The sequence below is a fragment of the Oscillospiraceae bacterium genome (genome assembly GCA_009780275.1).
Classification (GTDB): Bacteria; Bacillota; Clostridia; order Oscillospirales; family UBA929; genus WRAI01.
In genome coordinates this window covers 1-57,671 of the sequence record WRAI01000002.1, presented here as the reverse complement: position 1 = coordinate 57,671, position 57,671 = coordinate 1, and the positions used below count along the sequence as shown (strand labels likewise).

Below are 57,671 nucleotides of genomic sequence, written 5' to 3'. Positions count from 1 at the left end.
AGAAAACAGCATTTAGCCAATCGTATTAGGATGGAATTTAATCAAATAAGAAGAAGTTTGGGCTATCCGGCCGAACCGTCAAAGTTGCAATGGGCTGTTCTGTGGGTAATAGGGTTTCTGTTGCTGGCGTTTGTCGCTTTTGTCATTACATCATGGCGTATAGGAATAACAGCACCGACATTTAATTCAATTTTATTAAGTGTAACGGCAACGGTAGCTTTTATAATGGGGTTAGTTACTTTTGTTCGGGCTTTGGAAGATTTCAAGCTTCTAAGGCCTAAGCTCTGGGAAGATGTAGAGCCAAAAGTCAGGGAATATACCGGAGAAAATCAACAGGTTAATGAGGGCGAATGTAGAAAATAATACTGTAAAGCTAATTTTGATGCCCCTAAGAATATTAAACTTTTCGTAATAAGTCGCATAATCCCATAAGAAAAAGGTAAACCCTATTAGCGCGGACAACATATAAACCATTAGTGATAATTCTTGTGTTGGTGATAATTCGCTCATACTCTTTCTCCCTATTGCGCCGATGCGATACTCTTCGCCATGGCGTTTGTCCCCAAAATGGCGATAATTAGTACTACGGCGAAGCCGGCTAATGACATCAGCATCATCAAAAAGTTGCCGCCATCATCAGCCATATTTAATTGGTGCGTTATGATAAATGGATAGAAACGTAGTACCAAAAATAGGAGAATGCCTTGTATACTCACGGCAGCAAATCTCCGGAAAAAGTTTTTGGCGATGGCACTATGTTCTTCGTGTGGGATGGTTGCAATTGGCAACGGTGATATAGTTATCAATAGGAATAGTTCAATAAAGCGGCCGATGACAATGAGCGTAACGAGAAGTACAGCAACGACAACGACTAACCACACGACGAATGATACCAACAGTGCTACAATTTGTTCGCCAAGCCCCATGTTGTTGACTAGCCGCTCCAATTGCACCATATCAATTTGTGCGTTGGCGTCAGTGGCGAGCAAGGCGTCGGTTTGGTTGATAAGATAAACCGACGTGTCGTAAATAGACTCTAAGATGGTACTCACGTTAGTTACAACTAAAACGCAAATTGCCATTTTGACTAGGATTTTTATTACAGGCTCAACGCCTAGCTGACTGCCGCCCACGGCTTCAACGCGCGTAGTTAGTTTTTGTAGCTCCAACAGGAAAAACAAGGAGAGAATTACAAACGCTGCTGGCAGCATGACATAGTTTAAAATTCTCATACAAGCGTCGAAAAGAATATCATTAAAATTACTTAACGATTGATTTAGCCCCGATGACTCGTTTACGCCGTATAGTAGCTCAACGATGTCACGGAGCATATTACGGATGCCACTTCTAAGCATTAGCAATCACTCTCCTTTTCTTTTTAGCCGGGGACTGCGAGATTTGCGAAAATTTGTGCGGCTAAAATAATGCCGAGGCCGCCAACGGATGTCCATACGCCTTTTGTAATTTCCGGGCCGTTTTTCTCACGGATATTTGAGAAAATCCCAACAAGCCCCCAAATTATCATAAAGCCGCCGCCAAATGTTAGGATACTCATGATTAGGCTGATAACATCATTAAAAATATTCATTGTTTTAACTCCTTTTTTATATGGTTTGTTGTTCGTAGGTGCGTGTAGTTGGTGGGACGCCGTCCGGGGCGAGTTCGATTGTTGGTATGTCGTCGAAGTCGCGGGGGTCGAGTATTTCATCGAGCCGTCGCCGTTCAATGACATTATCAAAGAATAATATAGTTTGTTCCTCCTTCTTTTGGTGTCGCTCTGCATCTCGCAAGCTTATGTCATACCAATTATCGTCATTGTAGTCGAGCAGACGACGGTAGTTTGGATGTAACTCGATGTCGTATTTCTGACTTAACCATGGATTGCAACCACTAATTAACAAGATACATTCGGTGCGCTCAATTCGTGCAACTTCATCCGGCAATAACAGTTCACGCCCTAAGACTTGATAATTCTTTGAGTATGAGCGCGTTTGACCGTGACTTTCGTTTATGTTGCGATGGTCAATTGTGGTTTTGCCGCATTTCTTACTTATTAGCTCCAACGTGGACTGCTCAGAACCGCCAAGGAAGAGCCATGTGTCACAGTTGCCGGCGATGGTTTCCCACTTATCGTCACGGTATAGGCTTTTGAGTTGGGAAATGGTTTGCAAAATGATACTGACCGACATTTCGCGGCTACGGATGGTACTGACTAGAATTTCAAAGCCGGGGATTTGTCCGATATTTGAAAATTCGTCTAAGATAAACCGTACATGATGTTTGAGCCTTGCGCCTTTTTGTTTATCAGCGACACGGACGAGAATATCGAATAGCTGTTGATACATCATGGCCGCAATGAAATTAAAGGTCTTATCCGTGTCCGGCAAGATAATGTAGAGGATTGTGCGCTCATCACCGAGGCTATAAAGCTCCAACGTGTCTTTGGAAAGTAGTTTGCCGACACGTTCAATGTCGAAGGGGGCGAGGCGTACACCGACAGAAATCAAAATCCCTTTGGCTGTCTTGCCGGCCGCTTGTTTGAAAAGCTGATACTCTTTGACTGCGAAACAATGAGGTTTTTCCTGTTTTAGTTCTTCAAAGAGTAGGTCAAGTGGGCTTTGGAAGGTGTCATCGTCCTCTCTGACTTCTGCCATACGGATGAGGTTTAACACTTCCGAAAAAGTGCGGTCGCTTGGTGGACACTCGAAGACTAGGTAGCTGAAAATTGCCATCAGTAGGGCTGTTTCCGATTTTTCCCAAAACGGGTCGCCGCCGCCTTTTTTGTCCGGGTTTGTGTTGGCGATGAGATTATTGATGAGTTTGAGGATGTCGTCCTCGGTTTCGATGTACTCAAAAGGATTGTAGAAATCTGATGCGTCCATATCCTTGAGATTGAAAACCTTGATTTTGTAATCGGCATCGGCAAACATTTTGCCTGTTTCGTGAAACAAGCTGCCTTTGGGGTCTGTAACGACATAGGAACTGTGCATTTGCATGAGGTTCGGCTTGACGTAAAATCGTGTCTTGCCTGTACCCGAACCGCCGACAATCAATACATTTTTATTCCGGTTGTAAGTAGGATTTTTCATCCGGCCGGACAGTGACAGGCTTTCCGTAGAGGTTAGGATGAGATTGTTTGTTGGTTTAGTATCGACGAAACCTTTGATGCTGTGCGATGTACCCCATTCGGATGAGCCATGCTCTACCCCGCGCATATATTTTTTGGCTGAGAATGTAAGGGATATAAAGCCTAGCCATACGACGGAAAATCCAATGGCTGTTACAATAAGTGCTGTTTCATGAAATGAAATATGAAGCGGATTATCTGTAATAGTGTGGAATACTCCTATACTTGCTTCGATGCGATATAAGATGTCGCCGTAAGAGTAAGCGAAGATTTCACCTAGACGATTGCCGAAATATGCAACAATTAGTGAAAAGATGGCGGTAACGATAAATTTTGGCTTGGTGCTTTTAGCTCTAACTGTCTTCATCGCTCAACACCTTTTTCAGTGACCTTTGGCGTTTTAGCTTGACTATGAGCTTTTTGATTTGCCATATCTCTGCGTTTTTGGTAGGTCAGCTCTTTCTTTTGTTCGGACTGCCAACGCTCGCACGCTTTCCCTAGCCCTTTTGAGATAGTGGGGTAATCTTCTGCCTTAAAATAGAATGTAACGCTTGTTGGTTTACCATCCGTGCCGATAGTCCGCTCTTTAACGGTATAATCTATGCCGGTGTCTTTAAGGTAGCGGTTGAGGGCAATAGCGTCCTGTTCCGGAAGCGTAAAGGCTTTTGCGGTGGGCGGTGCTGGGGCTTCGGGAGCGGCTGGCATTTTGTTCTCTTTTAACCATTCCGGTGCGATTTGTTGTAGGCATTCTTGGACTTTTGGGTAATCCCGACCGTTGAACCAAACATTGTATATAGGTGTTTTGCCAAATAAGTCTGTGCCGGGTTGCATTTCTAGTCTGCATTGAACATCAGCCTCTTGTAGCTGTGCTTTTAATGACTCGGCGTCTTTTTCCGGAAGTTCAATATGTTGTTTGAGCTTGATTTGCGGTTCGCCTTTATGCTCAGGGTGTTCGGATTTGTCATATCCTTTGAAATCTTTTTTTGATGCTGCGACTTCTTGCTCTCGTAGCTCAATTTGTTGTTTGAGATTACTATATCCGTGGGTTATGCTATGGGCAGCTTTTTGAATTGCGGCGAAGAGCGCACGAAGTAACTTCTCGCCATATTCGATAGCTATTTCGGCGGTGTGTTCTCCAATGTTATCTTTTGACATATGGGGTTTTCCTCCTATGTGTTTTAGTGATTTGGTTGGCTAATTGTTCTGAGTTCCATCCAACGGCCGGCTATGTCAGTGGCGAGGTAGAGCTTTTGCCGACCAAGAGATAAGAACGCAAGCCCGTGCAAAAAGCTATTTGTCCAGTCTTTGCCTTGTCCGAAGAAATTACCTACATCTGTTTTTGATAAAGCGGCCGCGCCGTTTTTGTGCGACATCAGTCGCCGTTCAAGTTCTTGTTTATCTGTCATGGTCGCACGTCCTCCTGCTTAATGAAAAAACGTTTGTTTGGGTGTTGAGAGAAAAAAATTTAATGAATGGCATTTGGCATTTATATTTGAAGTGAAATAATTATATAGAAAGAGTGCCAGGCATTGGTAATGTGCTGTGAAGAGGATGGAGGCCTCGTATGAAAGCTGTATGCCCGGCACTCTTGTTAGCTTATTCATTGGTGAAGTTCACACCTTTTTCTATTTCGTTGGCGACTTTGCTCTTAATCTCATCTTCTTGATTTGCCGTATCAGATAGTAAATCGTCAACTGAACAATTTAATGCGTTGGCTATCAATTTTAATGTTTTCCACCTAGGAACACATATCCCTGCCTCTAATTTAGCTATTGTTGACCTCGAAACCTTGATGTAATTGGCGAGTTGTTCCTGTGTTGAAAAACCAGCAGCTTTTCTTGCGTCTGCGATATTCATAATCTACTACCACACCTCCAATGTTCACGATGTGCACATTCTAGCACATAAAAATGTTCGTGTCAAGCACTATTTTGAAAATAAATAAAAATAATTTCGCTAAATGTTCCTATATTGAACAATTCGTTGTGTTCCCAACAGGAACATGATATTATTTTTCTAGACTAGGAGGTGCAAAACGTGAACAGGATACAGCAGTTAAGAAAAGAAAAAGAGATGACGCAAGAAGATTTAGCAAAAATTTTGAATATCAATCGCTCGGTTGTTTCAAAATATGAATCCGAGGATGTCCCCCTTACAGCGGACACGATTATAACATTAACTAATTTCTTTAATGTTACCACTGATTATTTACTTTGTCGTTCAGATACTCCCACTTTGCCGAAAGAAAAGACTAAATATGAAAAAATAATATCGAAGCTACCGTTATACAACATCCCTGTTTCAGCCGGCGATGGACAATGGCTGGCAGAGGGAAACGAATATGAGTACGTTGACTTTGCAGGTGCGCCAAAAGATACGGACTTTGCGTTGAAAGTTCGCGGTGATAGTATGGAGCCGATGTATTTTAACGACGACATTGTTTTTGTGAAAACTTGTGTACAAGTGGAAAGTGGACAAATTGGGGCGTTCTTCTTAAATGGGGAAGGTTATCTTAAAATGTTGCAAGGAAATAGGCTTGTGTCTCTTAACCGTAAGTATGAACCTATTACAATCGGAGAGTATGATACTTTTTTCATTTGTGGTAGAGTGCTTGGTAAAAGAGAGCAATAAGTTGCGATAGGCTTAGCGTAAGAGGCGGTGATGATGATGTTTAGTGAAAGATTGAAAGCCAAACGCAAAGAACGCGGACTCACACAAGCTGAATTGGCAAGACGTATAGGTGTTGGTAGAGATTTGTACAATAAATATGAGCGCACAGGCACGCGACCATCTCACGAAACACTCGTTTTGCTTGCGGCTGAATTGAATACAACGATTGACTATTTACTTATGGGCGAAGCTGATGCCGTTTTGACAACGCATGAAAAGACTAAATTTGAAAAAATAGTATCAAAGCTACCGTTATATAATGTTCCTGTTTCAGCCGGTGACGGGCAATGGCTTGCGGAAGGAAATGATTATGAGCATTACGATTTTGAGGATGCACCAAAAAACGCAGACTTTGCGTTGAAAGTTCGCGGTGATAGTATGGAGCCGATGTATTTTAACGACGACATTGTTTTTGTGAAAACTTGTGTACAAGTGGAAAGTGGGCAGTTTGGGGTGTTCTTCTTAAATGGTGAGGGTTATCTCAAAATGCTGCAAGGCAATAGACTTATATCGCTTAACGATGAATACGAGCCTATTACAATCGGAGAATATGATACTTTCTTCACTTGTGGACGTATAATTGGAAAGGCAAAAGGATAGTGTTTTATAAAGTCGATTAAACGGTTAGGTGTGGGAGGTTATTTGTGCAAGAGAAAAAATACGATTATCATATTGTGAATTTTACTCACAATGGAAAAAAATATCGTACACGCGGCAAATCACTTGAAGAGGCCATTGAAAAAAAATTGCATAAAATCCGTGCGCTCGAAAATGGTGACATTGGCATTAGCAAGCACATGACAGTTAATCGTTGGGCGATGGAATGGCTAGAAACATACAAAAAAGGAAATGTGACGGATAAGGTATATAAAGACTATTTATCTAAATTCAAAAATCACATACTTCCCGCCATAGGAACATTTCGGCTCAAAGATGTTACCGATATGCACTTGCAGCAAGTATTAAACAAGCGTGCTGGATATAGTTTTGATGATACTTCTAAGGTTCGTAATTTGTTAAAAGCTATGTTTAAGCAAGCGCGTATCAGTCGTATAATAATTTATGACCCTGCCGAGGCTTTAACTATGCCAAAAACGACAAAAGGCTCGTACAGGAGCATAACCCCGCACGAGCGCAAGTATATTCTTGCCCTTTGCGAAACTCATAGGGCCGGACTTTGGATTAAAACTATGTTATACTGCGGACTACGCCCTGGTGAAACTTTTGCACTAGATTGGCGTGATATTGATTTTGACAAGGCTCGTATCAATATCAGCCGTGCTAAGGAGTCAGGCTCAAACGAAATAAAAGAGCCCAAAAGTGTGGCCGGCATTCGCTCTATTCCTATCCCATCAAAGTTGCTTGATGATTTCAAAGTCGTGCGTAGTAGTCCATTTCAACCCATTTTTACACAACCCACTACTAAAAAAAGACATACAGGTTCTAGCGGGCGTTGTCTTTGGACTAATTTCAAGCGTGAGTTAAATATAGCGATGGGCGCAACTGTATATCGGAATAAGATTATTATAAGTGTTGTTGATGATGACCTCGTTCCGTATTGTTTGCGCCATACATATGGTACTGACTTACAAGATGCCGGAGTGCCGCTCAACGTCGCTAAGTATTTGATGGGACATTCCGATGTCAAGGTGACGGCTAACATCTATACAGACACCAGCGAGTATGTGATAGAAGCCGCAGCAAATAAAATAAATGCCCACCAATCAGCAGACAAAACAGAGGACAATAATGTCTTGAAATCCTCGTAACAATTGCGTTGCAGCGAATGCAACATTTCGCTTCTCAGCCTTCCAAGCTGGCCGCGTGGGTTCGATCCCCATCACCCGCTCCAAAACGTAAACCCCGCCTAACTGTTGCATTTTCAACGGTTTGGTGGGGTTTTTGCTTGCCGATAATTCGTTGATGGCACAAACACGCCGTTGCCATTGATTTCTGCTGTGTTGTTGCTGATTGTGCCGCCTGTCATAGTGAATGCTGCTATTCCGGACATCGCTACGCCACCGATATTGCCACCAGCCATAATGGCTGTATTTTTTGTAGTGGAAGATATTTTTGTTTGCAAAGGCAAAGGATGTATCTTGGATTAAAAACTCTTGAAAGTCTTTGTTTGGCGTATCGGACGTAAAGACAGGGTGGTGATACTGCGAGATTGCGGTTGGTTTATGATTGTCGAGGTTTATGGATTAGTCGCAATTTACTGAGCCGTCGCCAAAAATTCCAAAGACTAATGATTGCTTTTTCACTCAATATGTTATATAGTAAGTTAAAACATTTTACCCCAATGCGCCGCCATTATTATTGTATTAGTAAATGCCCGCCATGCGTACGAAAGCCATAGCAAAAAATTCCTTTCAAATCTACCTGATACTTTGCCCGGTTCGTGTGTGTTATTTTAATGCATGGGCAGGAAATAATCTGCCACCATGGTTTTTTTAGTCTAGCGCAACTGCATTTGCAGTGCGTTTTTCGACTGCCTGCGGCCAATACATTCGCTCAAAATTCCGGTCACGTTCACATCACGTAAGAAAGGACACTGAAAAAATGAAATTCAAAAAATCACTCAGCCTACTTCTAACCTTGCTCCTATTCTTAACCATCCTGCCGGCAAATGCCGTGCAAGCCCCCGGCGAACTGCCGATTCTACTGCCGCCCGAACAAATGGACGCATTACAATCTATTCGCGCGGCACGACAAGTCTATCAAGGACTCATCGGCTTTGAGGGTGATTACGAATTGACGGACGATGACACGCCCGTCAGCGTCATTGTATTATTCGAACACGACCCCGCCGGGGTGCAAGTCATCGACGCACAAACCCAAGGACGCATGCTGTCACTGCATACTGCTGAGCGGAGAGTTGAGGAGGAGCATCAGCTCTTCCGTGCCGAATTGTCTGTGCTGTTCGGCGAACAGTCACGCATGGCGAGCGCGACTTACGAAATTCGCTGGGAGTATCGCCAAGCCCTCAACGGCGTAAGCCTTACCCTGCCGTCGAATATGGTGGCGCTGCTGCCCGGCTTTGACAGCGTACGTGTCGTGCTCCCTAACCAACGCCGACAGCTTATACCTCCGCAACGGGACGATACCCTTGACCCGCTGAATATTACACCAAACTCTACGCCCTACGGCATGGCTGACGGACGGCGCACCATGCGTGTCGACGATCTGCACGCCATGGGCTACCGTGGCGAAGGCATACTCGTCGCCGTGCTGGACACCGGCATTGACTATAACCACCCCGCGTTCGACAGCGCATTCCCGACGCTTGCCGAAATGCAAGCGCGCAACCCCGACATCACCGCCGCCGACGCCATCAACGGCACGTTTTACGGGCGTAATTTTATCTTTGACGAAAACCAATCGACCAACGACCCGATGGAAACATCGCCCATGACGCATCCCGACATGGACGAGCGCGGCATGACCGACCACGGTACCCATGTTTCCGGCACGATTGTCGGACGCGATACCGGCAACGGTGCCAACTCAATTCTCGGTGTCGCGCCGGGTGCACAAGTGATAGCCTACCGCGTGCTGGGAGCCGGCGGCTGGGCGACGCAAGACAGCGTGCTGGCAGGCATTGAGCAGACCGCTTACGATCAACCCGATGTCGTCAATTTGTCGCTGGGCGCGGCATTGAACACCGCAGTTGAAATGGATACCGTGGCAATCAACAACCTCATGCTGACCTATCCGAATATGACTTTTGTCATTGCTGCCGGTAACGCCGGTGATGAATCCGCTGATTTCAGCGTAGGTGTTCCCGGCACGTCGAGTATGTCGCTGACGGTGGGTGCCGCGGGCATTGACGGCGATACCGTTTGGCTGACGCAATGGTCGTCACGCGGACCGGTTGGGGACAGCTTTGAAATCAAGCCGGATATCGTCGGACACGGGTACGAAGTCTTTTCCGCCGTGCCTCCGTGGCATCCGGCAAACGACTATCCCGGTCAGTTGTATGACTACATGAGCGGCACGTCAATGTCGTCGCCGCATCTTGCCGGTGCCGTGGCGTTGATGAAACAATACAGCCGTGCCAACGCCGCTGACGAATGGAATTCGCAAGAAATTAAAACCCGTATGATGAACACGGCAGCGCAACTGTCGCCACGCCCCGGAACAGCTGTCGCATACAGCGTATTTGACGTCGGTGCAGGCTACATCGACGTGTTGGCGGCGGTGCAAGCCGATACCGTTGTGTCGGCGGTTTACGAAAGAGTGCCGCTGATTCCATGGGCGAACATGGGGCAACAAACATTCGGCACCATGCAGACAGGTTCGCTTAGTTTCGGCGGCAGCTTTACGCCGGAGGATGAAACTGTGACGGCGTTGAGTGCCATGCAAGTCGACATAAACAATACAAGCGACACGGCGCGTACATACGATATTACCTACGTCTTTACGCACAATCCGGACAATGCGGCACATCTGACGCTTGACACGCAAACGGTAACCGTTGCCGCGGGCGACACGGCGGCGTTTCATGCCGAGATTCAACTCACCGAAGCCGCGCCATGGACAATTTACGATGGGCATATTTATGTACGAACCGACGGCACAGTGGTCGCGCGGATGCCTTTTGCCTATGTGGCGCGAACGGTTCGCCCGCCGTATGTTATGTCAATGCTGACACGGGGTATGTTTGTTGATATGTCACCTCCTGTAAGACCCGGTTTTAATTTCCGTGCCGAGGCGCCGATTGTTGATGTTAGCTTAGTCGACGGACGTTTGCCACCGGGGATAACGGACGAATTGTTCCCGGGAATCTTTGATATTTGGCATATTCGATTTGACGGCATACCAACCGAGGTCGGCGTATTTTATTTCACCTACCGCATAGAAACCGAGCTGGGAACTCTGTATGTGTCCGATTACATTGAGGTTTGGGAACTGGAAACGGGGCGTTTTTTAGACACGACAATGCCGCACGGGTCGATTGGTTGGGAGTATAATTTTGAGTTGCCGTTCAGTCTGCCGGGGTTTCTGCCGACTGTCGCGTTTCACAGCGGGCAATTGCCGCCTGGCATAACGATGGGGGAGCTTTGGGGCTTTGGGATTCCGTTCAGAGGCATGCCGACGCAAAACGGCACGTTTAACTTTACATTGCGGGTCGAAGACGGGTTTGGCGAGCGATTGATGCCGCTGTCGATAGTCATTCGGCCGCCGCGTGACATTACGGCTGATTTCGACCCCGGATTTCTCAGTGCGCTTCGTGCCGAGGAAATCGTTGGTACGGGTGCTGTTATGGACACAGCCGTAGCATATATACTCGATTTGTGGTTGCCCGAACAAAGTCTTACCAGCGTGGCGGGGTTGCAGCATTTTACGAGTTTGGCAGGGCTTAATCTTCCCGGCAACGACCTTACGCAGCTGGATGTGTCGCATAATCGGCACTTAATGAGTTTGCGGGTCTATAACAACAAACTCACGCAATTGGATGTAGTCCGCAACCCTTTGCTATCCTTTTTGATGGTTTATGGCAACAATATGCGTTCGCCGGCGAGCGTGACGGGCTGGTGGCACAATCCGCGGATTATTGTTGGCGGCTGGTACGGCGACCAGTGGGCACCGAATACATCGTTCCAATTCTTCCCGCAGAACGTGAGTGCAGCGCATCCGTTGTGGCGGTACGACCATCTGCCGACGGGCTGGGCGCGCCCGTATCTTTACAACGGTTACGAGCGCGGCATTGTCAGTTATCGTGCGCGCCGGGGCAGCCAGTGGCAGGAGGGTATGAAGCGTCAGTATATCGCTGACATAGCGGCTCGGTTTATCGAGGAAGTCAGCAGCATGAGTATTTCGGAGTTCGTGGCGTCCCGTGACCCGTCAACGCTGCATCCGGTTCAGTTTACCGACTCGACCGACCCTGACGTGCTGTACTTGGCGCAGCTGGGCGTGATTTTGGGCATGGAGTCGTATCAGTGGCAGGGCTTGAAGTTCCGTCCATTTGAGCCGGTTGATCGTCAGAGTGCGGCGGTTATGTTGGGGCGGCTGCTTAGTTTGTTTGAGCATGAAATTCCAACGGGTGTGCGTCCCGAGGATTTGCCGTTTACCGACACCATTCCGAGTTGGGCACGTGACCCGTTGCATTTGTTGTACCAGCATAGAATCATGGGCAATACGTGTAGTCACGGCGGGTACTTATTCCGTTCAAACATGGCGTTTCAGGCACAGCAAGTGGTGACAGGTATGGTGAGGATATTAAATAATGTAATGTAGAGGTGCATAAAAAGCCATGGTGTATTGTACATCATGGCTTTTTGTTTAGACCGTTGCTTAGTGAAAATTCCACCCTCCCTAAGAAAATTGCAGGTTGGACTGGGGCGATTTTTGCTCTGCACGAACCTCTGAAAGGCCACGCTGTCAAGCAGTTTGCGTCATTTTTCTGATTTTCGATAACTGCCAAAACGATTAGTAGAATGTCCTCGAAATTGCGACAAAACAGCCAATCTGCACAAGCGTGGCAAAACCGCCCGGAAATCGCCCCCTGCCCCCCCTCTCTGTATTTTCAAGCAAAACTACACCTATCGAAGCCATTCGCCGCTATGCTGCATATTTACTATATTCGCCGAGTGAGGGTTGGTAATTTCGCAAAAGATGTGATATAGTGATGGTGCAAGAATGTCAACTGCCCATTCCGAAAGAATTGCCATGGCGGCAGTATTTATATTTTATACCGTGTTCTAAGCAACACGGACATTTTTGTATTTCGGACAAAATCGAGCATTATAGGACAAGATAAGATTACGCCCTTGTAGTATGATTGCATTGATAAATGATTGGAGGTGCAAATATGCACTGGATAAAAGAAATGCAAAATGCCATCGGGTATATTGAAAATAGGCTGCTCGACGAATTGGATATTGAGGACATTGCAAAAAGTGCTAATTCGTCATTGGCTAATTTTCAACGAATTTTTTCGATTATTACAGGTATGACAGTCGGTGAATATATCCGCTCACGGCGATTATCACTAGCCGCGCAAGAGATGATAAAGTCGGAACGCAAAGCATTAGATATTGCCTTGAAGTATGGCTACGAAACCGCCGAGAGTTTTACCAAAGCCTTTTCTCGTTTTCACGGGGCAACGCCGTCCGATGTCATGCGCCGAAACGCTAACGCATCGTATTTTGCACCTCTTGCTATCAATGTGGATATTCGAGGCGGCTTTAACATGAGCCGTAAGATTATCCCCAACATACCCGTTATTGATTATTACGGTAATGAAGTGGACTATATCATCAATATATTAGAAGCGACCTTCGCCGTTACGGGTGAAAAAACTGATAAGGCGGAACTATCGGCATACAGCGGCATGGGAAACCGTTTTGTTTGGCAACCCGGCGTTTGGACGAGGGGCAATGAATCAATGAACAGCATCAACGAAGCACCTTATGAGGCAGAAGTGCGGTTGCTAAAAGCCATAGGTTGGGCGGCAAAATTTATAATCATTCACCGTGACAAAGATGGCAACCTGTTAAATATGGACAACGAACAAATCCGTCAAGATTTCGTTGCCGCCATTGACAAAGGTTATCCTGTGTTGTACCTTGCTGCCGGAACGCACCGATACAATATCGTAATTGGTTACGAAGATAGCGGACGAAAAATCATTTGCAAGGAAGCGGTTGAAACAACAGCGGTTCATGTTGATTCCGAAACGGTGGTACACGATGATTGGGAAAATTCTATACTTGAATATGTATTGTTGAAAGAAAAACGCGAACTCGCCCCCGAACGTGAACGCGCGCTCGACTTGTTCAAATTGGTGGTATCTCTTGCCTGCAAGACTGACGAAATCAACGGCAAGAAAATTGGATTTAACGCATGGCAAGCGTATTTGCACGATTTAGAATCGGCAGACTTTTCGGCATTATCTGCTGACGAAGTAGGTATAGAAGGAAGAATGGGTGTCTATTGTGATGGCTTATGTCAAATATATGGTCGCAAGGAAGCATTGCCTTATTATCGCTCACTGGCAGAAAAGTTTCCCGAATGGCAAAGTGAGTTGATGATAGCCATTGAAGCGTTGGATGAGTGCGCCGATTACGGCGGGTTTATATGGAAACACGTCCCCGGGGTAACCGGCGGAGAAACATTCCGTGACCCTGCTGTGCGGAAGGTTCTCGCAGATGAGGGGCGCAGGGCAATGGGGAAAGAGGCAGAAGCCATTGAGCAGTTTGTGAGGATATTGGAGAAAGAAGGAGTTTAGAGTAGCGAATAAGTAACCCGCCGTAGCAACGGCTCGGCAATCAATTTCAAATAAATTTTATATTAGGAGAGCAAAAAATGTTTGTTGAAAAAGACAATATGGAAATCGTAACCCTTGGCGAAATCAAACTTGTAGGATTGACACTGGGTAAACTTGGCTGGCAAAAACATGGAGATGGCGGAATTTATGCTAAAATGTGGGAGAAATATCAAGCGGAATATCTGCCGCAAGTGAAAAGTGTGATTGATCCTTTCGTTGGCTATTGGTTTTGGTATAATGACCCCGCTGATGCTGATGGATATAATTATTTTATTGGCGGTCATGTTTCGGATTTTGATAATGTTGATGAAAATTTAGTTACATTTACCATACCTGCTCGGAGATATATTAAACACTCATTTAATTCTGATGATTTCGGCAAGCTAATTGATGTTGTGTTGTCCGATAGCAACGAAAAAGTTAAGCAATGGGCAGATGAAAGTGGTTATAAAATTGTGTATATGTCCGAATCGCCAACGCAGTCTATTCAAGTCTACCCTAAACAAGAATTTCAAGCAGAATATCCGTCAATGTACACATTGACACCTATTGAGTAATAATGCACAAAATAAGCAAAATCGACAATGCCGATGGCGTATCAAGCAATAACGAAATTTTATATTAACGGAGGAAAAAGTTATGTCAGCAATAGATTATGTTGCTTTAATCAAGGAACAACGAGCAACCAAGCCACTTATCGAAGATGTAGTCGGCAGTTTTCTTGAAGGAGATACATTTCAAAATGCTATGGATTTCATCAAGTTTTTAAGAGAAAATAATATGAACCCTCGCTGGGTTTCCGGAAATTCTTGGTCAATTTCAGGCAAAAAAGGTAAAGCAGCATGTAGAATAGACCTTGGCGGAAATAAACATCCATGGCATCGTCATTTTACAGTTGGAGATTGGCAAGTAACCGAATTAGAAGGTCACGACCGTAAATATTTGGATGAATTTATAGATTGCGATGAAACTAAGGAATTTATTTGGAAAAATATTAAACCTTGTAACAGATGTAGCTGTAGTGGTCCAAAACTCGATAGAACATATGTGGGTAAGCTTTTTCCTGAAAGTTGTGCTTTTTTAGTGGTAAATCCTGATGCTAAAGGATTAGAGATTTTGAAAAAATTGGTTGTAGCGAATAAACGGTTTACGCCCGAAAAATAATGAATTTATATTTGCCGAAACGAGGGAACATAAATGTCGAAACCAACACCAGAAATCATATTCAAAGAAGCACTTGATGATGAAAAACAAAAAATTGCATTAGAGTTTATTGCATGGCTGAGAGAAAACAAAACGTCCCCTTCATGGCAAGTCACGAATAAATGGCGTTGTAATTATAAAGGAAAACTAATTTGTCATATTTTCATGCGCGGTCTTGGCAAAGGAGCAGGTCATGGTTTAGATATTGGGTCATATCGTATTATTGTTCCTGTTCGTGATGACTTAATCGGCAGAGTCAATGATGTTTCCTTTGACGAGTGGATAAAAGAACTTGCATGGAATGGCCGCTCTGTTTGTACAGATTGTTGCAATAAATGTACGCCTCGTGGTCATACACTCATTGTATACGGCAAAGAATTCAAAGGGATGTGCAACACACATGGGCGGGCTATATTTGACAATCCCGATGCCGAAATGATTGAGTAAATCAAAAAACTGATATTGGTACATAAAGAAGCGATTGCAGATATGGTAGCAAAAGAGAAAACGTAGCAAATAAGCAAAACCGACCACGCCGATAGCGTATCAATCAATAGCGAAATTTTATACTTTACGAAAGTGGATAAGTAAATGTCAGACATCACAACATCAAAAATACAACGAACTACCAAACCGAAAATTGAAGAGGTTTTACCTTATTATCTTGACGGTGAAATGTTAAATTCTGCATTGGAATTTGTTGCATATCTAAGAACAGAAAAGATGAATCCCGGATGGTCGGTTCATAACGCATGGAGAGCCAACAGCAAAGGCAAACCTCTTTGTTATGTTAGGCTGGGCAAGGATTGGGTAAGAGATACGGAAAATGTGAAATGGGTTATATTTCTTTATTTAGACCATATGGACGAGTATGCGGATAAAATTTTGGATGAAAACTGGCAATACACTATATGGGACGATTTGCATTATTGCAGAAAGCCTAACTGCCCTTATGGGTGCAATCCGGGAATGACGGCGACTATTCTTGGGAAAGAATTTTCTGGATTATGTCCGACAATATACAAGAGAGTAAGTTTTATGAATCCAGATGTAGCGACAATCGAAGTTATAAAAAAGTTATTGCAGTTTGAAAGACAAGCAAGGGCGACAAAATAAGCAAACTCGCCTGCGTTCGCGGTCTGTCAACATAACAGCGAAAGTTTGTATTTTGTGAGGTGTAGCAATGGCGTTTCCAACACATATCGTGGCAGCTGCCGGTTATATCGAAGATAAAAATGGGAATATGCTTCTTGTTAAAACCCACCACAGGGGTTGGGATACACCGGGTGGTCAAATTGAAGTTGGCGAGAACATTGAAGAAGGTGTTTTGCGCGAAATTCTCGAAGAAAGTGGTATAACGGTCACTGTCCGACGCTTAGTAGGAGTGTATTCAAATGTCGGGGAATATGTTTGGCATGATGGTGTTACTCATGTGCCTACAAAAGTGATGCTTGATTTTATTTGTGACTATGTAGACGGACAGCCTACACCATCTGACGAAACAAGTGAGGTCAAATGGGTTCATAAATCAGAAGTAATGCAATATATTACAACACCTGCTATGCAGTTTCGTTTCAAAAAAGTGTTGAGTTTTAACGAAAATATTTGTTATAGCTCTTATGTAACAAAATCAAAGTTTCAAGTTTTATCAGATAGATATATTTAAGTACACAGAATAAGCATTATCAGTAACATAAAATTAGCGAATTTTATGATGTAGCGGCTGATTCTATGAAAGGTTATCTTTGTAGCCAAACACAAAACCGTCTAGCCATGCGCGTTAGGCGGTTTTCCTTGTGCGGAAACTTGATATATTCAGCATAAATTTTCTGATGAAATAAAGCCCCTACCTTCACAGGCGGGGGCTTTTTTATATCAACAGCTCAACGCAGGCGCCAAGCTGTATAGCCCAGTATATGCAAACGTAAGGTGCGATGACCCGAACGCGCTGCCGATTATATCTTGCTATATGGACGAATAAAAACGCAAATTTTTTGAATAAATATACAGAAAGGGGTTGCAATACCAATTAGGCTGTGTTATAATATACCATCGAATGGACGTAAGGGTGGGCTTTGCTCGTCTGAAAGGAGCTGCTATGAAACAAATCAAAAAAGTCGTTTTAGCCTATTCCGGCGGACTGGACACATCTATTATTATCCCGTGGCTGAAAGAAAGTTACGACTGTGAAGTCATTGCCGTGACGGCAGATGTGGGGCAGGGTGCGGAGTTGGATGGCTTAGAGGCTAAGGCGTTGGCGAGCGGTGCAAGTAAATTGTATGTTGAAGACTTGCGGCAGGAGTTTGTCGATGAGTTCGTCATTCCCACACTCAAAGCCGGTGCCGTTTACGAGAATGGCTATTTGCTAGGCACCTCGTTTGCGCGCCCCGTTATGGCGCGACGCATTGCCGAGATTGCCAAGAAAGAGGGCGCGGATGCCATTGCCCACGGTTGTACCGGAAAGGGCAATGATCAAGTGCGCTTTGAATTGACCATCAAGGCATTTGCGCCGAAAATGGCCATTATCGCGCCATGGCGTGAATGGAGCATCAGCTCGCGTGAGGAGGCAATCGATTATGCTGAGGCAAACAATATTCCGTTGCGATTTACTAAAGAAACCAGCTATTCGCGCGATAAAAACCTATGGCATTTGAGCCATGAGGGATTGGATTTGGAAGATCCCGCGCAACAGCCTGATTTCGATTCGCTCTTGCAGCTTGGCGTGTCACCCATGAAAGCTCCCGACGAGCAAGAAACAGTGATAATCGACTTTGAGCAAGGCACACCCACCGCACTCAACGGGCAAAAAATGGATAGTGTGGCATTGCTTGCGAAGCTAAATGCGATTGGCGGGAAAAATGGCGTCGGTATTGTCGATTTAGTGGAAAATCGATTGGTCGGCATGAAGAGCCGCGGTGTGTACGAAACGCCGGGCGGTGCGATTTTGTATCGTGCCCACGCCATTCTAGAAACCATTACGCTAGATAAAGAGACGGCGCGCATTAAGGCGCAGCTGGCGCAGAAATTCGCCGACTTGGTTTATAACGGGCAGTGGTTCACGCCGCTACGTGAGGCATTGAGTGCGTTTGTTAATAATACACAACGCACTGTCACGGGGCAAGTCAAGCTCCTGTTGTATAAAGGAAACGTCATCAATGCCGGCGTAAGTTCGCCACATTCACTGTACAGCGAAGAAATGGCAACGTTTGATGAAAGCAGCTACAACCAAAAGGATGCCGAGGGCTTTATCAACTTGTTTGGGCTGCCGGTTGTGGTGAAGGCGTTGCGGGACGGGATGTAGCAATGGATAAAACGCTTTGTTTGCGTTGTAGTGGAAAGATGTCGTCTATCGGCGATAAAAAATTTCAACTTGGGCAAACGGGCTTTTTTTCGGGGTCATGGTCAAACTTACTGCATGGCTCTATAGAGATGGAAGTTTATGTATGCTCGACATGCAGCAAAGTTGAATTTTATGCAAATATGAGTGATGTGTTTGATGGTGTACCGAAAAAAACATGCCCTACGTGTGCCAAAACGCACGATTTTGACTATCCGAAATGTCCGTTTTGTAAGCACCAGTATTAGGATAGAATATACGATGAGGAAAAATATGCAATACAAAGTCAGAAAAAATCCTCTCTTTTCAGTTTGTGGCTTGAACTGTGGCTTATGTCCGCGCTACCATACGGTTGGGGACTCGCGATGCCCCGGATGCGCGGGTGAGGGGTTTTCCAAAGTGCATTGCTCGTGCAGTATGTTGTCATGTTGCCAGCGCAAGGGATTGGAATACTGCTTTCAGTGTGAGGAATTTCCTTGCAAGAAATATGACGGCGTAGATACGTCTGATTCGTTCATCACACATAAAAACCAATTCCGTGATATGGAAAAGGCGCAGAAAGTCGGCGTTGAAGCTTATGGCGCTGAATTAAATAACAAAGTTGAAATCTTGCAAAACCTGCTTAAACACTACGACGACGGTCGTCGCAAGAGTTTCTATTGCGTAGCAGTCAACTTGCTTGAATTGGCCGATGTCAATGCAGTCATAGCGCAAATTGAACGAGAAGTTGATAAACAGGCTCCTTTGAAAGAAAAAGCCACTGCTGTTGCGCGCCTGCTCCAAGCAATGGCTGATAAGAAGGGAATTGTTTTGCAATTACGGAAGTAATTGCACGTCATCTGCGACTTTATAAAAGCTAAGTGTACAATGAAACTAAAAAACAATAATTGGAGGAAAAAACCATGGACCAACTTATGGAACTCTTGCCGTTTCTTATCCCGCTATTTCTCGTTCAGCTTGCCCTAATGATTGCCGCTGTTGTCCACATTCTCAGACATAATACATATCGGATTGGAAACCGCGTTATGTGGCTTGTGATTTGCCTGTTGGTAAATATCATCGGGCCGATTTTATATTTTGCGATTGGGCGAGGGGATGAGTAGCATGAACGCTTTGGAAATTCAGGGGCTGTCAAAGCGTTTTGGCGTGCGTGATGTGCTGGACGGTGTATCGTTTTCTGTGCCGTCGGGCAGTATCTTTGGTTTTATCGGCGCGAATGGTGCGGGTAAGACGACGACAATGAAAATCATTTTGGGGTTATTGAAAGCAGATGGCGGCAGCGTCAAAGTTTGTGGCGAACAGGTGCGTTTTGGGGCGACGAACACCAATCGACTGATTGGCTATTTGCCCGATGTGCCGGAGTTCTACAATTATATGCGTCCGAAAGAATATTTGAAATTATGCGGTGAGATTGTGGGGTTGGACCGCAAGGCCATTAAAGCCCGTTCGACCGAATTGTTGGAACTGGTTGGATTGTCTGATGCCAATAAGAAAATCGGTGGATTTTCGCGCGGCATGAAGCAACGTCTGGGCATGGCGCAAGCCTTACTCAGTGAGCCGAAACTACTGATTTGCGATGAGCCGACCTCTGCTTTAGACCCAGTGGGTCGCAAAGAGGTGCTGGATATCTTGCAAGCCATTAAAGGCAAAACGACAGTCGTGTTTTCGACGCATATTTTGTCTGATGTCGAGCGGGTGTGCGACCATGTGGCAGTGCTGAATAAAGGTAAAATCGTGCTGGATGTTGCTATTGATGATTTGAAGTTTCAGCGCAAATCTAAGGCTATTACGCTGGAATTTGAGCAGGAAATTGATGCAAGCGAAGTGGTGCGGTTACTGGGAGAACACAATATGTTGCCGGCGCGGGTCGAAACAGCGGAAACGTCAATTGAGAGCCTGTTGTTGGAGGTGTCGCAATGAGGCAGTTTATAGCAATGACAAAAAAAGAGTTCTTTGAGAGCACGGCAACGTTTAGGCTCTATATTTTGCTTGCAGCGTTCTTGATTTTCGGCATGATGAGCCCGTTGATTGCGCATTTGATGCCGACCATTTTAGAAAGTGCGATGGCGGACACAGGCATTACGATGACTTTGCCCGAACCGTCGGCAATGGACGCGTGGACGCAATTTTTTAGTAATATCGGACAGTTGGGCATGCTGGCGCTGGTGATTGTTTTTTGCGGCATTATGTCCAACGAATTGAGCCGCGGTACGCTTACCAATCTGCTGACCAAAGGGTTGAAGCGCCGCACAGTTATCCTCGCTAAATTCCTGAGTGCAAGCTTGCTGTGGACGGTCAGTTATGCGTTATCCTTGGCGGTGTGTATCGGCTATACAGCGTATTTTTGGGAGATTGGCGCGATGCCTCACGCCACCCTTGCTTTCGCCGGCCTGTGGCTGTTCGGTATCTTGATGTTGGCACTGCTCCTCTTCGGCGGCACACTGTTTGGTAATCTGTACGGCAGTTTGTTCAGTTGCCTCGGTGCGGTGATTGTATTAAATCTTATTGGTATCGTGCCAAGCGTAGCGCGATATAACCCTGTAAGTCTTGCTGGTTCGACGCTTTCGTTGTTGAGCGGCGAAAGCCGACCATCGGAATTCATCCCTGCGTTTTTGATTTGCATTGGTTTGATTGTTGTGTTGGTTGCAGGGGCTGTTTTTGTGTTTAATCGGAAAAAGGTGTAGGTGAAGTAGAAAATGTATATTTTGTGAGGTTGCTATGAACACAAAACCAAACCAAACAGCCAAAGTCGCTAAACCTACATTTGATGACTTGCTAATTCCATTATCAGATGCAGAAAGAGCGTATTTTATAGAATTACACGAATACGCCATAGCCAAAGGTATGAAAATTAAAATTGAAAAACCAACCGCAAGCCCGATATATGTTCGATACACTTATAAAAAGTTATACTCTCTTGTGCTGTGCACCAATCCCACCCGCATAAGCATTCCATACGGGTTAAAGGATACTCCCAATAATTTCGAAAGATTTTTAGAGATTGTAGAGGAGCAAGCCGATTCCGATTCGCTTATTGAATATATCCAAGACAACATTGCTATTTGCGATGGTTGTGCCGCCAATGTCGCAAGCCGGGAAAGGGATAAAAAGAAAGGCATTAAGAAAAGTTGCGGTTATTATTGGATAGATATTCGAGGGGTTAAGCGCCTGTCCTGCATTGCCAGCTCAATTAGCAAATATCGCTATGGCAAAGACACTATTTATAACGATAAAGATATTGAAATGTTGAAGCGTTTGATAGATATTCGTATTATGCAAATAGATAATTTACATTGTACCTAATAAGCACTTTTCTACTTAGGAGGAATCCCCATGAGCAAACTTTGGGCAGGCCGCACAGTCGGTGCAACCGACAAAACCGCCAACGATTTTCATTCATCCATTCGCTTTGATGCGCGGCTGTACCGCCAAGATATTCAAGGCAGTATTGCCCACGCAAAAATGTTGGGCAAGCAAGGCATTCTTGCACAAGATGATGTTGAGGCAATCGTCAACGGATTATGTGAGCTGCTTGCCGACATTGAAAATGGCAAAATAGAGTTCTCACCCGATGCCGAGGATATTCACATGAACGTCGAAACGCTGTTAACACAACGTATCGGCGATGCAGGCAAGCGGTTGCACACGGCACGCAGCCGCAACGACCAAGTTGCCACCGACACGCGTAAGTATGTTAAAACGGCGATTGATGAGTTGGATGGGCAGTTGAAGGCATTATTGAGCGCTTTGTGCAATAAGGCAGAACAACATTTGCATACGCTTATGCCGGGTTTTACGCACTTACAGCACGCACAGCCGGTAACATTTGCACACCATTTGATGGCGTATGCCGAGATGTTTCGCCGCGACATCGAACGGTTGCAAGATTGCCGCAAACGTGTTGATGTCTGCCCGCTGGGTTCCGGTGCGATGGCAACTACGACTTATCCCATAGACCGCGTGGCCACGGCGGCGGAACTGGGCTTTGCAAAAATTTCGCAAAACTCGCAAGATGCCGTTAGTGACCGTGATTATTGCATTGAACTTTGCGCGTGCTTGTCAATTGTTATGATGCACTTGTCGCGGTTCTGCGAGGAGATTATTTTGTGGTGCAGCTCCGAATTTAGCTATATCGAGCTTGATGATGCATACAGCACCGGCTCGTCTATCATGCCGCAGAAGAAAAACCCCGACATGGCGGAGTTAATCCGCGGCAAAAGCGGGCGCGTTTACGGCGATTTGATGGCATTGTTAACTATGATGAAAGCCCTGCCGCTGGCCTATAACAAGGATATGCAAGAGGACAAAGAGGCGACTTTTGACGCCATCGACACCACAATGTTGTGCCTGGAAGTCTTTGCGCCGATGTTGGCGACGATGCGCGTCAATGTTGAAGTCATGCGCGCTGCTTGTGACAAAGGTTATATGAACGCTACGGACTGCGCCGATTTCTTGGTTCGCAAGGGTTTACCGTTCCGCGATGCTTATAAAATTGTCGGCGAATTGGTGGCTAAGTGCATTGAGTTAGATGTTACGTTGGATAATTTGCCGTTGGCGGAATATCAAGCGGCTAGTCCGCTATTTGACGAAAGCTTGGTGCAAGCGATTACGCCGGAACAATGCGTTGCCGGGCGGAATGCGCCGGGCGGGCCTGCACCGGAGGCGGTGGAGAGGCATATTAAGGCAGTGCGCGGGGTGTTGTAGGGGCGGGAATTTTATTTTGCGAATAGGAGAACAAAATCATGAAAAGATATTTTGCACTCGTTGTAGCAATGATTTTTCTATTAGTCGCGTGTGGGCAAACCGAGTTTGTTGATTACCATTGTGACATCTGTGGAGCAGACCATCGAAACCTTGAACAAGCACCGGGTAATTCAACACGCAATGCGGCATTTGAGGTGTGGGCATACGATTCAAGTGTTTATTTGCGTATCTACGTAGAAAGCTGTTGGGTAGGTTCAGTTGCACCTCAAGCTAGGTTGCATTTTATTTCTCAATATGATATTGCCGAGTTGTACGCAGCAATTTCCATCGCTGAATCCAACGTGCCGTTTGAAGTAACGCTAGATAATGAAATGATTACCCTAACGACTGATATTTTAGGATTAGAAAAAGTGTATATCACATTAGCCGAGCGGCAATGGTCAACTGGGTTTTCTTATGACATGAGGCGGTACGGCGAATAAGCAATTTCTACAAACAGGAGTACACCATGAAAATTTTTATAGACGGCCGCGAAGGCACAACCGGCTTACAAATTCAACAACGGCTCGAAGCCTTGCAAGGCGAACTGTCGACTTTCGCAGAGTTGCCGCAGGCAACGTCGCGGAACGTCAGAAGTATGGAGTTGATTATCTTAGACGAAGACAAACGCAAAGACGTCAACGCGCGGCGCGAGGCATTGCAAGCGGCGGATGTGGCGTTTCTGTGTTTGCCTGATGTAGCGGCGCGGGAGGCTGTGGCGTTGGCAGAAAATTCCGAACTACTTATCATAGACGCCTCAACGGCACATCGTACAACGCCGGGGTGGGCGTATGGACTTCCCGAACTTTCACCGGCGCACCGTGAAGCCGTGCTGACAAGCAACCGCATTGCTGTGCCGGGGTGCCATGCCAGTGGGTTTTGCGCCTTGATTTATCCGCTGATTGCAAACGGGATTTTGGATAAAAATGCTGCGTTGCAATGTGTTTCGATCACCGGATACACCGGCGGCGGCAAGGCAATGATTGCCGAGTATGAGAATAATCGAGCCACCAATGACAAGCTAAAAGCACCGCGTCCATATGCGCTGGAGTTACAACACAAACATTTGCCGGAAATACAAGCCGTGTGCGGACTCAACGCACCGCCATGGTTTATGCCCGTGTTGGGCGATTTTCCGCAAGGCTTGCTTGTTACCGTGCCACTTACACCTGCACAAATGACAAAGTCGATGGCACTGAACGATGTTCGCAATTTTTACGAAAAATATTACGAATTGGAATCAATTATTGACGTATTTCCTGTCAGTCACGGCGATGATGGCGGACAGCTCGACCCAACTATTATGGCAGGCAATGACGGCATGGAGATTTTGACGTACGGCAATGACCAACACATGATGCTGGCCGCGCGGCTGGATAATCTCGGCAAAGGCGCATCGGGCGCGGCGGTGCAGATTTTGAAAATGAGGATGGGTTTATGAATTTCATCAATGGTGGGATCACTGCTGTCACAGGCTTTCAAACTGCTGGTATTCATGCCGGAATCTATAAAGACTCGAGCAAACTCGACCTTGCACTGATTGTGTCCGACACGCCATGTGTTGCTGCGGCAACGTACACACAAAACGTTGTCAAGGCCGACCCTGTTAAGCTTACCCAAAAGAATCTTGCCAACGGCACAGCACGTGCGATTGTTGTCAATAGCGGCAATGCCAACGCCTGTGCACCCGATGGCATGATGAATGCCACCATGGTCTGCCAAATGACCGCCGAAGTGCTGGGCATTGCACCGGAGGACATTGCGGTAGCGTCGACAGGCGTCATTGGCCAGCGATTGCCGGTTGAAAAAATTGTGGCAGCACTGTCGCCATTGGCGGAAAAATTATCGCCCTACGGCAGCATTGACGCGGCACAGGCCATTATGACGACCGACACAATTCCCAAGCAAAACGCTGTGATCGTGAGTATTGGTGGCAAAAGAGTCACCATCGGCGCGATTGCCAAGGGTGTAGGCATGATGAAACCCAACATGGCGACAATGCTGGCATTTATTGCCACCGATTGCGCCATATCACGGAAAATGCTGCAAAATGCTTTGCGTCATGTGGTGGATAGGACATTTAACTGTGTCAGCGTTGACGGCGACACGTCGACCAATGATATGGTGATACTGCTATCAAATGGCCGCGCCGACAACGCGTGTATTGAAAGCGAAAACGAGGATTACGCGCGGTTTGTCGAAGCCCTGCAAGCCCTGTGCCGCAAGCTGGCGCGCATGATGGCGGCCGATGGGGAGGGTGCGACAAAGCTTATTACGGCAAAGGTAGGCGGCGCGGCGAACGAGCATGATGCTTTGACATTGGCAAAGAGTGTGGTGGATTCATCGTTGGTCAAGGCAGCTATCTTCGGTAGTGATGCCAACTGGGGGCGTGTGTTGTGTGCTATGGGCTACGCGGGCGTGCATTTCGACCAAAATGGCGTGGAAGTTGCTTTTTCAGATGATATACAGACAATCGTTGTGTGTCAAAATGGGAAAGGTTTGAATTTTGATGAGGAGTTGGCACGGAAAATCCTCGAACACGATGACATTGATATTGACATCCAACTCAACGAAGGTGCGGCCTACGGCGAGGCGTATGGGTGCGATTTGACCTATGAGTATGTCAAAATAAATGGGGAGTATAGGAGTTAGAGCTGCCGAACAGCTGCCCGGAAAAAATGGAATGCCTGAAAATTTTCGCGTAATTGCTGCAGGCAATGAAGTTGGAAGTTGTAAAGTCGAAGTTTTGCCGATAAGGCGGCGGCGTGAGGCGTGACTGAAAGGAATCAACTATGACAGAACAAGAAAATCTACGCAGGGCCGAAATTATTAGCGAAGCCCTGCCGTACATTCAGGAATACAAGGACGATATTATCGTCATCAAGTATGGCGGCGCGGCGATGGCGAGCGAGGTATTGAAACGCAATGTTATCAGTGACATTGTGTTGCTGCAACTTGTGGGCATTAAAGTCGTGTTGGTCCATGGCGGCGGGCCGGAAATCAACGAGCATCTCAAAAAAATTGGGAAAGAGCCGAAGTTTGTCAACGGATTGCGTTACACTGACCGGGAAACGATGGATGTTGTGCAAATGGTGCTATGCGGTAAGATTGGCAAGGAGTTGGCGGCATTAATTGCCGGACGTGGCGGGCAGGCGTTGAGTCTGTCGGGCTTAGACGGCGGTATGATGATGGCGAAACAGCTTAACGCCGAACTAGGTTTCGTCGGCGAACTAAATAACATTGATGCACAACCTGTGCTGGATGCAATTGACAAAGGCTATATCCCTGTTATATCAACAGTTGCAGGTGGCGAAAACGGCGAAAGCTATAATATCAACGCCGATATTGCCGCCTCGCGGCTTGCCATTGCGCTCAAAGCCAAGAAGTTAATGCTGCTCACCGATGTGCGCGGTCTCCTGCGCGACCCAAATGACTCGGGCAGCTTAATGCCCGTCGTGCCGTTGCACGAAGTGCCGTTACTAGTTAAGGAGGGCGTGATTTCGGGCGGTATGAAGCCAAAAGTTGATTGTTGCGTGCAAGCCGTGCGCGAGGGCGTAAGCCGTACGCATATTTTGGACGGACGGATGCCGCACGCGATTTTGGTGGAGTTGTTGAGCGATAGCGGCGTTGGGACGATGATTCTGTAGAGGCGAATGCAAGTTGCCCCTACACACAAGGAGATATAATATGTCACATTTAATGAACAACTACGGCGGACGTTTTGATGTCACGTTCGTCAAAGGGGAAGGCTCGCGACTGTACGACAGCAACGGCAAAGACTACATTGACTTTGCGTCCGGCATTGCCGTCAGCTCTGTTGGCCACGCACATCCGAAGTGGGCACAAGCTGTTAGTCAACAAGCCGCAACGCTGGCGCACGTCAGCAATTTGTACGGCACACTTCCGGCGGCCAAACTGGCCGAGAAGTTGACGGCCATCTCCGGCATGGACAAAGCTTTTTTTTGCAATTCGGGCGCAGAGGCGAATGAGGCAGCCATTAAGTTGGCGCGAAAGTATTCGCACGATAAGTACGGCGCAGGACGACATGTGATTGTTACGTTAGAAAACTCTTTCCATGGGCGCACGATGGCGGCATTGTCGGCAACGGGGCAGCCGAAATTTCATCAACATTTTATGCCGTTTGTTGAGGGTTTTGTACATATTCCCGCCAACGATATGCAAGCATTGGAAGGGTTGCAAGACAATGCATGCGCCATTTTAGTCGAGCCAATCCAAGGTGAAGGTGGTATTTTGCCGTTGCAGCCGGAATACTGGAAAACATTGCGCCAATTGTGCGACAAAAACGATTGGTTGCTGATTGCCGATGAGGTGCAATGCGGCATCGGGCGAACGGGTGAGTGGTTTGCTTGTCAAGCTTTGGGTGCAATGCCGGACGTAATTACATTTGCCAAAGGTGTGGCGGGCGGGTTGCCGCTGGGCGGCATTTTGGCCAATGAAAAATGTAGTGATGTATTGTCGCCCGGCACGCACGGCACAACGTTTGGTGGCAATCCTATTTGTGCGGTGGCGGCGTTGGCGACATTAGAGATTATTGAGGCAGAATTGCCGAATATTCCGGAAAAGGCGCAAATATTACGAAAAGCATTGATAAGTATGCCATTCGCCGGAAAGTTGCATGGCACTGGGCTTATGATTGGCATGACTATCGGATCTGACGTGCGAAAATTGGTCGAAAATTGCCTGAAAAACGGCGTAGTGACCTTGACGAGCGGAACTGACCAGTTGCGATTGTTGCCGCCATTGACAATTAGGCAAGATGAATTGACACAAGGCATAGAAAGATTACAGAAAGGCTGGAAAATACTATGAAACACTTATTGAAACTACTCGACATTACCCCCGCCGAGATTGAGACAATTCTCAATCTCGGTGATCAGATGAAATACAATCACAAGCACGGATTGCCACACAAAACACTGCAGGGCAAGACATTGGGGATGATTTTCACCAAGTCATCGACGCGCACGCGGGTGTCGTTTGAAGCGGGCATGTTCCATCTGGGCGGTCACGCCTTGTTTCTGAGCGGCAATGAGTTGCAGCTTGGGCGCGGCGAGCCGATTGAGCATACGGCGCAGGTATTGAGTCGTTACGTTGACGGCATTATGATTCGTACGTATAAGCACAATGATGTGGAAGAGTTGGCACAGCATGCGTCTGTTCCTGTGATCAACGGGCTAACCGATGTGTGGCATCCCTGTCAAGTGCTGGCCGATTTGATGACCATTCGCGAGCGGCTGCATACGTTGGATAAACTGAAAATTTGCTTCATTGGTGATGGTGCCGATAACGTTTGCAATTCGCTAATTGTCGGCGCATTGAAGTGCAATATGGAGGTAGCGGTGGCGTCACCTAAGAATTATAAGCCGCACCCGTTAGTGATGGATTTTGTGCAAGATAACTCTAAATTTATGCTGACCGAAAGCCCAAAAGAAGCGGCAGACGGTGCTGATGTTGTGGTCACAGATGTATGGACGAGCATGGGACAGGAAGATGAGGCGGCATTACGGCGGCGAGCGTTTGCCGACTATCAAGTTAATGCAAAATTAATGCAATATGCCAAGCCGAATGCGTTGGTGTTGCACTGCTTGCCCGCGCATTGCGGCGAGGAGATTGACCAAGAGACGTTTGACGCGCATGCGAGCGAGATTTATGACGAGGCAGAGAACCGTATGCACGTGCAGAAGGCTGTTATGACGTTGCTGATGGGGGAGCAATAGAGACATGAACCAACGCACGACACGTACCGAGCTGACAGCCGAATTTTTAGGCTCAATGTCTTTGGTCATGGCGGCGGTGGCGTCCATGATTTTCTTTGTTTATGTGCTGGACAGTCACAAGAGCATCGCGCTTCTCGCCAATGCCATTGCTGTTGCCTTTGTGTTGATGGCACTTATTGAAATGTTTAGTGCGATTTCCGGCGCACACTTTAACCCGGTTGTGACAATCATTATGACATTGGACAAGCGGATTGGCGCGAAGAAAGCCGTTTTCTTTATTTTGGCTCAAATGGCGGGCGGCCTAGCTGGCACAGCCGTGACGCACTTGATGTTTTGGGATGAAGTTGGTGTTGTCTTTGCCGTTTCGCAAAATGTGCGTAGTCACGCATATTTTGGAGAAGTCATCGGCACATTTATTTTAATTCTCGCGATTTTAATGTTGATCAAAGCGAAATCGACGCATATCCCCATGATGGTTGCTTTTTTGGTTGGCGGACAGTTGATAGCGACATCTTCGACTATGTTTGCCAATCCGCAAGTCACCATTGCGCGGATGTTGACCGCAACAACTTCGGGGATAAGGCCGACAGACGCGCTTGTCTTTATTGCCATGCAAGTCATTGGTGCGGTACTGGCATATGCGGTATATCAGTTTGCGTTTGCCAAAGAAAAGGAGAGTTGAGATGAAAAAAGTAGGTTTTATCTGCGTTCACAACTCTTGCCGCAGCCAAATGGCCGAGGCGCTGGGTAAACATTTGGCGAGTGACGTGTTTGAAAGCTACAGCGCAGGCACGTACAAAAAGGATAACATCAATCCCGATGCCGTGCGGCTTGTTAAGCAGGAATACGGCATTGATATGGCGTCAACACAACGCCCGAAATTACTGGCCGACATTCCCTCGCTCGATGTGGTGATTACGATGGGCTGTAATGTCGATTGTCCGCTGTTGCCTTGTAAACATCGTGAAGATTGGGGACTGGACGATCCCACAGGGCAGAGTGACGCGGTGTTTTTGGAAACGATGGCGGAGATTGTGCGGCGGGTGGAAGATTTGGCACGGCGGATCGCCGGTGGAGAAGCGTGAAATGACTCAAGAATAACTATGCGCTTCAAATCCAAGTGGCTGGTATCTTGGTTGACGGGTAGAGATTGGTCACTTCCGGGCGACCGTGTTGAAGCGGGAAGGGCGGCTGGACGATGTAATTATCAGAGAGTTATATGGGATTGAAAGAGAATATAGGGCTATAACGGTCGGTAAATTACCGCCCGTTTTTTTTTCATGAATTGCTTCTACGGCAGTGTGCCCATATACTCAACTACCGCGTCACCCAACCGTGCCACAGTATCAATGTCGCAAACAGTATCACGCCCGCTGTGAATACGTGGCAAATACAAGGATCCAAATTTTGATTTCCTGGCAAACGCTAACATGACCCCGCGCGGGAAGCATAAATGGTCGCTAGGAAAGGTGAGAAAACTCTTCTTTTGTGTGACGTTGAAGCCTTGGTCTTGCAAGTGTATGCCGAGCGCCTGCCAGATGTTATGTTTCGTTTTGGCGGTAAGCAAGACTGTATCACCGTTGCCAATGCAGTCGAGGTTGATAACGGGCGCGTTGGCGGAGCAATTTTGCTTGTACCGACATTTGGCAAAAGCACGCGCACCGAACAGGCCCCATTCTTCGTTGTCGAACAGCACAAAAGCGACTTTGCTTTTGAGTTTAGGGTCACGTGCCACCTGCGCCGCAATGTGGAAAACGCCCAGCAGGCCGCTGCCGTTGTCGTTGTGATTATGCTTGTTTGCCAGGTTGAGACACACTATGGTCGGAATAGCTAACACAACGTTGAGGAGAAGAAATGAGAGCAGGCCGGACAGCCCCAGCACTTGGGAAAAAAAGAGGTTGAGCAGTAGCGCAAGAGGAAAGCCGGAAATCAGGCCGATAATCGGCATAATGGCCATGCTCCAAGCCTGCCCTACGAGTGGGGCTGCTAAGACAAAAAAACCGCTACGCGGCGGCGTGTCGTAATGAGCGGTAATGAAAATTTCGGCATCGGTGCGCTCCGGCGGCCAAACGATGAAGTTTTCGCCGCCCAAGCCTTTGTTCTTTTGGATGACAATATCGGCATTACCATAGCCAAATTTTCGGAATTCTTCGCCGCAATGCACTAAGAATGCTTGTTTTGCCTTGCGTCGAAATCGAGTGGGGAATTGGTTAAAAAAAGTCTCTGCCAAAGTATATAAATCGTGCATATATGCTCCTGTGTAGGGCGCGTTATCTCCAACGCGCCATTGTATTTGTTACGGTAATTTTGCCAAACAAAACATTCGCTTGGGGCCGCCACCCTGAAAGTCATGCCACAACACAGTGAAACCCAACTGCTGCAACATTTTTTCAATGTCATTCGGGGCAATCATCAATTGCCGGTGTGTACAGTTAAATTTGCGCCACTGCTCTCCCAAACGTTTGAATACCGTAAAATCGTAATGGCAATGTGCGCCGTCAATGCGGCACTCCCACGCCGTGAAACAATCTTGGTTTTGGTTGATAAACGCCTGTCCGTCAATGTTGTCAAAGTGCTGTGGGGCAAGCATATCAAAAAGAAGTATGCCCTGCGGGTTAAGAAATAATTTTACGCGTGACAGTGCTTGCTCGACAGCTCGCAAATCAGGAAAATGATTAAAACCGTCCAAACAGCAAACGGCGGCATCGACGGTGCCGTATAAGTCGAGTTCTTCAAGCGGCTGCATGAGCCATAATGTGTCCAACTCGCGCTCGTAGGCACGTGACAACATATCGGCATTGGCATCTACACCGATGGTGTCGTATCCGCGCCGGACAAGTTCTGCCGTCAACGCGCCCGTACCACACGCCAAATCCACGACTGATGTTATCTCGTGTCCGGCAGTCAAATGCACAAAAACATCGCTCCACGCCGCGTAATCGAAGTGGGACATAAGTTCATCGTAATGCTCAGCTAAAATATCGTATAATTCCATGTAACAAGTATAGCGCAAAATGCATAACATGGCAAGGGGTGAAGTCATGAATTTACCGTCATCGGACAACAAGCGCATTGCCAAATACTACGCCAAACTTGGGCATTACTTGGAAAAAATAGGTGATGCAAGTGTCACGCACAAGCAAACGTTTGATGGCGAACATTTTGTATCATATGTGCTAGACTTTCACTACGGCAATGGGCGATATCACGGTGAAGTTCGCACCGCCGACACATGGGATAGGAAAAACGGGTGGCAAGTGCCATTATATAGGCTGTTTAAGCGTAAACGCGGCATAAAGCGCAGAATTATCAAGGCGTTGCAGGCTCAATTAAATGCCGATAAAGCCGTCAAAAAACGATTGGAGCACTGCATTGATGAAGAGAAATTCTATCTTTCCGATGATGGGTTGCACGTATTCACGGCGGATAATCATGATTTTATGTTGCCATATGAAACATTACACAATCTCGTAACGCCGCTCTCAACTCTCCAAACGACACCCTGCGACTGAAAGGAGCAAAATCATGCCAACCATTTTTGTACACAACACAAACAATAATATTATCGAACGACTTTGGCGCGGGCTGAACGATCCGATGCCATATAGCATGGGGCGTACGCTGTCGGTGCGTGAATTCCGCGCCAACAGTTGCTCTAATTTTATTTGGACAACGCGGCAGACAATGGAAGCTTGGAATAATTTGCGCGCGGCGTTTAACACGCCCATTCGTGTTGGGGCGGCGTTTCGGCGCATTTGGGAGGGGCGGCATGCTGCGCAGTCGCAGCATTACGCGGGCACAGCCCTTGATATCGGGCAAGGTATGACGCAAGCGCAACGCAATCGTATTCATGCGCTGGCCATGCAGTCGCGGGCATGGGGTCACGTTGACCCATTGTGGCAAACGCCGACATGGGTGCACGTTGACAGGCGGTTCGGCGTGCCGGCATGCGCGGGCGGCGCGGGTTATCCGACAGTACGGCAAGGCAGCCGCGGCGTGTATGTTCTTGTCTTGCAAGATGCTTTAACGACGTTGGGTTTTACCGGCAGTGCCTTAGATGGTGTCTTTGGACCGCGTACCGACGGTATGGTACGGGAATTTCAGCGGCAATTTGGGCTGGTTGCCGACGGTATTGTGGGCTGCAACACTTGGCGGGCGGTGACAATGCGGACTGTGGGCATTGGACAAAGGGCGACGACGTTGCATCGGTGTTAAACAAATGGGCGCATAAAACAGTATAGATTGTTTTTTTCAACTCGTTTATTGGAAAGACATTTGTGCCCAAATATTCGCGTCAAGGGCCTGTAACCACTTGTCAAGGACTTTTTTATACAAACGCCAAAATCCCACAAAATAGGGCTTGCCTATCCTGCGGGATTTATTGTTCAGAATGTGCCTATTCACGGCGTGGGTCGGGGGTTAAGCGTTAGTGGTGGAAATGCTTATACTCCGCGCTCCAAGCAATATAACTCTGCCGCACCCCTGTCAATTGCCCCAAACATATTCGGCTCGTCAAGCAACGCTCTCAGTTCTTTTGGCGTCACCCATTGAATGTCTACTGTTTTATCACCGTTTTCAAGCGGAGTGCCAATCGCTTCGCACTTAAAATGCACCCCTACCGATTTTCCACGCTCTCCTTCAAGCTCACCAGACTTAAAAGTCCAACCTTGTTTTCCGAAATAAACCGAATATGGCATAAATGTTTCTACATCGTTTGTATCGCTATGATGTTCTACCCCGTAGATTTTTGTCACCGTCAACCCTACTTCTTCCATCACTTCACGCTTCAACGTGTCTATGATGGATTCACCCCATTCGTTACAACCTCCAGGAAACTCAAAGTGCTTTGGAATACCTGTTCTGAAACATCGTTGGACTAAAACCATTTCATTGTCATTTTCGTTTTTGATTATAATGGCTCTTGCGTTATAGAAAATCATGCCGACACCTCTGATAATATAAACTTCACGCGCCGATGGGTGCGTGTGTGCGTAGTATACCGAATGTTTCTACCCATGACATGGGTATATCACAACGGCGGGGCAATGTCTACCTCTTTTTGCTCATTGGCGGTTGAAAATCCCGCCAAAGTGTGGTACAATATGCTTGTATTCTGTATGATTGAATTTTGCACACAGCGTGTGCAAAACTGAAAGTTGGGGATAAATGATGAACCATGAGCTAACAACGCTACACGGCAACACCTACGGCAAAGTCCGCGAAACGCTGTTGACTGCTAAAAATAAAGTCTATGCCGCTGTCAATTTTGCAATGGTTGAGGCATATTGGGAAATAGGCAAAGAAATAGCTGAGGCTATTGGCGAGCGCGCCGAATATGGCAAAGGGTTATTGACTTATTTGTCCAAAGAATTAACCGCTGAATTTGGGTCGGGGTTTACTGTTCGCAATTTGCAAGCCATGCGCCCATTTTCTCAATCGTTAATTAGATGTCCCATGCCATATAGCCCCGGCGGTTTCTCTGCAATGAAATTCGCTGCGCTTACCGCCCCTACTGCGAAAATCTCACGGCTTGCCGCGCTGTGGCGGATTTCGATGACCTCATCATGCCCGGCGAAAACCACATCATGATCGCCGACAATTGTGCCGCCGCGGACTGCGTGCAGGCCGATTTCATTGTGCGGTCGGGTTTGGCGTGTTTGCGAGCGGTCGTACTGCGGGTGCGGTTGGTAGGGAAGGGCTTTGGCGATGCTGTTATAAATGCTCAATGCTGTGCCGCTGGGCGAGTCCAGCTTGTTGCGGTGATGACGCTCGACAATCTCTACGTCAAATTGTCCGCCCAGTACAGCGGCCGCTTTCTCAGCCAAATCCATCAATAAATTCGCGCCCAACGACATATTTGCCGACTGAAATACCGGAATTGACTGCGCGGCCTCGTGAATTTTCTTCAATGCTGCTTCGTCATAACCTGTCACGGCAAGCACAACAGGTAACTTGCGTTCCAAGCAATATGCCAGCACTTTGTCCACATTATCAACGTGCGAAAAATCAATGACGACATCGATTACACCGTCAAAATCGGATAAATTGGCGTATACGGGATAATCGCTGCCTTGTGCTGCAGTAACATCGACACCCGCCGCAATATGGGCATTGTCACGCACAGAAACAACGCGACTCACGGCTTGTCCCATGCGTCCGTTGCAACCTGATAATAGAATATTCAACATATGTTTATCTCCCCACGGAGCGGGCGCCGTGGGGCCCCTCTTTGATTTTAGCGGCGGGCATATCATTGCATGACATGCAACTTAAGCTCCAACTATATCAATTTGCTGTCTACAGAAGACCAAAGCCGCACTTACCTAATTGCTTCGCAATTAACACTAGATTAGCCACCGAAAGATTATACCAAATCATAGCCTGCTAACACGAGTCGCAATATCGCAACTTGCTCGTCATACATATCGCATAGCGGCATGCGCAAAGGCCCAACGTTCCAACCCATCAGACTTAACGCTGTCTTGACCGGGATGGGGTTGACTTCAACAAACAGCGCGTCAAATAATGCTTGATGTGCCATCGCCATCGCCCGTGCCTCGGAGAATTTCCCTTCAAAGCATAGACGGCATAAGTCGCTCATCATACGCGGCGCAACATTGGCCGTGGTGCTGACTACGCCTTGGCCGCCCATGGAAAGAATAGGCAACGTGTTGTCGTCATTGCCCGACCAAATGTGCAAATTGTTGCCGCATAGTGCGCGTGTTCGCGAAATTAAAGTAAAGTCGCCGCTTGCCTCTTTGACCCCGTTGATGTTGGGATGCTTACTTAATATTTTATATGTATCGGGCTGAAAACCCATGCCGGCACGATAGGGGATATTGTAAAGCATGATGGGAATATTTACTGCGTCAGCAATGGTTTCAAAATGCTTGACAAGCCCGCGCTGACTGGTTTTGTTGTAGTATGGCGTCACAACCAACAGACCGTCGGCGCCCAGCTTTTGCGCCGATTGGCTCATATGCAACGCGTCATTGGTGTCGTTGCTGCCCGTGCCGGCAACGACAGGCATGCGTTTTGCCGTGTGTTTGACAGCAAACTCAACGGCCGACAAATGCTCGGGAATGCTCAATGTAGACGCTTCGCCCGTTGTACCGCAAACGATGATGGCATTTGTGCCGTTGTCGATGTGCCAATCAATCAACTGTCCAAATAATTTGAAGTTGATACAATCGCCCTCAAACGGCGTAACAATGGCAACGCCCGAGCCTGTAAATATTGGTGTTTTCATAACTCTACTCTCCACTCTTTACAAACCGCTTTGCGGCTTCGTGGCAATATACCCCTGTTCCGCCAGCAGCTCTGCCATCAATACCGCACCGCCAGCTGCGCCACGCAAGGTGTTGTGCGACAGCCCGATAAACTTATAGTCAAAGACCGGATCATCGCGCAAACGACCGACGCTGATTGCCATACCATTTTCCAAATCGCGGTGCGTCGCCACTTGCAACACGTCATCTTCTTCGAAATAATGAATGAGTTGCCGCGGCGCTGAGGGCAAGCCTAAAATTTGCGGATAGCCTTTGGTATCTTGCCAACGGGCAATCATCTCTTCGCGTGATGGTTTTTCTTGGAATTTTACACTTACAGCTGCCAAATGTCCGTCACTGACCGGCACGCGTACGCATTGCGCCGTAACAATCGGGCGTTTAGCGTTGACAATTCTGCCGTCTTGCACTTCACCAAAAATTTTCAGCGGCTCCTTCTCGCTTTTTTCCTCTTCGCCACCGATAAAGGGGATCATATTGTCAACCATTTCCGGCCAGGTGTCAAACGTCTTGCCTGCGCCGCTGATGGCCTGATATGTACAAACCGAAACGGCAATGGGCTGATAATCACGCAATGGGAAAAGTAACGGCACATAGCTTTGAATCGAACAGTTGGATTTGACGGCGATAAAGCCGGTTCTCGTACCCAAACGCACGCGTTGTGCGTCAATGACTTTAGCGTGGTCGGCATTGAGTTCGGGAATCAGCATCGGCACATCGTCGAATCCGCGTGTCGCGCTGTTATTGCTGATGACGCCAATGCCTGCCGCTGCGTATTTTTCTTCGAGAAGCCGTGTCGATTCTTTATCCATATCCACTGCGCAGAAGACAAAGTCAACTTCTCCGACAATAAAGTCGAAGTCGGCGCTTGCGTCACGGACGGGCATATCGCAAAATCGTGCCGGAATGGCTGTTGGCATCACCCAACGACCGTCGGTAGCGGCTTGATAAGTTTGCCCCGCGCTACGGCTGCTCGCGGCAAGTGTAGTAACGTTGAACCATGGATGTTCGGCAAGCAGCAGCAACAGCCGCTGCCCGACCATGCCAGTTGCGCCCAAGATACCAACGCGATAGCGCGTGCCGCCAACATCATATATATTCATGTGATTTGTCCTCCATGTGTTTATAAATGTAAAATAAATAGTACAGGAAGTGTAAGGGCATACGTTGCACGGAAACGACTCACTGCTTACACCACAATATCTAGTAGCATATCCCCGTATCGACACCAAAATGCCTTGATTTTACAAAAGGTGCTTGAAATTGCGAAAGATTTGTTGTATACTGCATTATGTCTACTTTAATGAAACTTCATCTGTCACCGACCCATTATAAAGACATCAGCGCATAATGTCAAGCCTGGGAGGATATAAAAATAATGAAACGACTCAAAAAACTAATTCCCTTATTGCTGGTTGTCGCCATAATTCCGTTGCTTGCGCCTTCAACAACGCAAGCGACGACGGTTACATCTAATCCCATTATGCGTATCGGCTTGGCGCATGGCTCAGGCTTATTATCTCAAGTGCGCTTGGAGAACGTTGTGGGCAGCGGCTTTGAAATTGGTACATACAGCAATGGGCGTATCTTTACGCGCCAGCAGTCTGTTACTGCTACCGCTATTATCATCGCGCCCCGCAGTGGTTCGGCAACGGGCATCACCATTACTAACGCTAACACAGGAGCGGTGCTTGCACAATACGATCATGCCATACACGGCTTGGGTATCCGTCCTATCAGCACGGGAACAGCCGAAACTCGATTTGTGCATAGTTCATTCCGTGATGACGGCGCTTATCGGCGCTTCAACGGCGGTTTTGAGTTTCTGCGCATCAGCGGCGGTAATATGCGCGTGGTAAATGTTTTGCCGATGCAAGAGTATTTGCGCGGCGTTGTGCAGTGGGAGATGATGAACCACTGGCATATTGACGCGCTGAGAGCACAAGCCATTGCGGCACGAAGTTTTGCATTTGCGCGTCCCTTTCGTACGGAGCTGTTCTCGCCGCACAGAGGGCCTGGCAGAGAACATGGCTTTGACAAATGCGCTACAACTTGTTGTCAAGTTTACCGCGGCCGCGGCCGCGCCACGGCAAATACTGACAGAGCTGTTGACGAAACCATTGGTGTATACATGTTCAATGCCAACAACAATCGTGTTGCCATGACAACCTATCATGCCATGAGCGGCGGCATGAATGAAAATGTCAGTAATGTCTGGGTTCCCGGAAACCACTTGACGCACCCGTACCTCATGCCGGCGGCGCGAAACTTTTATACATATGAGTCGACAGCCGCTGCGCCGTATGAATTTGCGAGAAATAATCTCAACTGGACACGGACGTTTACCAACGAGCAGTTTACCGAACGCTTACGCGGCTTGCGTGACACAGACGGCAATACGGTTGCTGGCAACATTGTCAACGCTTTCATTGAGGAACGTACGCCGTCGGACAATGTGCTGACGTTGACGTTTGTCAATGAAAATGGGCAGCACTTCCGTTTTAGGCGCGAACGTGCGCGGACTGTTTTAGGTGCACCACCGCGCAGTCAGCGCTTTTGGATTGACCCTGTCGGCGGACAGTTGGCTGATATTACGACGCAGAGTGAAACCGGGCAGAGCGCACCGTCATCGCCCGCCGGTATGTATGTTATCGGCATCGACGGAACGCCGCATGTTATTGCCGCCGATGCCGATTTGTACGTTTTGACGAGTGGTGGGTTACAGGCTATCGGTGCAGGCGACAATACGGGTGAATATATTCTGCATGGCTCCGGTTGGGGCAACAATATCGGTATGAGTCAATACGGCGCGCAGGGTATGGCGCTTGCAGGCAACAGCCACCGCGCCATTTTACAATTCTTCTATCCCGGCGTGGAGATAAGGACGGTGAGCTGAGTGTCTACTAAAACATCCGATTATAAATACGATTTACCTGAAGAACTCATTGCGCAGACGCCGTTGGCCAACCGTGACGGTTCACGTTTACTTGTCCTCGATCGTCGCACGGGCGCAGTCGAACACAATATGTTCGCTAATCTGCCGAAATTGCTGCGCCCCAACGATTGCTTGGTGCGCAACACTTCCAAAGTCTTGCCTGCGCGACTGCTCGGACAAATGGAGGGCGGCGGCGCATGTGAGTTATTGCTGCTCAATGACAAGTCCCTTGACGGCGTATTGCGTTGGGAATGTCTTGCGCGACCCGGCAAGAAATTACAGCCCGGCAAGCGCGTGGTTTTTGGCAACGGGCAACTGACAGCTGAAATCGAAGGCTTCGGCGTGGATGGCACGCGCCTTGCGCGCTTTGAGTGCGCCACGCCATTTTACGAGACGCTGGATGCGTTAGGACAAATGCCCCTGCCGCCGTATATTAAAGAGCGATTGGAAGACAACGACCGCTATCAGACGGTCTATGCTAAAGAAAGCGGCTCAGCCGCTGCGCCGACCGCGGGTTTACATTTTACCGAACGATTGCTCCAAGAAATTGCTGACAACGGCGTGACGATTGCCGATGTAACGTTGCATGTCGGTCTCGGAACATTCCGTCCCGTTAAGGCTGATGATGTCAGCGACCATATCATGCACAGTGAACACGCCATTTTACCACAGGAAACGGTCACGGCCATCCAAACTTGTCGCCAAAAGGGTGGCCGCATCATTGCCGTCGGCACAACGGTCTGCCGCTTACTTGAATCTTTCGCCGCTGAGGGTGAATTAAAAGCCGGCGAAATGGATACACAACTCTTTATTCATCCCGGCTATCAATTCAAAGTACTCGATGGTCTGATTACTAATTTCCATCTGCCGGAAAGCACGCTGCTTATGCTTGTTTCGGCGTTTTCTAGCCGTGAGTATATCCTAAATGCATACAAGCAAGCCGTAGACGAAAAGTATCGATTCTTTTCATTTGGCGACGCCATGTTGATGATATAATGGAGGTGGCAGCGTGGCTCTATTCGACAAAATTCGCGACAAAGCTCCCTTGTTTATCAAGGATGGTGTCCCGCACTATGGCAGCGAGCGCGAGGGCGATCAATTCCGCGACTCTGATATCGAAAAATGGACGACCGGCGGTCATTTTGCCCGCCGTTGGCGTGATAAAGGGCAAGCAAACGAGTTTCGCAACGATGTCTACATGAACTTATGCCGCAAGGCCGCTGCCTTAAATTTGCCGCTGATGGATATTGCTTGCGGCCCAAATCTTGGGCTGTTGCCCGATATTATTGCCATTAATCCCAATATACAAGCTTTAGCCACTGATGCTTGCCCCATTCTAATCGAAAAGTGGCATGAATTCTTGCGAACCAATGCCCCGGAGGTCAACATCGAGTTAGCTTGTTTCAACGCCGCCGATATGCCTATCCGCGACAATTCGGTTGATACAATCACAAGCAGTATCGGATTCGGCTCGTTGCGTTATGCCGGCGTAGACCAAATGGACGGCATCGGCGAAGCCTACCGCGTCCTCAAACCGGGCGGCTATATTTTTGCGATTGAAGGCGAATTTGAAGATAACGACATCGTGCAAAAAACATTTGACCTATGGGGCAAAGAAAATTGGTTCGGCAACGACAAATTGACGTGGGTACAGCGCTTTAAGCAGGCGGGGTTTGTTGTCGAAGAGGAAACGTGGCGTTCACGCAGTGTTGATAACGATTGGGATTTGGGTGACGCAGCGGCATCATTTGGACTTGAAATCGCTGTCGTCAGCAAGGCATATATACTAAGGAAACGGTAATGAACAACTTTACACTCCTTTCACAAGACAAAAACGCCCGCCGCGGTGCATTTATCACCGCGCACGGTGCAATACAAACGCCGTTCTTTATGAATGTGGCAACACAGGCCGCCATCAAAGGCGGCCTTTCGGCGTACGATTTAGAGCAAGTCGGTTGCCAAGTGGCGTTGTGTAACGCCTATCATCTACATCTGCGCCCGAGCGAAAAAATCATCAAAGATTTAGGCGGATTGCACGGCTTCATGAATTGGCAAAAGCCTATCTTGACCGACAGCGGCGGCTTTCAAGTCTTCTCGTTGGCAGGGCTGCGCAAAATCACCGAAGGGGGCGTGACGTTCAACTCACACATCGACGGACGTAAGATTTTTATGGGCCCCGAAGAGAGCATCGACATTCAAATGGACTTGGGTGCCGATATCATCATGGCCTTCGATGAATGTGTAGGAAACCCTGCCACACGTGAATACGTAGCGCAATCTTGCCGACGCACAACGCGTTGGCTAGAACGTTGCAAAACAAGATGGAGTGAACACGCAGGGGACACACACCAAGACGTCTCACAGAATACCATGCTGTTTGGAATAAATCAAGGCGGCACATATGACGACCTGCGCATTGATCACATGAAAACCATCGCCGAATTCAACTTGCCCGGCTATGCCATCGGCGGCTTGGCCGTCGGTGAGCCAGCTGAGGTGATGTATCATATCATCGAAACCGTTATGCCGTATATGCCGGTTAACAAACCACGTTATCTCATGGGTGTCGGCACGCCGTGCAATCTCATTGAGGCCGTTGCCCGCGGTATTGATATGTTCGACTGTGTCATGCCCGCCCGCAATGGACGTCACGGTCATGTGCAAACATGGCAAGGGCGCATGAACCTGCGCAATGAAAAATATAAATTGGATGCAAGTCCCATTGAAGGCAATTGCCAATGCTTTGTCTGCCAAACCCACAGCCGCGCCTATTTGCGGCACTTGCTTGTGAGCGGTGAAATGTTGGGCATGCGGCTTTGTGCGGCACACAATCTGTATTTTTACAATCACTTGATGGCGCGTATGCGGGCTGAAATTGAGAGCGGCACATTCGAGAAATTCCGCAGACAATACGTGCCGCTGCTTGATGAACGCATTTAATTGTGGAGAAAGCGCCCCTATGTATCTTGAGAAAAAAGGAGAATTTTCATGCTGACTGCCATTGACAGTTTCGATAAATCAATCATCCGATGGGTGGACTCCATTTCTTTTCCGCCTGTCATAGACAGCTTGTTTCAGCTTGTGAGCAGAATCGCTTACGAGGTCGCCATTTGGCTTGTCTTTGCTGCGATTGTGTTTGTCTTCACGCGCAACAAAATCCCCGCCATTGCGATGGTGTGTAGCTTAATCATTGCCTTTGTGCTTGTCCAAGATGTCATCAAGCCGCTTATTGAGCGTCCGCGTCCTTACAATGTGATAGAGAATCTCAATTTACTTGTTGCAACGCGCGACACGTCGAGCTTTCCGTCAGGGCACACCACCGGTGCGGTAGCGGCGGCAGTGACATTTTTTCGGCTGAGTAAAAGTAATTTGCGCTACGGGTTGATTGTCTTTGCGTGGTTGGTCGCTGTATCACGTGTCTACTTAAAAATGCATTACGTTACCGATGTGCTGGCAGGCATAGCGTTGGGGTTCGGCATCGGCTTACTGGTGTCGCTACTGGTACGCAAATGGCTGGAACGCTATAGAAGGAGTAGACATGCATGAAAAATAGCGGGCAAAGCGTAAATAAGTTGGCAAAGTTTCTCGGAATTGCCGATAGCGGCTTGTTGCCGCCGCTTGCGCTTGCTCCTATGGCAGGCGTCAGCGACAAGGCATTCCGCGCATTATGTAAGCAACATGGCTGCGACTATACCATCACCGAGATGGTGAGTGCCAAGGCGTTGGTCTATCAGGACAAAAAAACCGTCAATTTATTGGGCATCAACGACGGCGAGCACCCCTGCGCCGTGCAAATCTTTGGCAGCGATCCGTCCTGTATGGCTGAAGCGGCCGACAAGGCATTGGCGTTATCGGCTGCCAACATTATCGATATTAACATGGGTTGTCCCACGCCAAAAATCGTCAACAACGGCGACGGCAGTGCGTTGATGAAAGCACCCGAATTGGCGCGAGATATTGTCGAACACGTCGTCCGAGCCGTCAAGCAACCCGTGACAGTCAAAATTCGCCTTGGTTGGGACAAGGGCAGCATCAATTGCGTAGAGTTTGCAAAAATGTTGGAGCAGGCGGGTGCGTCAGCCCTTGCTGTGCACGGGCGCACACGCAGCATGCAATATAGTGGCATCGCAGACCACGATACCATTCGCTTGGTCAAAGAGGCTGTCAGCGTCCCTGTTTGGTGCAATGGTGATATCCGTGACGGAACAACGGCCAAGCGCGCTTTGGCCATCAGCCGCTGTGACGGATTGATGATTGGTCGCGCCGCATTTGGCAATCCGTGGCTTTTTGCCGAAATCAAAGCGGCGTTGGCGGGTGAAGTCGCGCCTTCGCTGCCGAGCATACAAGAAATTGCAAACACTGTATCTCAGCAATTTGAAATGGCACGCCAGCATCGAGGCGACAAAGTCGCCATTCTCGAAATGCGCAAACATTTTGCTTGGTATTTGCACGGCCGCCCGTATATGCAGGAAGTTAAGCGCAAGATAAATGCTATGCAGTCGGCCGAGGACTTTTACGCCATCGCCAAGAAGTTGTAACAAAAATGTGAACACAGCGTCATGTGGTGTGTTCATTTTTTTGCGCTGAAACGCAAAAAAATCGTAGAAAATTACGAAAAACCCCTTGCAAAGTTCGCAATTGTCGTATATAATACCCCTTGCAAAAAGGAACAAAGAGGAGGAATAGTATGACCTATCATAAGAAATCGATTGATGACATTAGCGTAAATGGCAAGAAGATTCTCGCCCGGTGCGATTTTAATGTGCCGCAGGACAGCACGGGCAAAATCACCAACGACAACCGTATTGTGCAGGCGCTGCCGACCATTAAGGCATTGCTGGACAAAGGCGCGGCAGTGATACTTTGCTCGCACTTAGGTCGTCCCAAAGGACAATTTAATGACAAATTTTCGCTGACGCCCGTGGCAAAACGGTTGAGTGAGCTGCTTGGGAAAGACGTCGTAATGGCAACAGATGTTGTCGGTGCTGACGCCAAGGCAAAAGCTGCGGCATTGCAGCCCGGACAAGTTATGCTGCTTGAAAACGTGCGTTTCCATGCAGAAGAGGAGAAAAATGATCCGGCATTTGCCAAAGAGTTGGCATCTATGGCGGACATTTATGTTAATGACGCATTTGGCACCGCCCACCGCGCGCACGCTTCAACAGCGGGTGTGGCCGACTATTTGCCCGCCGTTAGCGGCTACTTAATTGGCAAGGAACTCGGCATCATCGGCGGCGCGTTGGAAGCTCCAAAGCGTCCATTGGTGGCCATTCTTGGCGGCGCAAAAGTGTCGGACAAAATTGGCGTCATCAATAACCTGCTCGACAAATGCGATACCATTATCCTTGGCGGCGGCATGGCGTATACCTTTATCAAAGCCAGAGGCGGCAATATCGGAAACAGCCTGTGCGAAGATGATAAAATCGACTATGCACGTGAAATGATGGCAAAGGCCGAGGCAAAAGGCGTAAAATTGCTTCTGCCGCTGGACAATGTGACGACAACGGAATTTTCGGCGACAGCCGAGGCTGAAACCTTCGATTGCGGTTGCATTCCCGATGGCCGTGAGGGCATGGATATCGGACCAAAGACCATTGCGGCATTCTCAGTCGCCGTCAAAGATGCGGGTACAGTCATTTGGAACGGCCCGATGGGTGTATTTGAGTTCGACAAATTTGCCGCCGGCACGCGCGCCATTGCCAAAGCGTTAGCCGAAAGCGATTGCGTTTCCATCATCGGCGGCGGCGACAGCGCGGCAGCCGTTGAGCAGCTCGGTTATGCTGAACAAATGACGCACATTTCCACCGGTGGCGGTGCGTCGCTAGAATTCATGGAAGGCCTGGTGCTGCCCGGCATTGCTTGTCTGCTAGATAAATAGAACTGCCGAGCAGGCGGCCGGTTGTCTAAGGCGCACTTCATTTTCAGCGTGGTGTGACTTGGCTGACCGAAGAGTCGCTGTATAAGAGGCGTGATGGCTTAGCGCTTTTGAGCAGACGCACTATATCATTTCATAAATGCAACATAGGAGGAAATATCCAAATGAACAGAAGATATCGAAAAACTATTATCGCCGGCAACTGGAAAATGAACAAAACCGCCACCGAGGCAAAAGCCATGATTGAGGAACTAAAACCATTGGTAGGTAAGGCAAAATGGTGTGACATCACATTATGCGTACCATCAGTGATATTGGTGCCGGTGCAACGTTATTTGCGCGACAGCCGTATGGCTGTGGGCGCGCAGAATATGCATGAGCAGGAGTCGGGCGCGTATACCGGCGAAGTTAGTGCCGCCATGCTCAAAGACGCAGGTGCTAAGTATGTGATTATCGGACACAGTGAGCGCCGGCAGTATTTTAACGAAACCGACAGTAGTGTCAATCAAAAAGTTAAGCGAGCGCTAGAAGTTGGTTTGCGCCCCATTGTGTGCGTGGGAGAGAGCCTTGAAGAACGCGAGATGGGTTTAACACTTGATGTCATTACTCTGCAGCTGCGTGCGGCATTGGCGGGCGTGCCGGCTGAGAAATTACGCCGCGTCGCCGTGGCATATGAGCCGATTTGGGCGATTGGAACAGGCAAAACGGCTACGGTCGAGCAGGCCGGTGAAGTCAACACACATATCCGTGTTGTTATTCGTAAAGAGTTTGGCGCACGTGTATCGCGTTCGGTGTCAATTCTATACGGTGGCTCAATGAACGCTAAAAACGCTTACGAGTTGCTGGCACAACCTGATATTGACGGTGGGCTTATCGGCGGCGCGTCCCTCAAAGCCGAAGACTTCGCGGCAATTGTTAATGCTGCAAATCAACCGACGTAATTGTATGTATTGCGTAGGGGCGGGCATGGAACCCGCCCCTACGCATTTGTGAGTAATTAACGAAAATTTTAGAAGTGAGGAAACCTATGTTAAAACAACCCCTTACCCTAATCATCATGGACGGCTACGGCATCTTGCCGCCCGCGGCGCAAAATAACGCCGTCGCTGCCGCCTATACACCGCGCTTGGATGACTTATTCGCATCTTATCCGCATACGGAGTTGGCGGCATCGGGCTATGATGTCGGCTTGCCCGCCGGACAGATGGGCAACAGCGAGGTGGGGCATACCAACATTGGCGCGGGACGTGTTGTCTTTCAAGACTTGCCGCGCATTTCCAAAAGCATTGACGATGGTGATTTTTTTGACAATCCCGCTTTTTTGCAGGCCGTCGCTGACGCCAAAACAAAAGGAAAGTCGCTCCATCTGATGGGGCTGTTGTCGGATGGCGGTGTTCACAGCCACAACACGCACTTGTGGGCATTGTTGGAACTTTGCAAGCGACAGGGTTTAGAGCGTGTGTATATCCACGGTTTCCTCGACGGGCGGGATGTGCCGCCGCGTTCGGGTAAGGCGTATGTAGAAGAATGCACGACAAAATGTGCCGAAATCGGCGTTGGTAAAATTGCCACGCTGTCAGGTCGCTATTACGCTATGGACAGAGACAAGCAGTGGGAACGCCTCGAATTGGCCTATGCTGCCATGGTATACGGAAACGGTGTGCTGATGAACAGTCAGCCTGTACAAGCCGTGCAAAATTCGTATGATAAAGATATTACCGATGAATTTTTTGTGCCGACGGTCATTGACCAAGATGGTGTGATTGCAGCCGGCGATTCGGTGATTTTCTTCAATTTCCGCCCTGATCGTGCGCGTGAAATTACCCATGCGCTGTGCAACCCGAAATTTGACGGGTTCAAACGACAGCAGGATGATTTGGGGTTAACATTTGTGTGCATGACGGAATACGAGCAGGATATGCCTAACGTGACGGTTGCGTACGAGCCAAAAGTGCTGAAAGACCTGCTGGGTGAAGTCATCAGCAATCATGGCTTGACGCAGTTGCGCATTGCCGAAACGACAAAGTATGCCCATGTGACCTTCTTTTTTAACGGCGGCGAGGAGAAAACATACCCCGGCGAAGATCGTGTGTTGATTGATACGCCCGACGTTGCCACATTTGACTTAAAGCCTGAAATGAGTGCGTATGAGGTGTGCGACAAGGCTGTTGAGTTGATTTTGCAGGGCAATTATGATGTGGTGGTCCTCAATTTTGCAAACCCGGACATGGTGGGGCATAGTGGTAATTTTGACGCGACGGTCAAGGCCGTTGAGGTGACAGACGAATGCGTCGGTCGCGTGGTGGACGCCGTGCGTTCGATGGGCGGCATTTCATTAGTGACAGCCGACCACGGCAATGCCGATAAAATGTTGGATGATGATGGCGTCACCCCGTTTACGGCGCACACGACCAGCCCGGTGCCGTTGATACTTGTAACGACTGCAGAATGTAGATATGCGAATACAAAATTACGTGCGGGCGGCAAACTCGGTGATATTGCGCCGACGATGTTGGCGTTGTTGGGGATTGAGAAACCGGCAGACATGACGGGTGAAAACTTGATCGTGTAGGGACAATCCATGGCTGTCTGTTTTTCCTGTTGACACAATAACCCAAATTTGATATGATAAACTCATCACAAATGAAGGAGAAAAGTATGAAAAAATATCTTGAAATCGTAGACATCGTCGGGCGCGAAATTATCGACTCCCGCGGAAACCCTACTGTAGAAGTCGAGGTTTACGTCGAGGATGAAAATGGGATGCACGTTGGTCGTGCGGCTGTACCATCGGGTGCATCAACCGGCATTTACGAGGCCTGTGAGCTGCGCGACGGCGATAAGAGTCGTTACGGCGGCAAAGGTGTACTCAAAGCCGTTGGAAGCGTCAACGACGAAATCGCCGACGCTTTGATGGGTTTTAACGTGCTCGACCAAGTCGAAATCGACCGCACGTTGATTGCTTTGGATGGCACAGCGAACAAAGAACGCCTTGGTGCTAACGCTATCTTGGGCGTATCGCTGGCGTGTGCCAAAGCGGCGGCGACAGCAACCGGCGTACCGTTGTATCAATATATCGGCGGTGCGAATGCCAAAACCTTGCCCGTACCCATGATGAACATCATTAACGGTGGCGCGCACGCATCAAATACTGTTGACATTCAAGAGTTTATGGTCATGCCGGTGGGCGCAAGCTCATGGTCGGAAGGTCTGCGTTGGTGCACCGAGGTGTTCCACACACTCAAAAAAATCCTGCACGATAAAGGCTACGCCACCAACGTCGGTGATGAGGGCGGCTTTGCGCCCAACCTAAAAAAAGACGAAGAGGCGTTTAAAGTTATCATTGAGGCCATTGAAGCCGCTGGTTTCAAGCCGGGTGAGGACTTTAAATTGGCCGTTGATGCCGCCGTTAGCGATTGGTATCAAGAGGACGGCACTTACTACCTGCCTAAAGCTAAAAAGACCATGACGCGCCAACAGCTTGTGCGCATGTGGAAAAAATTTGCCGACAACTATCCCATCGTCAGCATGGAAGACTGTATGGGTGAAGAGGACTGGGAAGGTTGGAAACTGTTGACAGATGCATTGGGTGATCGCGTACAACTTGTCGGCGATGACTTGTTTGTCACCAATGTCGAGCGTTTGAGCAAAGGTATTGAACTCGGTGTGGGCAACTCGATTTTGATTAAAGTCAATCAAATCGGCAGCTTGACCGAGACACTGGATGCTATCCAAATGGCAGCACGTGCAGGGTACACGTCGGTTATCAGCCACCGCAGCGGTGAAACTGAAGACGTGACGATTGCCGACATTGCCGTGGCTGTTAACGCAGGACAAATCAAGACGGGCGCACCATCGCGCACTGACCGTGTTGCCAAGTACAATCAGCTCATCCGCATTGAGGAAGAACTGGGCGACAGTGCCCAATATCCGGGCGGCGATGCTTTCTTTAACCTGTAAATCTGCAATATCAAAAGGGACGGCGTAATGGCAGCCACCCATAAAACAGCATTTGTTGTTTTCGCCGCAGATGTAGCATTACGCTGCATCTGCGGATTTTTCTTGTGTGGTGCAAGTTCCGTGGGTGTCCGATAGCGGCGTTGTATGGAGTTCAGACTGCACTGCGTTGCTCAAAATATAAATTTACCTACTTCGTATACAAATGCACCTGCGACAACACAAAATATGAACCGTCAAGTGTAATCTTATAATACTGATAGATTTTTGGTTTGTCAATGCTAAATGCTTTTTCAGTATAAAGCGTAACAGGCTTTGGGAACTCATTCTGTGCGTCAAGTAAAATCCACTCTCCGCCCTTGCTTTCCGCTCCATATAAAGCCCAACCATTCGGCACATCAAGCCGCAAGCCCGTAAACAATCCGTACATTTTTAATTCAACAGGCTTGTCCATTTCAAACAAAATGTCATGACTGCCGCTATTTGATTGATAATCATATGGGCCGGCATAGAAATAATCGCCGCATTTCCCATTGAATAAATTGCTGATATTATCGTTGGCGTTGCCGTGCAAGTCTGATACGCCACTTACACGCAGTTTATTATTAATGCGTGTCAACCCATCGGTTGCAGGGTCGAGGATAGGACGGCTTGCCGTGCCGTGTGTTAATTGCAATCTAAAATCCAATATTTTTTGAATACTCTCTAACGTGTCAGCATCGGGATTTTTGAAACATAAGCCACTGCACACATTGTTAAATGTTTTTCCGAGTATCGTTGCAGATTTTGGCGTACAATTTCCGTGACATTTTATACAATAACCTATATTATTATGTATGGTTTCCAGCAAACCCTCTCGTTCGATGAAGTCTTGATATTGGACAAGCTCTTTCTCATTCATCAGAATATTCCACGAATTGTCGTCACGTTTTCTTGCGCCAATACCAATATATCCAATGCTTTTGCCCTTTATATTCAGATTCCATCGGTTCGTTGAGCTCCATTTGTATGTGATATTCCGCGCATTGCAATAATCCAAGAACGCATACGCGACTTGTTTTGATTTGTCACCCATGCACTCCCTCGATGCGATTACATTTTCTAATTTGGGTTTGGTTCGTCTTTGCTCTTGTGCTAATGTTTCCGGCATAGTATCACCTCATTTGTAACGCTCCTATATATTATACCACATTTACAGCAATCATTGCAAAAATTGCTCATTCTGCCGGATTTGTTATCCATTCGTCCCTTGTTACTGTAAATGTGCCGCCCTCAAATTGCGATGTCGTGCCGTCAGCGTCGGGGCTAAATTTATTTTCCATCCACTTGTCTGTAACTTTCATTCCGAGCTTGTACAGCGGCGCAAGTTTTTCCTCATCATCTAACGCCCAATATGCTATGATACTCAACGCGCCGAGTTCGAGGAAAGCGTAATTATATAGGGCTTTTAAGGCTTCGTATTCATAGCCCTGCTCGCTATAAGTAGAATTCATCACATGACCAATATCCAATTTTTGATTTTCGTCTATGCCATTGAAGTTAATGAAGCACACAACTTTTTTCAAGTCTTTTGCTTCGACAACCCAAAATTGATTTTCTCCGGCGAAATAGTTGCACATTCCTTTGATTCCGTCATCATCAGTCGGCCATGCGTGGTCGCAAGCTGCAAACGGAGAACTTTCCTTTGATATGGCGATTTCTTGTAAGTCTTTCCAATCGTCAGCTTGTATTTTTCTGATAATAATTCGCTCTGTTTCGATTTTCATGATTGATTTAGTTCCCATTTTGAATTTTCCTCCGTATACTTGAATTTGCACAGAAGCGCGATGATATTCTTCATACGTTTTTTCTTTTCGGGTTGTGGACGGCGGCACACCATGAAACGATTGATACGCCCTTGTAAAGGCTTCGGGCGAATCGTATCCAAGCATGAGAGCCAAGTCTAAAATTTTAATGTCGCTATTGACTATCTCATGTGCCGCGATTGTCATGCGCCTATTTCGGACGTATTCCGAAACGGGAATGCCGCAAGTCATCGAAAACATTTGCTGAAACTTTGGCAACGAACAGGCGCAGATTTTACAAACTTCGTTGTAGTCAACCTCGCCCCGCAAGTGTTCTTCAATGTAGTCAATAGCTTTATTTAGTCCTGCTATCATTTCCATTTCTTTTACCTCCAAATGTTGGTGCTCCGTAGCGGAAACCACGCTTTTCGCACAGGAGCATCATGCATCACAATGCACATTGTTTTTACAAAACTATCATAGCACAAATCAAAACAAAAAACCTTGCAAAATAAAAAAGTTTCTGCAAGGTTTTGATGTTGATAATATAAAATTGCTTGTTCGCCGCAACCATCACACCACCGCAAGATTACCCTCAAAATAAGCATATAAATCTAATATATCACTCAATATGTTATCGTCTATATCAAACCTAAATTCCCTATGATACCCGCTGCGTGTTTCAATCGCCTTGTACACATGGCACAACTTTACATCTTTGCCTTTGTATTTCGCCGTAGTGAAACTATATGGATTTTCGCGCTGCATCGCCGCAAGGAAAGGGCAGTCAATCGTCAAAGGTGTCGCAAACGTTCGGATTTCAAAAAGTGGTGGAATCAGGCGATTGGGAATATTTAATGATGGCTATTTAGAGCATAAGGGGCGGATATCTACCCTTTTTTATATGCAGGGTGCAAGTATCCCTCTCTGCTAATAAAAACCCCTTCTGCGGGTTTTACTACACTAACATACATAAGAGCAAGCCCTTGCTCCTTACTTCCGACTTAATGGCCGCACCAAACACCCCTTGCTAAAGCCAATCAAATCTTCGCGTCCGACTTCCCGCAGTGCCGCAATCACCAGTTTTCGCTTTTCCGGCCGCCGCCATTGCAGCAATGCGCGCTGTAAGCTGCGCTCACGTCCATCCGGTACGTGTACTTGCTGCATGGTCAATGGGTTAAGTCCCGTGTAATACATACACGTTGATATTGTGCCCGGTGTGGGGTAAAAATCTTGCACCTGCTCGGGGTGCTTGCCCGCCTTGTGTAGATACAATGCCAACGCCACGGCGTCTTGCAGCGTCGTGCCTGGATGCCCGCTCATTAAATACGGCACAAGGTACTGCTCCTTGCCGTATTTTTGGTTGAGCCGCTTGTATTTTTCGGCGAATTTCTCGTACACCTCATGCCGCGGTTTGCCCATCGCGGCCAGCACGCTGTCGACGCAGTGCTCGGGTGCTACTTTGAGTTGTCCTGAAATGTGATATTTGAGTAGTTCGGCAAAACATTCGCCGCTTTTATCTTGCATTAAGTAGTCAAACCGAATACCGCTGCGGATAAAAACTTTCTTTACGCCGTCAATGCCACGCAGCTTTCGCAGCAGCTGTAAATAATCGCTGTGGTCGGCGTCCAGGTGCTTGCAAGGTTCGGGCACGAGGCACTTCTTAGAACGGCATAAGCCAACATTCAATTGCTGCTGACAAGACGGTCGCCGAAAATTCGCCGTCGGGCCGCCGACGTCATGCACATAGCCTTTCCATTGTGGATGCTGTGTAAACATCTCCACTTCGCGCGTTATCGACTCATGCGTGCGGCTGCCTACCATTTTGCCCTGGTGAAAACTCAGCGCGCAAAAATTACAATCGCCAAAACATCCGCGGTTATGTGTCACCGAGAATTGTACCTCTTCTAATGCCGCTACAGGCATACCAGTCGCCGCGTAGCTTGGATGAACTAGTCGTGTATATGGCAGCTCGTACGTCGCGTCCAAATCTCGTCCTGTCAACGGCAGGGCAAAGGGGTTAACAATTAAGAAGCGGTCGCCATGCGCTTGCGCAACAACACGTCCGCGCACCGGGTCACATTCATCAACTTGCACCTTAACAGCCTGCGCATACGCAAATTTATCGACACAAACATCTTCGTAACTTGCGCATGTGATTGCGCTGTCGGGCACAGACTTCGTAATGTATGCCGTGCCTGCAATGCCATCCATGGCTGTGCCGCTTTTTAGTCTTGCCGCAACTTCGCAGATCGACCGTTCACCCATGCCATACACCAGCAAATCAGCCTTAGCGTCAAACAAAATACTGCGCCGTACGCGATTCTGCCAATAATCGTAATGTGCAAACCGCCGTAAACTGGCCTCCAAGCCGCCCAAAACAATCGGCACATTAGAAAATGCCTCCCGCGCCCACTGCGAGTACACAATGCAAGCTCGGTCAGGGCGCAGTCCCGCTCGTTTGTCCGGCGAATAGTAATCCTCGCTGCGTCGCTTCTTAGCTGCAGTGTAATGCGCTACCATTGAGTCAAGATTGCCCGCCGTGACGAGAACGCCATAGCGTGGTTTGCCAATAGCACGCAAATCTTCTGCCCCTTGTGGCTGTGGCAGAATGGCGATACGATAGCCCTCACGTTCCAACACGCGCCCGATGACAGCCGCGCCAAATGATGGGTGATCAACATATGCGTCACCCGTCACGAGCAGAAAATCATAGTAATGCCAATCACGAGCAAGCATATCATCACGTGAGATGGGGAGGAAGTCTTGGTGCATGAGCATGTCCTTTCGGTTGATGAGACCATTATAATGCAGACGGTGAGATTGTGCAAGTCTATGCATTTCAACTTACAACTGTTTATCAAGAACAGTCAACCGTACACAAAAATTTTCTAAAATTTCATCTTGTTTTATCTTATTCAACCGATTGACAAACATTTCCAACTATGATATCGTATACGTAACGATTTAACAACCATGCGTCAAAAGCTATTTCGACAAAACCCTTAGCTGCTAGTGGGCATCGTTTTTATCAACTTAGACAAGGCAATTTGTTTTTAGCAACTGCAGCATTTACCTCCGGCAACGCTACGCTTAGTATGATATCTGCTCCGAGTGCAGCTCAAGTTGATCGGACATTATGGCGGTTTCAACGAGATGGCAATGCCTATCGTATTATCAGCAGACAAGCAGGCTTAAATGGCTGGACAGCCGCGCTTACCGGGGCATCTACAACCGGTGCTGCTGCAAGTCTCGTTATGCGTGGGCCAAATACACCGCGTCAGAGATGGTATGTTCGAAATGTGGCGAGCTTTCTACATCATCAATCCAATCGCCCATATCCGTGGAGAGCGATCTCACCAACATTTTCTGTATTCTTGCGCCCCAATTTGGGAGGCTGGGAGACGGCTGTTCGGGATGGTATTTTAGCTTGGAACAGAAGAGATGGCGGGCGCGATATGGGTGGCAGTATTGCGACAAGAACAGGAAGTGCTGATGCGTCATTACCTCATCAATTCGAGGCTAGAAATGAATAAAATTATGAAAAAAATATCCATACTATTATGTCTCACACTCATGCTGGCGTTAATGGCTTGTTCATCTCCGCAAGACCCTCCCGAAGTAGAATTCACATATATACACGGAGAAGATTACTATTTCAGCACGGTAGAAGATCTAGTTACACGCGTCGATCATGTTTTCGTTGGCACGGTAACCGATATGTCTTTTAATGTAATAAGCACTGAAACAGGTAGAGCACCTACACCTGAGTGCAATCCCGAGCGTTTGTCGCTGGGCAGAACCTACTATGTCACTGTTCTTACCGCCTACAAAGGTGCGGAGAGAGACGTTATGCGTGTCACTGTTGACGGAGGCATCAAAGGTTATCGAGAAGAGGAGCAATTGGCCCTTATACAAGAAGCAGGCGCACACTATTGGGATGGCGTTTACCGCATTCCCATTGAGGTGGGACTCTATCCGTTAGAGATGGGTGAAACCTATTTGTTTGCTGTACTCGACCTAAGAATTGAACTAGATGGATATAGCGATTTTGTTGGTATAGTCAATGCAACGCAATCATTACTTGAGTTGAATGACCCATTCGAAATTGTGCACGATAATAGTGGTTTATCTGCTGAAGCGATTATCAGCGAGTTTGGGGAAGAAGCTTTTGAGGAGCATTGGGAAAACTGGCAACATAATACTCCCGACTGGGAACAACGGCTTGAAGAAGGCAATGTGAGTAGCAGAGTGTATAATCATCAAGACTATCAAGGCGATGACAACGAGCAGTAGTGCTAAAAAGGGCGCGGGAAACCGAAGCGTACAGATTGGCATAAAGAACAGTACGTCTTAAAAGTTCCAGCTGATGGCAATTTCGGCGTTGGATATGTGAATGGCTTTTGCCAACATATCTAACGCCGATTTTTTGTTTTCAAAAGAGGTGTTTTCCCAGTCTTCTACATGGTCGTAGATTGTGGCTAACTTGTCCGCTTTTACCGTTTGGCGTATAGATATGTTCTCCTGTTGGAGTTCTTTTCGGCTGTGGTCGAGTTCCTCAACCTTTTCGTTTATGTAGTCCATTAAGATAGTATTTGCGCCCGTGACTTTGGTCAACAAGTCGGCTATTTCGGTGTCTAGCTTGGCAATTTTGATGTCGTTCTCCCTCACTTTTGGGGGAGTTTCGTTTTTTGTATTGCCCGATAGTGTTTTGAACTTTGCCAACTTATCCCTCATTGCGTCTAAGACATAGTTTTCTAATGCGTTAATGTCTACCCTGCCACCAGTACCCTTGCAAAGCATCATGGTTGAGTAGTTGCTACAAACGCCGAGCCTATTTTTACCTGATTTTCTAACCGCAAGAGCATATCCACAGTTACCACATTTGAGTTTACCTAATAGCCAAGAGCTTGTACCTCTTTGTGTTTTTGTAGAGTATTTACTGTTTATAGAGCGTAGCCTGCATTTCAGCCATTCCTCGGAAGATATAAAGCCCTTATGTGGTGCTATTACAATTTCCCTGCCAATAACGTCAGAGCGTTTTCCATTGCTAGAAGCAGTCCCTGTGTATAAGTAGCAACCTCTGCCGTCAAACTCCGATACATCGCTATGAATAGTTGCCCCATGGCTTTTGTAAAACTCATAAATCGATAAGTCGGATTGTACATATACAGGGTGGCGAAGTATTTCACTAAGTCTTGACGTACTCCATGCTTTATCATTTAGCTGGCTAATCCCATTGTCTAATAAATAGCGCAACACATCATTTAATGAGTTGTTACTATCTGCATACAGTGAAAAAATCAACTTAACGTGTTCGGCTTCTTCTTTGTGAATAACAAACTTCGAAGTTTTCTTTCCGTCTATGGTCGTTTTGGCTTTTCTAAAACCATACGGAGCAGTCCCACCCATGAAAAAGCCTCGTCTACTTCGAGAGTCGAAAGCATCTTTTACTCTTTGTTGTATTGTCTCCCTTTCTAACTGTGCAAAAACAATACAAATATTGAGCATAGCACGTCCAACGGGGGTACTGGTATCAAACTTTTCTGTGACAGAAACAAACTCTACTTTGTGCTGTTCAAAGAACTGTATAAGCCCTGCAAAGTCTAGTATCGAGCGACTTATACGGTCTAGCTTGTAAACGATTACTCGTCTTATTAGCCCTTGCTTAATATCCTCTACTAAACGCTCAAAATCTGGTCTGTCTAAGTTCTTTCCACTGTAACCCTTGTCGGAATAGACTTTGAAGTTGTTACCTCGTGTTTCATGCTCACACATGGCAATTTGGCTTTCTATTGATATACTATCTTCTTTGTCTACGGATTGTCTTGCATATATTGCATCATACATCGTTACCTCCTATCACGATGTATAAAAATAACATACCGCTAGTGGCTATTATACACCGTTTTATCAAGGTTTTCAAGGCATTTTTGCCTATATTATTCGCTTTGCTTGGCTTGTTCTTCTTTATGTTTTTTGAACACTTCATATAGCCCTTTCTCTATTGCTCGTGCGTTCTTGTCGCAGTAATCGGGGGATATATTTATGACTGTAAATTCTCGCTTGCCGTCATGTAATTTATCTATATGTACATTCTTTGCCGTTCTCTTGGCTTTTTCAATTGGTGTTTCTATTTTTGTCATAAGCTACACCTCGTTTCTTGTTGAGCCTATGATGTCTAGGAGTTGCATATGCAAATCCTGCTACTTAAAAAGGTTGTACCTTTAATTGTAGCAGGATTTTATGTAGACTTGATGTTATATACGTTAGGCGTATATAAAGATAGATTTTGAAAAGAAAATTATACGTCTTGCGTATAAATCGACATATTTTGAAAAATTGCTGTTAATATCCACTTCGGGGTGGTAAAAATGCGTCTCCGTATTCGGAGATTTAAGAGTGGATAACGATTTGAAATAAGAAGTGTTGGCTAGATTGCTTAATATAAAACAAGCGACCTATGCAAGGTATGAAACACGGAGAAATAATACCTCCGTCTTCTAAGCTGATAATACTTGCAGATTATTACAAGACAAGCATTGATTATTTACTCGGACGAACAAATAACATAAGCCCATACAGCAATGAAGAGCCTGTACAGGTCAATAAAAACAGCACAATAACCTTGTGCCCAAAGTGTACTAATTACATACGCCAGTTAATATAAATAATCAAAGCCAGCCGCGCCCCGCAAACCCGCCAGAACACTACATTTAATCATCACTCGACAGAGAGGGGTCT

The 57,671-nt window shown here is 47.3% G+C and carries 57 protein-coding genes and 2 pseudogenes (1 of these 59 running past the window's edge); 41 read left to right on the top strand and 18 right to left on the bottom strand.

The features are described 5' to 3' along the window. Window positions 1-363: the 3' portion of a hypothetical protein gene (locus FWE06_00965; GenBank protein MCL2545751.1), read on the top strand. It extends 306 nt beyond the left edge of the window; only the last 363 of its 669 coding nucleotides appear in the window; its start codon lies beyond the left edge, outside the window; the stop codon is at window positions 361-363. A gap of 158 nt (window positions 364-521) precedes the next feature. Here FWE06_00965 and FWE06_00960 read toward each other — a convergent pair whose 3' ends face one another. The 6 genes from FWE06_00960 to FWE06_00935 all read right to left on the bottom strand — a co-directional run bounded on the left by FWE06_00960 (window position 522) and on the right by FWE06_00935 (window position 4,984). Beyond that, entirely contained in the window at window positions 522-1,355 is an 834-nt protein-coding gene (locus tag FWE06_00960) for a CD0415/CD1112 family protein (GenBank protein ID MCL2545750.1), read from the bottom strand. A 23-nt stretch (window positions 1,356-1,378) separates the two neighbouring features. Then, complete coding sequence (locus tag FWE06_00955; protein ID MCL2545749.1) at window positions 1,379-1,588, bottom strand: hypothetical protein; 210 nt, start codon at window positions 1,586-1,588, stop codon at window positions 1,379-1,381. A gap of 16 nt (window positions 1,589-1,604) precedes the next feature. Continuing rightward, complete coding sequence (locus FWE06_00950) at window positions 1,605-3,494, bottom strand: type IV secretory system conjugative DNA transfer family protein (GenBank protein MCL2545748.1); 1,890 nt, start codon at window positions 3,492-3,494, stop codon at window positions 1,605-1,607. Continuing rightward, window positions 3,491-4,282: a hypothetical protein gene (locus tag FWE06_00945; protein ID MCL2545747.1), complete on the bottom strand. Its 792-nt coding sequence runs from the start codon at window positions 4,280-4,282 to the stop codon at window positions 3,491-3,493. Before FWE06_00945 ends, FWE06_00950 begins: the two co-directional genes overlap by 4 nt. Before the next feature lie 23 nt (window positions 4,283-4,305). Then, window positions 4,306-4,533: a hypothetical protein gene (locus FWE06_00940; GenBank protein MCL2545746.1), complete on the bottom strand. Its 228-nt coding sequence runs from the start codon at window positions 4,531-4,533 to the stop codon at window positions 4,306-4,308. Window positions 4,534-4,723: 190 nt separating this feature from the next. Next, on the bottom strand, window positions 4,724-4,984 hold the full coding sequence (locus tag FWE06_00935; GenBank protein MCL2545745.1) for a helix-turn-helix domain-containing protein: 261 nt from the start codon (window positions 4,982-4,984) through the stop codon (window positions 4,724-4,726). Window positions 4,985-5,164: 180 nt separating this feature from the next. Between FWE06_00935 and FWE06_00930 the strand changes: the two genes are divergently transcribed. From FWE06_00930 to FWE06_00810, 25 genes are all read left to right on the top strand, one after another. Then, the gene (locus tag FWE06_00930) at window positions 5,165-5,758 is read left to right on the top strand and encodes an XRE family transcriptional regulator (protein ID MCL2545744.1); all 594 of its coding nucleotides are present in this window, start codon (window positions 5,165-5,167) and stop codon (window positions 5,756-5,758) included. A 30-nt stretch (window positions 5,759-5,788) separates the two neighbouring features. Continuing rightward, a complete protein-coding gene (locus tag FWE06_00925) occupies window positions 5,789-6,397 on the top strand; it encodes an XRE family transcriptional regulator (protein ID MCL2545743.1) in 609 nt (202 codons plus the stop codon). A gap of 44 nt (window positions 6,398-6,441) precedes the next feature. Beyond that, window positions 6,442-7,566, top strand: a complete 1,125-nt coding sequence (locus tag FWE06_00920) for a tyrosine-type recombinase/integrase (GenBank protein ID MCL2545742.1) — start codon at window positions 6,442-6,444, stop codon at window positions 7,564-7,566. A 793-nt stretch (window positions 7,567-8,359) separates the two neighbouring features. Next, window positions 8,360-12,037 (top strand): S8 family serine peptidase, encoded by a 3,678-nt coding sequence (locus tag FWE06_00915; protein MCL2545741.1) that lies wholly within the window; start codon window positions 8,360-8,362, stop codon window positions 12,035-12,037. A 574-nt stretch (window positions 12,038-12,611) separates the two neighbouring features. Continuing rightward, window positions 12,612-14,030 (top strand): AraC family transcriptional regulator, encoded by a 1,419-nt coding sequence (locus FWE06_00910; protein ID MCL2545740.1) that lies wholly within the window; start codon window positions 12,612-12,614, stop codon window positions 14,028-14,030. Between the two features lie 77 nt (window positions 14,031-14,107). Then, window positions 14,108-14,626 (top strand): GyrI-like domain-containing protein, encoded by a 519-nt coding sequence (locus FWE06_00905; protein MCL2545739.1) that lies wholly within the window; start codon window positions 14,108-14,110, stop codon window positions 14,624-14,626. A gap of 82 nt (window positions 14,627-14,708) precedes the next feature. Further along, entirely contained in the window at window positions 14,709-15,233 is a 525-nt protein-coding gene (locus tag FWE06_00900) for a hypothetical protein (protein MCL2545738.1), read from the top strand. A 33-nt stretch (window positions 15,234-15,266) separates the two neighbouring features. Next, window positions 15,267-15,719, top strand: a complete 453-nt coding sequence (locus FWE06_00895) for a hypothetical protein (GenBank protein ID MCL2545737.1) — start codon at window positions 15,267-15,269, stop codon at window positions 15,717-15,719. Between the two features lie 144 nt (window positions 15,720-15,863). Beyond that, the gene (locus FWE06_00890) at window positions 15,864-16,388 is read left to right on the top strand and encodes a hypothetical protein (protein MCL2545736.1); all 525 of its coding nucleotides are present in this window, start codon (window positions 15,864-15,866) and stop codon (window positions 16,386-16,388) included. Window positions 16,389-16,455: 67 nt separating this feature from the next. Next, window positions 16,456-16,938: an NUDIX hydrolase gene (locus FWE06_00885; GenBank protein MCL2545735.1), complete on the top strand. Its 483-nt coding sequence runs from the start codon at window positions 16,456-16,458 to the stop codon at window positions 16,936-16,938. A 432-nt stretch (window positions 16,939-17,370) separates the two neighbouring features. After that, window positions 17,371-18,573 (top strand): argininosuccinate synthase, encoded by a 1,203-nt coding sequence (locus FWE06_00880; protein MCL2545734.1) that lies wholly within the window; start codon window positions 17,371-17,373, stop codon window positions 18,571-18,573. Between the two features lie 309 nt (window positions 18,574-18,882). Then, window positions 18,883-19,437: a DUF3795 domain-containing protein gene (locus FWE06_00875; GenBank protein ID MCL2545733.1), complete on the top strand. Its 555-nt coding sequence runs from the start codon at window positions 18,883-18,885 to the stop codon at window positions 19,435-19,437. A gap of 74 nt (window positions 19,438-19,511) precedes the next feature. Continuing rightward, the gene (locus FWE06_00870; protein MCL2545732.1) at window positions 19,512-19,712 is read left to right on the top strand and encodes a PLD nuclease N-terminal domain-containing protein; all 201 of its coding nucleotides are present in this window, start codon (window positions 19,512-19,514) and stop codon (window positions 19,710-19,712) included. 1 nt (window position 19,713) lies between these two features. Continuing rightward, window positions 19,714-20,529, top strand: coding sequence for an ABC transporter ATP-binding protein (locus FWE06_00865; protein MCL2545731.1), 816 nt, complete (start codon window positions 19,714-19,716; stop codon window positions 20,527-20,529). Continuing rightward, entirely contained in the window at window positions 20,526-21,293 is a 768-nt protein-coding gene (locus FWE06_00860) for an ABC transporter permease (protein ID MCL2545730.1), read from the top strand. Before FWE06_00865 ends, FWE06_00860 begins: the two co-directional genes overlap by 4 nt. Before the next feature lie 34 nt (window positions 21,294-21,327). Then, complete coding sequence (locus FWE06_00855) at window positions 21,328-21,912, top strand: hypothetical protein (protein MCL2545729.1); 585 nt, start codon at window positions 21,328-21,330, stop codon at window positions 21,910-21,912. Between the two features lie 30 nt (window positions 21,913-21,942). Beyond that, on the top strand, window positions 21,943-23,313 hold the full coding sequence (argH, locus tag FWE06_00850; protein ID MCL2545728.1) for an argininosuccinate lyase: 1,371 nt from the start codon (window positions 21,943-21,945) through the stop codon (window positions 23,311-23,313). Between the two features lie 38 nt (window positions 23,314-23,351). Further along, window positions 23,352-23,795, top strand: a complete 444-nt coding sequence (locus tag FWE06_00845) for a hypothetical protein (protein MCL2545727.1) — start codon at window positions 23,352-23,354, stop codon at window positions 23,793-23,795. Window positions 23,796-23,821: 26 nt separating this feature from the next. Continuing rightward, entirely contained in the window at window positions 23,822-24,793 is a 972-nt protein-coding gene (argC, locus tag FWE06_00840) for an N-acetyl-gamma-glutamyl-phosphate reductase (protein ID MCL2545726.1), read from the top strand. Further along, entirely contained in the window at window positions 24,790-26,004 is a 1,215-nt protein-coding gene (gene argJ, locus FWE06_00835) for a bifunctional ornithine acetyltransferase/N-acetylglutamate synthase (GenBank protein MCL2545725.1), read from the top strand. The genes argC and argJ overlap by 4 nt, the downstream gene beginning before the upstream one ends. Window positions 26,005-26,144: 140 nt before the next feature. Continuing rightward, the gene (argB, locus tag FWE06_00830) at window positions 26,145-26,999 is read left to right on the top strand and encodes an acetylglutamate kinase (protein MCL2545724.1); all 855 of its coding nucleotides are present in this window, start codon (window positions 26,145-26,147) and stop codon (window positions 26,997-26,999) included. A gap of 40 nt (window positions 27,000-27,039) precedes the next feature. Further along, window positions 27,040-28,182, top strand: coding sequence for an aspartate aminotransferase family protein (locus FWE06_00825; protein ID MCL2545723.1), 1,143 nt, complete (start codon window positions 27,040-27,042; stop codon window positions 28,180-28,182). Continuing rightward, window positions 28,179-29,090 carry an ornithine carbamoyltransferase gene (gene argF, locus FWE06_00820; GenBank protein ID MCL2545722.1) on the top strand — a complete coding sequence of 304 codons (912 nt, stop codon included), beginning with the start codon at window positions 28,179-28,181 and terminating at the stop codon, window positions 29,088-29,090. The genes FWE06_00825 and argF overlap by 4 nt, the downstream gene beginning before the upstream one ends. A gap of 4 nt (window positions 29,091-29,094) precedes the next feature. Next, the gene (locus FWE06_00815) at window positions 29,095-29,772 is read left to right on the top strand and encodes an aquaporin (GenBank protein MCL2545721.1); all 678 of its coding nucleotides are present in this window, start codon (window positions 29,095-29,097) and stop codon (window positions 29,770-29,772) included. Window position 29,773: 1 nt separating this feature from the next. Beyond that, window positions 29,774-30,175, top strand: coding sequence for an arsenate reductase ArsC (locus FWE06_00810; protein MCL2545720.1), 402 nt, complete (start codon window positions 29,774-29,776; stop codon window positions 30,173-30,175). Window positions 30,176-30,381: 206 nt separating this feature from the next. On the opposite strand, the gene FWE06_00805 is transcribed toward FWE06_00810, so the two are convergent. Next, window positions 30,382-31,338, bottom strand: coding sequence for a M28 family metallopeptidase (locus tag FWE06_00805; GenBank protein MCL2545719.1), 957 nt, complete (start codon window positions 31,336-31,338; stop codon window positions 30,382-30,384). Between the two features lie 48 nt (window positions 31,339-31,386). Then, entirely contained in the window at window positions 31,387-32,133 is a 747-nt protein-coding gene (locus FWE06_00800) for a class I SAM-dependent methyltransferase (GenBank protein MCL2545718.1), read from the bottom strand. Here FWE06_00800 and FWE06_00795 point away from each other — a divergent pair. Both FWE06_00795 and FWE06_00790 read left to right on the top strand, forming a co-directional pair. Continuing rightward, window positions 32,132-32,602, top strand: a complete 471-nt coding sequence (locus FWE06_00795; GenBank protein MCL2545717.1) for a hypothetical protein — start codon at window positions 32,132-32,134, stop codon at window positions 32,600-32,602. The two genes, FWE06_00800 and FWE06_00795, sit on opposite strands and share 2 nt — an antisense overlap. 13 nt (window positions 32,603-32,615) lie before the next feature. Further along, window positions 32,616-33,305 carry a peptidoglycan-binding protein gene (locus FWE06_00790; GenBank protein MCL2545716.1) on the top strand — a complete coding sequence of 230 codons (690 nt, stop codon included), beginning with the start codon at window positions 32,616-32,618 and terminating at the stop codon, window positions 33,303-33,305. A 227-nt stretch (window positions 33,306-33,532) separates the two neighbouring features. On the opposite strand, the gene FWE06_00785 is transcribed toward FWE06_00790, so the two are convergent. Continuing rightward, window positions 33,533-34,030: an NUDIX hydrolase gene (locus FWE06_00785; GenBank protein ID MCL2545715.1), complete on the bottom strand. Its 498-nt coding sequence runs from the start codon at window positions 34,028-34,030 to the stop codon at window positions 33,533-33,535. A gap of 331 nt (window positions 34,031-34,361) precedes the next feature. Here FWE06_00785 and FWE06_00780 point away from each other — a divergent pair. Next, a pseudogene (locus tag FWE06_00780) lies at window positions 34,362-34,466 on the top strand (DUF1016 domain-containing protein). A 56-nt stretch (window positions 34,467-34,522) separates the two neighbouring features. On the opposite strand, the gene dapB reads toward FWE06_00780, so the two are convergent. From dapB to asd, 3 genes are all read right to left on the bottom strand, one after another. Beyond that, complete coding sequence (gene dapB, locus FWE06_00775; protein MCL2545714.1) at window positions 34,523-35,278, bottom strand: 4-hydroxy-tetrahydrodipicolinate reductase; 756 nt, start codon at window positions 35,276-35,278, stop codon at window positions 34,523-34,525. A gap of 176 nt (window positions 35,279-35,454) precedes the next feature. Then, entirely contained in the window at window positions 35,455-36,339 is an 885-nt protein-coding gene (dapA, locus tag FWE06_00770) for a 4-hydroxy-tetrahydrodipicolinate synthase (GenBank protein MCL2545713.1), read from the bottom strand. An 18-nt stretch (window positions 36,340-36,357) separates the two neighbouring features. Further along, a complete protein-coding gene (gene asd, locus FWE06_00765) occupies window positions 36,358-37,479 on the bottom strand; it encodes an aspartate-semialdehyde dehydrogenase (protein MCL2545712.1) in 1,122 nt (373 codons plus the stop codon). Between the two features lie 275 nt (window positions 37,480-37,754). On the opposite strand from asd, the gene FWE06_00760 reads away from it, so the two are divergent. From FWE06_00760 to eno, 10 genes are all read left to right on the top strand, one after another. After that, complete coding sequence (locus FWE06_00760; protein MCL2545711.1) at window positions 37,755-39,272, top strand: SpoIID/LytB domain-containing protein; 1,518 nt, start codon at window positions 37,755-37,757, stop codon at window positions 39,270-39,272. After that, window positions 39,273-40,307, top strand: coding sequence for a tRNA preQ1(34) S-adenosylmethionine ribosyltransferase-isomerase QueA (gene queA / locus FWE06_00755; GenBank protein ID MCL2545710.1), 1,035 nt, complete (start codon window positions 39,273-39,275; stop codon window positions 40,305-40,307). A 13-nt stretch (window positions 40,308-40,320) separates the two neighbouring features. Further along, window positions 40,321-41,112: a class I SAM-dependent methyltransferase gene (locus FWE06_00750; GenBank protein MCL2545709.1), complete on the top strand. Its 792-nt coding sequence runs from the start codon at window positions 40,321-40,323 to the stop codon at window positions 41,110-41,112. Further along, window positions 41,112-42,251, top strand: coding sequence for a tRNA guanosine(34) transglycosylase Tgt (gene tgt, locus FWE06_00745; GenBank protein ID MCL2545708.1), 1,140 nt, complete (start codon window positions 41,112-41,114; stop codon window positions 42,249-42,251). The genes FWE06_00750 and tgt overlap by 1 nt, the downstream gene beginning before the upstream one ends. A 48-nt stretch (window positions 42,252-42,299) precedes the next feature. After that, window positions 42,300-42,857: a phosphatase PAP2 family protein gene (locus FWE06_00740; GenBank protein ID MCL2545707.1), complete on the top strand. Its 558-nt coding sequence runs from the start codon at window positions 42,300-42,302 to the stop codon at window positions 42,855-42,857. A gap of 86 nt (window positions 42,858-42,943) precedes the next feature. Next, entirely contained in the window at window positions 42,944-43,849 is a 906-nt protein-coding gene (gene dusB, locus FWE06_00735; GenBank protein MCL2545706.1) for a tRNA dihydrouridine synthase DusB, read from the top strand. A gap of 149 nt (window positions 43,850-43,998) precedes the next feature. Further along, window positions 43,999-45,189 (top strand): phosphoglycerate kinase, encoded by a 1,191-nt coding sequence (locus FWE06_00730; protein MCL2545705.1) that lies wholly within the window; start codon window positions 43,999-44,001, stop codon window positions 45,187-45,189. Window positions 45,190-45,350: 161 nt separating this feature from the next. Continuing rightward, window positions 45,351-46,127 carry a triose-phosphate isomerase gene (gene tpiA / locus FWE06_00725; GenBank protein ID MCL2545704.1) on the top strand — a complete coding sequence of 259 codons (777 nt, stop codon included), beginning with the start codon at window positions 45,351-45,353 and terminating at the stop codon, window positions 46,125-46,127. A gap of 86 nt (window positions 46,128-46,213) precedes the next feature. Beyond that, window positions 46,214-47,758, top strand: a complete 1,545-nt coding sequence (gpmI, locus tag FWE06_00720; protein ID MCL2545703.1) for a 2,3-bisphosphoglycerate-independent phosphoglycerate mutase — start codon at window positions 46,214-46,216, stop codon at window positions 47,756-47,758. Between the two features lie 86 nt (window positions 47,759-47,844). Beyond that, window positions 47,845-49,146: a phosphopyruvate hydratase gene (gene eno, locus FWE06_00715; protein ID MCL2545702.1), complete on the top strand. Its 1,302-nt coding sequence runs from the start codon at window positions 47,845-47,847 to the stop codon at window positions 49,144-49,146. A gap of 187 nt (window positions 49,147-49,333) precedes the next feature. On the opposite strand, the gene FWE06_00710 is transcribed toward eno, so the two are convergent. From FWE06_00710 to FWE06_00695, 4 genes are all read right to left on the bottom strand, one after another. Then, the gene (locus FWE06_00710) at window positions 49,334-50,293 is read right to left on the bottom strand and encodes a hypothetical protein (protein MCL2545701.1); all 960 of its coding nucleotides are present in this window, start codon (window positions 50,291-50,293) and stop codon (window positions 49,334-49,336) included. Between the two features lie 67 nt (window positions 50,294-50,360). Continuing rightward, window positions 50,361-51,308: a GNAT family N-acetyltransferase gene (locus tag FWE06_00705; protein MCL2545700.1), complete on the bottom strand. Its 948-nt coding sequence runs from the start codon at window positions 51,306-51,308 to the stop codon at window positions 50,361-50,363. A 612-nt stretch (window positions 51,309-51,920) separates the two neighbouring features. Further along, window positions 51,921-53,702: a YgiQ family radical SAM protein gene (locus FWE06_00700; GenBank protein ID MCL2545699.1), complete on the bottom strand. Its 1,782-nt coding sequence runs from the start codon at window positions 53,700-53,702 to the stop codon at window positions 51,921-51,923. Window positions 53,703-54,182: 480 nt separating this feature from the next. Beyond that, window positions 54,183-54,431 carry a hypothetical protein gene (locus FWE06_00695; GenBank protein MCL2545698.1) on the bottom strand — a complete coding sequence of 83 codons (249 nt, stop codon included), beginning with the start codon at window positions 54,429-54,431 and terminating at the stop codon, window positions 54,183-54,185. An 84-nt stretch (window positions 54,432-54,515) separates the two neighbouring features. Here FWE06_00695 and FWE06_00690 point away from each other — a divergent pair, with 84 nt between their 5' ends. Next, the gene (locus FWE06_00690; GenBank protein ID MCL2545697.1) at window positions 54,516-55,223 is read left to right on the top strand and encodes a hypothetical protein; all 708 of its coding nucleotides are present in this window, start codon (window positions 54,516-54,518) and stop codon (window positions 55,221-55,223) included. 57 nt (window positions 55,224-55,280) lie between these two features. Here FWE06_00690 and FWE06_00685 read toward each other — a convergent pair whose 3' ends face one another. Both FWE06_00685 and FWE06_00680 read right to left on the bottom strand, forming a co-directional pair. After that, window positions 55,281-56,777, bottom strand: a complete 1,497-nt coding sequence (locus tag FWE06_00685) for a recombinase family protein (GenBank protein MCL2545696.1) — start codon at window positions 56,775-56,777, stop codon at window positions 55,281-55,283. A gap of 92 nt (window positions 56,778-56,869) precedes the next feature. Next, the gene (locus FWE06_00680) at window positions 56,870-57,073 is read right to left on the bottom strand and encodes a hypothetical protein (GenBank protein ID MCL2545695.1); all 204 of its coding nucleotides are present in this window, start codon (window positions 57,071-57,073) and stop codon (window positions 56,870-56,872) included. Window positions 57,074-57,301: 228 nt separating this feature from the next. Between FWE06_00680 and FWE06_00675 the strand changes: the two are divergent. After that, a pseudogene (locus FWE06_00675) lies at window positions 57,302-57,597 on the top strand (helix-turn-helix domain-containing protein). The last annotated feature ends 74 nt before the right edge of the window (window positions 57,598-57,671 follow it).

Coding starts and splice junctions, on each gene's coding strand:
- FWE06_00695 (MCL2545698.1), bottom strand. CDS start 54,431: ATGACGCATCAGCACTTCCTGTTCTTGTCGCAATACTGCCACCCATAT.
- FWE06_00845 (MCL2545727.1), top strand. CDS start 23,352: ATGAAAAGATATTTTGCACTCGTTGTAGCAATGATTTTTCTATTAGTC.
- eno (MCL2545702.1), top strand. CDS start 47,845: ATGAAAAAATATCTTGAAATCGTAGACATCGTCGGGCGCGAAATTATC.
- FWE06_00865 (MCL2545731.1), top strand. CDS start 19,714: ATGAACGCTTTGGAAATTCAGGGGCTGTCAAAGCGTTTTGGCGTGCGT.
- FWE06_00730 (MCL2545705.1), top strand. CDS start 43,999: ATGACCTATCATAAGAAATCGATTGATGACATTAGCGTAAATGGCAAG.
- FWE06_00935 (MCL2545745.1), bottom strand. CDS start 4,984: ATGAATATCGCAGACGCAAGAAAAGCTGCTGGTTTTTCAACACAGGAA.
- FWE06_00760 (MCL2545711.1), top strand. CDS start 37,755: ATGAAACGACTCAAAAAACTAATTCCCTTATTGCTGGTTGTCGCCATA.
- FWE06_00815 (MCL2545721.1), top strand. CDS start 29,095: ATGAACCAACGCACGACACGTACCGAGCTGACAGCCGAATTTTTAGGC.
- FWE06_00705 (MCL2545700.1), bottom strand. CDS start 51,308: ATGGAAATGATAGCAGGACTAAATAAAGCTATTGACTACATTGAAGAA.
- dapA (MCL2545713.1), bottom strand. CDS start 36,339: ATGAAAACACCAATATTTACAGGCTCGGGCGTTGCCATTGTTACGCCG.
- FWE06_00915 (MCL2545741.1), top strand. CDS start 8,360: ATGAAATTCAAAAAATCACTCAGCCTACTTCTAACCTTGCTCCTATTC.
- FWE06_00700 (MCL2545699.1), bottom strand. CDS start 53,702: ATGCACCAAGACTTCCTCCCCATCTCACGTGATGATATGCTTGCTCGT.
- tpiA (MCL2545704.1), top strand. CDS start 45,351: ATGAACAGAAGATATCGAAAAACTATTATCGCCGGCAACTGGAAAATG.
- FWE06_00680 (MCL2545695.1), bottom strand. CDS start 57,073: ATGACAAAAATAGAAACACCAATTGAAAAAGCCAAGAGAACGGCAAAG.
- FWE06_00900 (MCL2545738.1), top strand. CDS start 14,709: ATGTCAGCAATAGATTATGTTGCTTTAATCAAGGAACAACGAGCAACC.
- FWE06_00955 (MCL2545749.1), bottom strand. CDS start 1,588: ATGAATATTTTTAATGATGTTATCAGCCTAATCATGAGTATCCTAACA.
- FWE06_00800 (MCL2545718.1), bottom strand. CDS start 32,133: ATGACTTCACCCCTTGCCATGTTATGCATTTTGCGCTATACTTGTTAC.
- FWE06_00940 (MCL2545746.1), bottom strand. CDS start 4,533: ATGACAGATAAACAAGAACTTGAACGGCGACTGATGTCGCACAAAAAC.
- gpmI (MCL2545703.1), top strand. CDS start 46,214: ATGTTAAAACAACCCCTTACCCTAATCATCATGGACGGCTACGGCATC.
- FWE06_00825 (MCL2545723.1), top strand. CDS start 27,040: ATGTCACATTTAATGAACAACTACGGCGGACGTTTTGATGTCACGTTC.
- dapB (MCL2545714.1), bottom strand. CDS start 35,278: ATGTTGAATATTCTATTATCAGGTTGCAACGGACGCATGGGACAAGCC.
- dusB (MCL2545706.1), top strand. CDS start 42,944: ATGGCAGGCGTCAGCGACAAGGCATTCCGCGCATTATGTAAGCAACAT.
- FWE06_00925 (MCL2545743.1), top strand. CDS start 5,789: ATGATGATGTTTAGTGAAAGATTGAAAGCCAAACGCAAAGAACGCGGA.
- FWE06_00875 (MCL2545733.1), top strand. CDS start 18,883: ATGCAATACAAAGTCAGAAAAAATCCTCTCTTTTCAGTTTGTGGCTTG.
- FWE06_00885 (MCL2545735.1), top strand. CDS start 16,456: ATGGCGTTTCCAACACATATCGTGGCAGCTGCCGGTTATATCGAAGAT.
- FWE06_00790 (MCL2545716.1), top strand. CDS start 32,616: ATGCCAACCATTTTTGTACACAACACAAACAATAATATTATCGAACGA.
- FWE06_00890 (MCL2545736.1), top strand. CDS start 15,864: ATGTCAGACATCACAACATCAAAAATACAACGAACTACCAAACCGAAA.
- FWE06_00895 (MCL2545737.1), top strand. CDS start 15,267: ATGTCGAAACCAACACCAGAAATCATATTCAAAGAAGCACTTGATGAT.
- FWE06_00805 (MCL2545719.1), bottom strand. CDS start 31,338: ATGCACGATTTATATACTTTGGCAGAGACTTTTTTTAACCAATTCCCC.
- FWE06_00795 (MCL2545717.1), top strand. CDS start 32,132: ATGAATTTACCGTCATCGGACAACAAGCGCATTGCCAAATACTACGCC.
- FWE06_00960 (MCL2545750.1), bottom strand. CDS start 1,355: ATGCTTAGAAGTGGCATCCGTAATATGCTCCGTGACATCGTTGAGCTA.
- argJ (MCL2545725.1), top strand. CDS start 24,790: ATGAATTTCATCAATGGTGGGATCACTGCTGTCACAGGCTTTCAAACT.
- FWE06_00870 (MCL2545732.1), top strand. CDS start 19,512: ATGGACCAACTTATGGAACTCTTGCCGTTTCTTATCCCGCTATTTCTC.
- argF (MCL2545722.1), top strand. CDS start 28,179: ATGAAACACTTATTGAAACTACTCGACATTACCCCCGCCGAGATTGAG.
- FWE06_00905 (MCL2545739.1), top strand. CDS start 14,108: ATGTTTGTTGAAAAAGACAATATGGAAATCGTAACCCTTGGCGAAATC.
- FWE06_00690 (MCL2545697.1), top strand. CDS start 54,516: ATGGCTTGTTCATCTCCGCAAGACCCTCCCGAAGTAGAATTCACATAT.
- FWE06_00910 (MCL2545740.1), top strand. CDS start 12,612: ATGCACTGGATAAAAGAAATGCAAAATGCCATCGGGTATATTGAAAAT.
- FWE06_00810 (MCL2545720.1), top strand. CDS start 29,774: ATGAAAAAAGTAGGTTTTATCTGCGTTCACAACTCTTGCCGCAGCCAA.
- FWE06_00950 (MCL2545748.1), bottom strand. CDS start 3,494: ATGAAGACAGTTAGAGCTAAAAGCACCAAGCCAAAATTTATCGTTACC.
- argC (MCL2545726.1), top strand. CDS start 23,822: ATGAAAATTTTTATAGACGGCCGCGAAGGCACAACCGGCTTACAAATT.
- FWE06_00880 (MCL2545734.1), top strand. CDS start 17,371: ATGAAACAAATCAAAAAAGTCGTTTTAGCCTATTCCGGCGGACTGGAC.
- FWE06_00855 (MCL2545729.1), top strand. CDS start 21,328: ATGAACACAAAACCAAACCAAACAGCCAAAGTCGCTAAACCTACATTT.
- asd (MCL2545712.1), bottom strand. CDS start 37,479: ATGAATATATATGATGTTGGCGGCACGCGCTATCGCGTTGGTATCTTG.
- FWE06_00785 (MCL2545715.1), bottom strand. CDS start 34,030: ATGATTTTCTATAACGCAAGAGCCATTATAATCAAAAACGAAAATGAC.
- FWE06_00945 (MCL2545747.1), bottom strand. CDS start 4,282: ATGTCAAAAGATAACATTGGAGAACACACCGCCGAAATAGCTATCGAA.
- FWE06_00710 (MCL2545701.1), bottom strand. CDS start 50,293: ATGCCGGAAACATTAGCACAAGAGCAAAGACGAACCAAACCCAAATTA.
- argB (MCL2545724.1), top strand. CDS start 26,145: ATGACAGAACAAGAAAATCTACGCAGGGCCGAAATTATTAGCGAAGCC.
- FWE06_00740 (MCL2545707.1), top strand. CDS start 42,300: ATGCTGACTGCCATTGACAGTTTCGATAAATCAATCATCCGATGGGTG.
- tgt (MCL2545708.1), top strand. CDS start 41,112: ATGAACAACTTTACACTCCTTTCACAAGACAAAAACGCCCGCCGCGGT.
- FWE06_00685 (MCL2545696.1), bottom strand. CDS start 56,777: ATGTATGATGCAATATATGCAAGACAATCCGTAGACAAAGAAGATAGT.
- argH (MCL2545728.1), top strand. CDS start 21,943: ATGAGCAAACTTTGGGCAGGCCGCACAGTCGGTGCAACCGACAAAACC.
- FWE06_00860 (MCL2545730.1), top strand. CDS start 20,526: ATGAGGCAGTTTATAGCAATGACAAAAAAAGAGTTCTTTGAGAGCACG.